We start from the raw sequence: 51,887 nt of genomic DNA, 5'->3' as shown, positions 1-51,887 counted from the left end.
GTGGGAACAACACCTCAAACTTCACCGCGAGTTGGCCACGGGCCTCACTGGATATGCGCATACCACACCAACGAGCCGAACCACGGGAAGCAACACCTTGATTCTCTGCGAGCCCTTAGAGGGGGTCGGGCTGGCACAGCGCTCCACTTGGTCGTTCGGAGACACGGCCGTCTCGGCCGGCCCCACGGCTGGGTCAGCCCGGCTTGACCGCCAGCGTCGCAAAATAGTTCGACATGTATTGAGCGGATGCGTTGGATTGGTGCGGCGCTTCCGCGAAGCCGGTGAGGACGAACCCCGCGGCGAGTTGCCCGCCGATCTGGTCGGTGAGGGTGTGGCTGTATTCAAGAGGGGCATCCGCGCCGAACTTCGTGGCGCGTTCCTCGGCGGAGTACTGCGTGACATCGCTGTAGGGCAGCTTGTGCACGACGATCAGCTCGCCGCGCTCGTCGAGCGCCTCGTGGTCGAACAAGTACACATCAGGGTTGAGGAAGCCCACGAGCAGAGTTCCGCCCGGTCGCAGGATGCGGAAGCACTCACGCCACACCGGTGCCAAGTCTGGTACGAATAGGTTAGAGACCGGATGGAATACGACGTCGAATGTTGCGTCGCCGAAGGCGCTGAGGTCGCGCATGTCGCCCAGGACGGTGCGCAGCTCGAGTCCGTCGCGCGCCGCCACCATCTGGTCCTGGCCGAGCTGACGGGGTGAGTTGTCGAACACGGTGACCCGCGCCCCTGCGGCAGCGAGGATCGGACCCTGCTGGCCACCGCCGGAGGCCAGGCACAACACGTCCTTGCCGGTCAGATCCGTCGGAAGCCAGGAGCGGTCAACTGGCTCACGCCCTATGAGAACAATCGACCAGTCGCCCATGCGGGCGCGCTCGACATCCTCAGCACTCACCGGCCTCGACCACTCGTTGCTCTCTTGGGCGTACTTGTCCCAGGCTGCCCGATTGTGGGCAACGGGGTCGACAACAATGTCCTGCACGTTTAACTCCCTGCTACAGCCAAGCGGACACCTGCGGTACTGACAGTTCGGTGCCGCTAGCCAACACGATTGCAGGGTGCGGGCTCAACGAAATTAGCGAGCATCGAGGTGTCCACGGCTCGACGGGTGGTCGCGCAGCGTGTGCGTATTTCAGGCATGATGAAGCCGCTCGGGCGACGACAGGCAAAGCCGGAAGTCGTTCCCTCGTCCGGTGGTCCATCCGAGCGTTGCGCCGCTTGTTGTCTTTCACGACAGCGACATCCGCGTCCTTGATCGGATTCGGCACCACCCAAGGCCTTCAGCGCGCCGGCTCGTCGATGGCCCACTGGGCGATGGCGAGTTAGAACGCCCGGACGGAGAGCATGATGCTGGCGACGTTGGCGCGTCCGGTGACTACTTCGCGCGCTTTGCCGTCTGGCTGGCGGCGCCGTTCGATGCGGGTCTGGCATCTCTGCTTCCAGGCCGCGCTCACCTCGGGCGCCAGGTGGAGAGAGTCGATCCCTGGACGATGTTGTTCCAGATCACCCCAGAAGTTGCTGGCCAGGTGCCGGGACAAATTGTTCAGGGTCGTGTAGTCGAGACCCGGCTGCCGCTCTTTGAAATAGTTCACCAAGAGATCTCGGACAGGGTTGCAGCGGACACCGAACCGGTCGACGAGCTGATCCGTCGACACCTGACCACTGATGTTGGCCAGGTAGCGCAAGGAACTGGGTGCTTCTGCAGGCAGGGTGCCCAACTCTCGCAGCCAGCAAGAGGGTGTTGCCGCACGTTTTGGCGTTCGCTGCTTTGAGTGCGGCGAGATACTCCACGGCGTTGCCGACGGTGATGCAGATTCGATCACCGCTTCAAGCTGGGCGAATCCTTTCGGGTCACGGGCAGGGATCAGTCCGATCCGCAGGCTCGTCATGCTGGCCGAGGTCCGTGACAGCAGCCAGGGGAGGGCTGGCCTGACAACGTCTGCGCAGATCAGACTCAGCAGCCCTCCCGACAGTGCCTGTCGTTGCGGGGGGCCAGCAGCCGTTCCGATCCAGCCGGGTACCGACCGGGCCCAGTCATTGCAAGCACGCGTGCTCGCGGGGCTGACGTTCCAGCGCTGCTGCCAGGTGGTCCCAGGGAAGGTCTCCAGCCACTGCACTGCAAGATCTGGCGAGCCCCGCGGATCCTGGCTCGGTGCTGCCTCACGTCCGTCGGCCGCAGAGGAGGTTGCTCCAGACGAGCCAGGATGTCGGCTCGTGCGCTTGCAGTGGTCGGCCAGTCGTCCTCCGCAGGTCTGGGCGGGAAGCGTAAAGCGACGGCTTTCAACGCCTCCCCGGCCAGGCTCAGGACGCGGGAGGCGCGACGTGCGTCGCGGCGGAAAGGGTCTCGGTAGGTGTCACCAGGCAGTCCCGAAAAGGTTGTTGAGGGATTCAGGGTTGTGGCCGGCTGCCGGAGGCGCGGGAGTCCGCTCGGTGGACTTGGCCCGTCGGGCATGGTGTGCCCGAACGTGTTCGATCACCTCGTCCCGGTCGGCCGGTAATGGTGGAGTCGGGTATTGGAACCTGCGGAACGGGTGGGGCTATCCGTCGAGGTACTGGTGTCTGGCGTCGGCGGGCGAGATGACGAATTGGCCATCGCGGGCCTGCCATTCAGTTGTCCCGTCGACTTCGTGGCTGGCAACGAACAGGCCTGGATGAGGTCTCCGTCGTCGTCGGAAGCCGGGATCTGGGCGATCTCTCTGAGCTGGCTCACGAACCAGTCCAGGGCCGACGCGCGGATGTTGAAGGAGCTGTTGTTCCCATCGATCGCGGACGTCGCGGTGCTGTCGGTGGACGTGAGCATCGAGATAGTGCGCGTTGATGCGCAATGCGTCGCGGACGGTGCCGTGTGCTCGGTCTGCGGAGTCTGGTCGAACCGGGTTCATCGTTCCTACCTGCGGTTTCCCGCTGATGTGCCGAGCGGTGGCCGAAGCGTTGCTCTCCAGCTGAGGGTCCGTCGGTTCACCTGCGGGAACTCGGGGTGTGGGCGCCGTACCTTCGTCGAGCAGATACCCGGCCTGACACGTCGGCACGGTCAGCGGACCGAGCCGTTGCGTTCCACCCTGGCCGCGGTCGGTCTGGCCCTCGCGGGCCGGGCCGGGGCCCGCATCGCCCGCGTTCTCGGGATATCCGTCAGCCGCAGCACAGTGCTCCGGCTGGTCGACGTACTTCCCGACCCCGAGGTGGCTGCGCCGCGGGTGGTCGGCGTCGACGAGTGCGCCACCCGCAAGGGCCGCCACTACGGCAAGCGAGGCCGCCGAGCGGGCGGTCGCCCAGCACTGCCGCTGCCAGCTGGCCCGGACGTCGCGTCGCTTCTTCGATCCGCCCGACAGCGATCAGGCCGTCGAGGACGTCGACGACGAACTGGGACGCGGGGCATGGCCTCGAACTCGTCTCGTGACTCGTCGTTCAGCACCGTGTGCGTGTCAGGTGACGGATGCTCAGCGATGGCTGGGCCCGCCGGTCAGTCGATGCCTTCGATGATGCGGAAGTCGCGCTCGACGCCGTCGGGGAGGGCCACCAGCGCCTTCTGGTATGCCTCGCTCTCGTATGCCGCGACGGCCTGTTCAAAGCTGTCGAACTCGATCAGAACGACGCGTTGCGTGATTCCGGCCTCGTACGCGACGACTCGACCGCCACGGGACAGGAGGCGCCCGCCCCCAGCCTGGACAGCCGGACGGGCCAGCTCGTCGTAGGCAGTCAGCCTCTCAGGGTCGGAAATGGCGGGGTAGACACTGACCCAGTAGCCCTTAGCCATGGAAACCTCCTGTGTCGGGCCGGACACGTCCGACTTCGAGTTGACACTCAGATCGATCGATCCCGGCGACGGGTACTGCGGTCAGTTGAATCGTCATATGCGCAGGTTAGGGCTTGATGTGCGATCGAGGGAAAGACCGGTACGGCATAGACTCAGAACGGATCGTTATCAATCGGCAGGGAGGGCACGTGGCGCCGGATACGGTGAGCCTGCGGTACTTCCTGGTGCTGGCAGAGGAGTTGAACTTCACCCGCACGGCCGCACGGATCGGTATCGCACAGCCCGCACTCAGCGCCCGGATGCGCCGATTGGAGGCGGAACTCGGTACGGCCCTGCTGGTCCGCAACACGCGTAGCGTCGTATTGACCACGGCCGGTGCGGCTTTGGCGGAGTCCGCGCCGCCCGCGCTGGCGGCGCTGGACCGGGCATGGGACACCGCCCGGAGCGCGGCGGCCGGTGAACTGGGCACGCTGCGCATCGGATACAGCCTCAGCGCCGGGGCCGAGACGGCACCGGCCCTGGTGGACAGGCTGATTCGCGGCAACAACGGACTCGAGGTCGGCGCGATCCCGATGGCGACACCGGAGATCTCCCCCGCGATCGCCGACGGCCGCATCGATGCCGGGATCACCCGCGGTGAACAGCCGGGCCGTGGCGTGCGCCGGTTCCTGCTGCGGCGTGAACGCGTCGGAGTCATGCTGGCGCAGCACCATCCGCTGGCCCAACACCCGGAGATCGAGATCGCCGACGCGGCCGCGTATCCGCTGCGACTCCCGGACCGTGCAGCCAACCCCGTGATCCACGATCAGCTGTCCACACTGTTCCAAGACACCCGACCACACCCCCGATTCCACACGCCCGCAGTCTCTTTCGACATGTCTCAGCGCGACCTGCGCGACGGGGTCACCCTCGCCCCGGCCGGAGAAGCCGCGGCCACGGCACAACCGGCCGGTCTCACCTGGCGACCGCTGCGAGGCGCGCCCAGCCTGACGATCCACCTGGTCCTCCCAGGCGAGCAGTCGCCACTACACCGCCGCATCCGTGCCGTCGCCAAAACCCTGGCGCACGAGCTGCACTGGTTGCCGGACTGACGCGCAAGAGGTCAAGCGGGACGGACGCCTGCGGTGGCGAGGCCGAAGACCGAGAGCCCCGCGGACTTCGCGGTGATGACGACGGCGGTCTTGCTGAATGTCCGACACGACCTCGCTGCGAAGCTTCGCCCAGATCTCGTCGGCGATCACCCGCGGATCGCGGCCGAGGAGGGCGGTGATGCTGCGGGGGATCGCCAGCGCGCGCAGTGGGTCGAAGCTGCGGGGCAGCCACTCCCATTCCTGGCAGTCCTTGAAGAACGTCCGTAGCGCGGTGATCTGCCCGGCCTTGGTCGCCGCTTCGAGTGGCTTGCCGAGACGGTCCCCCAGGCTGGCCGTCCGCTGAACAAGTCACCGACCTTCATCCGGCCCAGCGCGGCGATCCAGGTCGCGCAGGTCTGACGCGTCCAGCCGTTCGGGTCTGCGGCGTCGGGCTGTTCGGCGGCGGTCCACCGGCCCACCCCGAGGAAGGTCGAGCGCATGGCGTCGCGGACGCCCGGGGTGAGCGTGGAGGTGGCGTGCCATCGATCGACCCACTGTTCCCATGTCGTCGCGCCGCCGGTTGCCCGTGCCGAGCGGCGACCGGTGATGGGCGGCGGAGGATCACAGAAGCCGAGCTCGGCGACCGCCCGCTGAGTGGCGTGCAGGGTGTAGCGCTGCGAGTCGGCCAGCATCTCCTCGCGGCGAACCCGGTCGAACAGCGTGCTGTCGAGATCCTCAAGATGCGGGCTGCGGTTGAGGAGAAGCAGTTGGCGGACGACCATCGGCAGCAGAGTGTCGTCATCTCGGCCCAGTTGGTATCCCCAGGAGGCGAGAACCGCGCGGATGCGGGCGATCTCGCTGTTCACCCGGTCGCGTCCGAAGATCCGCCAGGACAGGGTGAGTCGTTGGATGCTGCCGAGTCGGTGGAACTCGTTGAAGGAACCCAACAGGTAGGCGTGCGCGGTGAGATAGGGCCGGACCTCGTCGCTGGCCCAACCCGGGACGTGCCGACGGAACTCGGCCTGGTTGCGGCCGAGGAGATGGATCCACTCCTGCGGAGTCCATCCCCAAAAGGTCCGGCAGGTCTCCACGCAACGTGTCAGCAGCACGGCGACCACGTCGAGCATGGCACGTCGCCGGTGTGCGGTGGCCGGCGAGTCCAAGGCGGCGTTGACCGCCTTCAGCGGACCCAGCAGACGGCGGATCACCCGCCACCCGGCGGCGGACCGATCGTGGTCCTTGAGCCGGCGCAGATTCTGCACCTCGAGTTCGCTCACGGCCTCGGTGGGCCGGACCTCAACAGCGGTGTCGTATTGGTCCGGGATGATCGGCCAGGACCAGCGTTGGGACCCGTCCTCCGCGGGCAGGGCCAGCCGAGATGCAGTCACTGCGCCACCTCCGGCGACGTGACGTGCGGAAAGGTAAGTGCCTGTATGCACCACGCGTGGATGTGTTCCATGCCGCGGGCGAGCTTGTCGGCCAGGTCCCGGCCGGACAGATGGATGTACTGAATCGTGGAGTCGGTGTGACGGTGGCCGGCGAAGGATGCGATCGCATGCAACTCCCAGCCCATCCGGGCCAGATCGGTCAGACACAGGTGCCGGGTGGTGTGCGTGGAGAACTGCGGCACGTCGGCCGCAACAGCGATTCGGCGTACCACCTTCGACCACGTCCACAGACTCAGCGGCTGGCCGTAGTTGCGCCGTGATTCGGACAGGAACAACGGGCCTCTCGCCCGGCTGACCGTGGCCCGGTGGGTGAGGTAGGCCGACATCAGCACGTCGGTCGACGCCGAGTACGGCACCACCCGTTCCAGCCGGTTCTTCGTCGTCTCCGCGCGTACCCGCAACGTACGGTGAGCCGGATCCAGGTCGTCGGTCGGCAGCGAGCACAGCTCTTCGCGACGCAGCGCGGAATCGTAGGCCAAGGCCAGCGTCACCCGGTTGCGGATCGGCTCCCCGCGCGCGACGTCCGAGATCGCCAACCACTGCTGTCCGCCCGGAATCCACGGCAGCTTCGTCAGCTGCGGCACCAGGCCGCGCTGGTGCCCGCCCCACCGGCGCCCCGGCGTATAGCGGCCCCGGCCCACCGGATTGGACTCCCGCAGTCCTTCTTCCATCAGGAAGTCGTAGAACAACCGCACCGGCGCCAGCCGCTGCTGGATCGTGGCGTTCGCCAGCCCCGACCCCGAATCGATCGAGAGCACGTTCGCACCCCGACGGCTGGGCCGCTCAGTCAGCTCCCTTACGTAGACGGTATTATGAGCGCGACCGGAGACCGGCGGGTCGACACCCTCCCGTTCGCACACCGCCAGGTACTTGGCCAGCCCGCGGGCGTAGGCGTCGATCGTCCGAGGCGCACGACCGAGATCGCACCACACGAGCAGCCAGCCATCTGCCTGCTCGCGGCGGCCCAGCACCGGCCACTTCTACGTCACTCCCACAGCGGCGCTCAAGTCGTCTCCCAAGTTCGTGGCTACACCAGGGAGAATGATCAACCCGGAAGATTCCACGTAACTTTTAAGATGCTCAAGCGCCAGATGTTCGGTCGCGCTGGCTTCACACTCCTTCGCAAGCGAGGCCTGCTCGGCTGATGTCGTCCACCAATGAGTCGTCGAGATTGGGGCTGTTGCCCTCCCAGGATCAGATTGCGGGGCGCCGGAGCACATCGGTGGGCTCCCAGTCGTTCTTCCAGAAGGATTCAAGTCCGTGCTCATTGATGAACTGCCGCTCGACCTCGTGGATGGGGTACATACCTTGGATGTTGATCACGTCGTGACCCTCGTGTCCCGGAACGCCGACGTCGATGCCCAGGTAGTCGTCTCTGTCGAGGACCAGCAGCGCGAACACGCAGAAGGCCGTCATCTCTGACTCGGGCACGATGCGCTCACCGAAGTTGATGGTGCTGCCGTAACTGAAGGGCAGGTGCCACGGAGCTGCTCAGCGAGGAAGCCCGCCGCGTGGGTCCAGATCACGTTGGTCGAGCTCACGCTGAGGCAGAGTTCCGGCGAGCCGTGCTGCCAATCCGGGCGTTCTGCCAGCGACAAGCCGTAGGTGAGCGCCGTGAGAAGCCCGTCCGGCAGGTTGTCGTACACGATCTCCGTCACGCCCCGCAGCCCCTGCTTGGTCGAGCGGGGCCTCCTTCCCCCGGAAAGTCGATCAAGATGGGCGAGGTACTTCTCAACACGACTGGCCATGTGCCTCGCCTGCACGATCACTCACCGGTGCATGCCACCGGGGGCCGTCACCAGTAACGCTCCGCAACAGGTCCACAGAAGTTGCGCCAGAGCCGCTTCTTGTGAATAGAGCCAGGCAGTTTTCGTGCTGTGTGACATATGTGGATGGGGGCGGGCTGACCGCTGCGGGGCGGTGGCGTCGGGAGGTCGTACGGCGGCAGTCGGCCGAGTTGTTCGAGCGGAGGATCAAGCCGCTGGAGGTCGCCCAGCGTCTCCGGGTGAGTCGGAAGTCGGCCTACCCGTGGCACCAGTTGTGCGGGACGGCGGGATCCCCCAGCCTGGTCAACCTTGCTGTGGTCGCCCTGGACCGCTTGGAGGTCCTCGCCCGCAACCGGCTCAAACGACTCCAGTACCGGCCCGAAACCCTCGACGGCTTCATGGCCGACACCGGGCTCCCCCTCGGCAACCCGACGTCACCCTGATGGGCCGAAGTTGGTAACCTGCGGCCGACTGCGATGCTCGGATCAGCCAGGCTGAGGCGCTCAGTCACATGAAGGAGGCGTTGTCGGCTTGTTACTGCGGACTACGTTGAGGTAGTTGCCGATGGCGTCTCTGTTGCGGGTCAGGCACTGGATGCGTTCGGTCATCCGGTCGCGTTCACGCTCCAGCGTACTGACCATCTCGGGCGTCGCGTCCGAGAAATAGATGACCCGGGGCTGGTCGAGGCACGGGAGGATTTGCTTGATGATCCGAGTCGGCAGGCCGGCGTCGAGCAGTCCTCTTATCTGCAGGACCCTGTCCACGAGGTAGTCGTCGTAGTCCCGGTAGCCGTTCGGGGAGCGGGCCGCGGTGATCAGGCCCTGCTCCTCGTAGTAGCGCAGGAGCCGACGGGGAGTGTCGGTGCGCTCTGACAGCTCTCCGATACGCATGTGTCCGACCTCACGCTGGCTCGCTTGACCATCACATCAATGTGAAGGTTTGAGTATAGCTGCCATGCGAATCCAAACCGCGCGGCTGACCAACGCCGTGGAGAAAACCGGAGATCAGCGACTCCCGCTACGGGCTCTGGCCGCGCTGGCCACTGCCGCCTTTATCACCATCCTGACCGAGGCACTGCCAGCGGGGGTGCTGCCCGCGATGAGCAGAAGTCTGCGAGTCGGCGAGTCTGCGATGGGACAGTCGGTGACGATCTACGCGATCGGTTCCGCTGTCACGGCGATCCCGCTGTCCGCAGCCACTTCCGGATGGCGGCGCAGACGGTTGCTCCTGGCCGCCGTGGCTGGTTTTGCGCTTGCCAATACCGTCACAGCTGCCTCGGGGCACTATGCGCTGACGATGGCTGCCCGGTTCGTCGCTGGAGTGGCCGCCGGTCTGGTCTGGGCGATGCTGACCGGCTACGCGCGGCGCATGGTGCCGGGCCCGCTCCAGGGCAAGGCGACTGCGGTCGCGATGGCGGGCGCAACACTCGCTCTTTCACTCGGGGTGCCCGCGGGAACCCTCCTTGGTCAGGTGTTCGGCTGGCGGATCACGTTCTGGTCCATGACCCTGCTCGCTGCCATCCTGCTCGCGTGGATCGGTCTGGCGGTTCCGGACTATCCCGGGCAGCCCAGACACGGCCGAGCCCCTATCGCGCAGACCCTCCGTCTGCCCGGGGTGACACCAGTTCTGATGGTCACTCTGGCCTTCGTCCTGGCCCACAACATCCTGTATACCTACATCGCCACGTTCCTTGACCGGCTCGGCATGGCCGACGCCGTCGACTCGGTGCTGTTCGTCTTCGGTCTGGCTTCGGTGGTGAGCATCTGGGTGGTGGGCGCCCACATCGACCGTCGCCTGCGCGTCCTCACCATCGCCGGCACCGTTTTGTTCGCCGTAGCGGCCACCGTCCTGGCGGTGCTCGCCGACAGCGCTGTCGTGGTCTACGCCGCAGGGATACTGTGGGGACTGGGATTCGGCGGTGCTGCCACCCTCCTGCAAACAGCCGCAGCTGACGCTGCAAGCGCCTCCGCAGACACTGCCCAAGTCATGCTCGTCACCTTGTGGAACGCCGCCATCGCCGCCGGCGGAGTCATCGGCGGCCTCCTCCTCGACAGTCTGGGTCCCGCATCCTTCCCCTGGTCCGTGCTCATGCTCCTTGGTCCGGCGCTGGTCATCGTGATCACCGCCCGCAGGCACGGCTTTCCCTCAAGACGGCCGGGCACGAGCGCTTGATCACTTACGAGTTGGTGCGTGACAGCGAGTGAAGCGTCCGCGCTGATGGATGACGTGATCCGTCTGTGAGCATGATGCGACCGCGGCACGCAACGAGGGCATCGCCGTTTGCTTCCAGCACTTCCCCGACGTGGAGGTCCTCCTGGACGACGGCTGCCTCGGCCTTGGACGTGATCACCCAGGCCAGGCGATCACACCACCCAGGAAGCCGAACAAGAGCGCACCGCCCGACGTCCACGAACGCTGGGAACGCGACCGGCACTGGCCCTCATCCGACCGCGTCACCGTCGAACACGCCCTTGCCGACCACGAACGATGGAGACAACTCGGTCCGCTGGACCCTCCGCCGGGACCGGCTGCCCGACACCTACCGTGCCATCGTCGGCCTCGTCTCCGACCGCACCGCTACCACCACCTGAACGACCACCCACAACCAAGCCACCACAACCTCACCTGCCATCACGCACCAACTCGCAAATCAACGAGTGGGAACCGACAGACCTACTCTTCAGACGATCACTCGAACGGAACCTGGCCTGGGGAAAGGCATCATGTCCCAGCCTGAGGGCCAGCCTCGTTCACAGGGGTCCCCGGCTTCAGCCTCAAGTAGTCGAGGGATGCGCCACATCCACCAGTCTCTCTCGTCATCGCCTCGGCCGGGCCACTGGATCGTTGCCGCGCGGAACCGCTCATCGAGCTCCTGGAGCCTTGGTTGCCATTCGGACTGGACGCGTGGGGGCAACAGAGGCCAGACGCGCGCCAGCGCGCTCCGACACCAGATGTCGTTGTCGAACTCTGGCGCGCACCATGAATAGCCCTCCTCCACCCCCGACACTTCGCTGTTCCAACGCGCGAGCAGCGAGTAGAACGTGCAGGGCTGTCCACCAGCCCAGCGGTCAGCGCCAACAGAGACCAGCGCAGCACGTACGGCCTTTTGCTCCTCTGTTGTCAGGGACATCCCGTCGACAGGTCCATGTGTTCGGTCCATGCCTTGACTATCGCAGCGCAGGCAGCTCTTGCGCTCGCCTATTCAAACGGGGGTTTCTGATGAGGAACGGCAGGAAGTCCCAGGGCGACGGGACCAATCCGCTGTCCCGCACCATCCACCACCAGCCACATCGACACACCAGCAGCAACAGCACCGATCCTCGACGCTCGTGGGATCCCTGCCCTACCCGGCTGTGATACCGCCGCTTCGATCCCCACTTCGTTTACCGCTCATCAGGGCAGGCGGGTGTGTTCGGCTCGGCTGGCGGCGATCCGCTCGCGCGCGAGCGTTCGAGCCCGCTTGGTGTCGCCGCCGCTGAGCCGGGAGAGGATCGTCGCGAGCGGCCTGATCTGGCCCCGGCCGCCCCAGTGGCCTTCGGGGATCTCGGTGGGAAACACCCAGATCCGGCTGGCGTCACGCGGCCAGGCGCCGTTTTCGGCATCGAGGATCGCCTCGGTGACCTCGGCGATGACGCCCGCACGCTTCCGCTCATCGAGCTGGCCCTCGGGGACGGACGGGACAACTTTGTAGCGAGGTGCGTCCACGAGTTCTCCGCCGACGTAGACGCCGGCCGGTCGGTGCAGCCAGAGCCAGGAGACGGAACGGCTCACCGGGTCGGCAGGGTCGAATCCCTCGTTGCGGATGAGGATTTCGGTGATGCGGTTCAGCAGGGCCGCCTCGGCGTCCGGCTGGAGAGCGCCGTCGGGAATGTACACATCGAGCATGGGCACGGTCGATCCCCTTCTGGGTTTAGTTCTTCAACTCAGGGTGGAGTCTAGGAAGGGTGGGTTCAGCTTGTAAACCCAGGTGGGTACACTTGTCTCATGGAGACGCGGCGAATCGACCCAGTGAACTGCTCGGTGGCACGCGCCCTCTCGGTAGTGGGGGAGCGCTGGTCGCTGCTGATCGTGCGCGAAGCGCTGGACGGCGCGAGCCGGTTCGGGGAGTTCCACTCCCGCCTCGGGATCGCCAGAAATCTCCTGGCGACTCGGCTCGACACCTTGGTGGCCGCGGGAGTGATGCGCCGTGTGCCGTATCAGGAGCCCGGAGACCGGCAGCGCTTCGCCTACGAGCTCACCGAGCAGGGTCGGGCGTTGCGACCCACGCTCGTGGCGCTCCTGGAATGGGGCGACACATACTTCGCCGACCCGCAGGGCCCGTCGGTCATCGTCCGCCACCGGCCCGTCCACGACGCGATCTCATGCGACGAGCCCGTCAGGATCGTCCTCGAGTGCGCCGCTGGGCACAGCCACCTCGCCCCGGAAGACGTTTGCCGTACGCCCGGGCCGGGCGCGCGCTTCGTGGAGAGCTCCTGAGGACCGTATCGGGCCGGGACCCGGGGCTGGTGCGAGTTCGTACTCACTGCGCGGGCGCCAGCAGGAGGGGGTTGTGGCGCTTGAGGTAGGGGGCGGGCATCAGCGGCTTGTTCCCCCCGGGAACCGGCGGCGGCCCACACGCAGTGGAGAGGCGGACCAGCTACTGTGCTCGGTCGCGCTCCGGAAGTGCCACGCGCCCGGACTGCTGTCCTTCGGCCGACAACTCCAGTGCCCTGCGCGGTGCACGGTCGATCCGGGGGCGCGGCCAGGGGCGTTGGGGGTGACCAGGGCGTGTCCACAGCGGGTGCAGAGCGCGAGCGCGGCGAGGTCGCTGACGCCGGACTCCGAGATCGCCTCGCTCATCCCGTGCTGGCGGGTGTCGTGTTCCGGAGCTTCCGGGAGATGTCGCCCGAGGCCATGGCTGCGGGCGGCGACGTACATGCGTTTGATCTCAGCGGTGGCGGGGCCGGCCGTGCGCCACCCGCCGCCGGCAAGACGGTGCCGTCCGCGTGGACGGCGAGGAGGAACACACCGCTGGGTGGTTCGAACTCGAAGACTTCGGTGGCTTCGGGGACGTCGGCTCGGCCGTAGATCGCTACCCACTCGCGGTGGAAGGCCTGGGTGAGTCCGCGGGCGTCCGGGCTGTCGCACGAGACGGCGGCGATCGCCCAAAAGGGCTTACGTTCTGCGGTGGTTCGAGGGCGAGGCCGGTCTCGGCGATTGAGGTGGTGGGAACTTCCAAGAAGGCCAACGGCTCACTCGACTTCTTCGCGGGGTGATTCCTGCTGATCTCGGCGCGCCCGATCAGTTGGTCCGGAGCTCCGTCAGCCACCTCAGAATGAGGTCGTTGAAGTCGTCGGCCCGCTCCTGGTGGAGCCAGTGTCCGACCTGCTGCCAGTGGAGGGACCGGCTGCGGGGGTCGGCGAAGGTCGTTGCCTCCCAGGCGGCCTGTGCGGGGTGTGTGTGGACGGCGAGGACGGGGCATCGCCTTCTCCGGAGGTACTCGTCGGCGCCTGAACGTGTTGCGACGGAGCCTTCCCTCAGGAATGCCTCCAATGTGGACCGCATCACCTCGGGGGCCGTGCCCAGGACTCGCCGCTGGTGCCATTTCCTCAGGGCATCGGGCATCTGCTTGCCTTCGGCCGCGGCGAACGCGCCGGCAGCGTGCTCCAGCCCGTTGTCGGTTCCCAGCGCATTCCTGAAGGGCTGCCATCGTCCGTACACCTCGTGGTCGGGCAGGCCGTAGGGCGAATCCACAACGACCGTGGCCGCGACGAGATCGGGATGCTCGACGGCGAGTGTGCTGACGATCACCCCGCCTTGCGAATGGCCGACCGCGATGACTCGGCCGACTTGCAGGAGGCTGATCAATCCCGCGAGATCTGTGGCGAAGTCCGTCGAGTCGAACCCTTCGCGTGGAACAGTTGAGCGCCCGTGGCCCCTGTTGTCGGGCGTGATCACGCGGAATCCGGCGTCCACCAGGGGGCCGACCTGCCAGCTCCAGTCGTGGGAATCGCACCCCCAGCCGTGAACCAGTAGGACGGCGGTATCGCCTTCGCCCTCGTCCGTATAGAACAGCCGGACATCCGTCAGGTCGGCATACGGCATCGTGGCGAGCTCCTTCCACCCGTGCATGACGTGAGCATCACGAAATTAAGGGGTCTCCATGGCGTGTTGGAGATCGCCCAAGGTTAGAGCCGTTGCCGGTCCCGTTCCGTCACCCGAACGGGGACTATTGCGACCTTGGTGCTGGTGGGCTCGCGTATCCAACCGTTGCCTGGAACTCGCGCGAAAAGGTGACGTCGGGGCGATTGCTGGTCCGCCGAATGTCACCCGCCGTGACCATCACAGAGGTCGGATCGGTCACAGTCGTGGCGGGAGGAACGGCGCCATCCTGCCTATGGCGTCGGGGGTATGGAGAATTGCGTATTTCCCTTCCCGGCGTCTGTCTGGGGCAGGTTGGTAGACCTGTTGCCCTCCGGCCCGATGCCCGACTCAACGGCGGAGAGCATGACGACCTCCGGGCCAAAGCAGACCACCAGCCCGCCGCCCGGTGCGGCGAGGGCCGCTTGGACGGGCACGGGGCAGCGCAGGGGTGGCACGAGTTCGCCGCCCGTGGCCAGGTCGCGCACCGATACCGTCTCGGTGCCGCTCGTGGTGATCAGGTAGGTGCTGGTGCCGAGTACGGCCGTCGCCAGCCCGCGTACGGGCCCGGCGGGGCAGGGCAGTGGCTCGGTGTGCTGCCGGCCGTCGGGCAGACTCCAGGTGCGGATCGTGCCGTCCCGGCTGGCGGTGACCGCGATGGGCTGCCCGTTCAGTGTGGTGGTGGTCACCGAGGTAACCCAGTCGGTGTGGCCGGTCAGGGGTTCACCGAGCTGCCGGCCGGTGGACAGGTCCCACAGCCGCACTGTCCTGTCCCAGCTGCCGGTCACGGCCAGCGCACGCCCGTCCACGGTGTCGGTGGCGAGCGCGGTGAGCCGACGGGTGTGGCCGATGAGGGGCCGACCGAGGTGCTGACCGGTGGCCAGGTCCCACAGCTGCGCGGTGCCGTCCGAGCTGCCGGTCAGCGCGACGGCTCGCCCGTCGACCCGGGCGGTGGCCAGGGCCAGGATCCGGCCGACGGGTCCGGCATCGGCCCGGCCGAGCTCCTCGCCGGTATCCAGGTCCCACCTGTGGAGCGTGGCGTCCGAGGCCGCGGTCACCGCGACGGTGCGTCCGTCCAGCTCCGCCGTCGCCAGCAGGCTGACTTCGGCGGCGATGTTCCCGCCGTGCGGTATGCCGGTGGCCAGGTCCCAGGTGCGCAGCGTCTTGTCCGCACTGGCGGTGACGACGGCCGGTTGGCCCTGAATGGTGGTCATGGCGGCCGCCAGTACCACGTCCTTGTGACCGCGGACCTCGGTGCCGCGCCGTACCCGGCGCTCCCCGAGATCCCAGACGCGCACGGTGTGGTCCGCACCGGCGGTGACGGCCACCGGTTGCCCGCCCACGATCGCCGGCGCGACGTCCCACACGTGCCCGGTGTGCCCTGTGAGCGGGCCGTCGGCCTGCCGCCCGCCAGCCACCTCCCAGAGCCGCACGCTTCGGTCGAGGGCGGCCGTCACCGCCCGGAGCTGCCCGTTCACCTCGGCCAAGGCGCCGGCCGGATCCGATCCTCGTGGCAGGGGATCGGCCGCCGCTCACCGACTTCCGCGCCGACGGCGGTGTCCCACACGCGCATCACGTGGTCGGCATCCGTGGTCAGCTGGAGCGCGCGTCCGGCGACGACGAAGGTGCCCAGGACACTCGCGGCAGAACGTCCGGCATCCGCTGCCAGGGCCGGGGCCGGGTCGGCAAGCTGCCAGAACCAGGGGGTCGAGTAGGAACCATGCAGAGAGTGCAGTTTGGTGTCACATGATTTGACACCCGCTGAGCCACTTCCCACCTTGCCGCAGTAAATACCGGATTTACTGCGGCGGAGCCTCTACCGTGATCATCGCGACCTGCGGTGGGGGTTTCCGGCCGCCGGGGTGAGGTGTACGCATTTACTGCGGCAGAGATGCGGGAGGGGTGGTGAGCGGGTGTCGGTCGAACTGGCGAGCGTCGAAGAGGGCGGGGGCGTGCTGCCGTCGCCGCGCGCCCGGGTGGTGCCCCTGTCCGCCCCTCCGGCCACGTACACCGCGGCGGTCGAGCAGTACCTCACCGGAGCGGGCATCGCGAAGTCCTCCGCACGGATCTACCGGATCTCGCTGACGACATGGGGATGGATGGTCGCCGGGCAGCCTGCGCCGACCGGCCGGGCCCGCCGCGGCGCGAAGCCGCCCGCCGCCCCGGTCTCGGTCATCGACGACCCCGCGCTGCCGCAGGTGCTCGCGGAGCTGGCCGCCGCGCGGGCGGACGAGATGGACGCCGACACCGTCAACCGTGAACTGTCCATCGCGCGCAAGGCGATCGGCTGGTGGCAGCGACAGGGCTGGGTCGTCGGCGATCCGACGATCGGTATCGAGCGGCGCCCGGCCCCGCCGGACCGCACCAGGGCCCTGGCCGAGAACCAGATCGCAGCCCTGTGGCGGCTGGACGCGTCGCTGCGGGAGAAGACCTTCTGGAAGATGCTCTACGAATCAGCGGCCCGAGCCGACGAGGTGTTGTGCCTGAACGTGGAGGACCTGTACCCCCAGGACAAGCGCGGCAGGATCACCGCCAAGGGCGGGGCGACGGAGTGGATCCACTGGCAGTCCGGCACCGCCCAGCTCCTGCCCCGCCTGATCTCCGGCCGCACACGCGGGCCGCTGTTCCTCACCGGCCGCAAGGCCCCGGCCGGGACCGCGACGCTGGACGTGTGCGAGGAGACCAGCCGGGCCCGTCTCTCGTACCGCCGGGCGGAGGAGATCTTCGAGCAGTCCACCCGGCTGCTGGCCAACCCGCTCGCCGCACCCGAGGACATCGATGACCTTGAGGGGTGGACACTGCACCGGCTGAGACATAGCGCGTTGACACACGACGCCGAAGGCGGTACGTCCACGCCAATGCTGTTGGCCCGCTCCCGGCACGCTTCCGTGCGCTCCCTCGAACGCTACGCTCGCCCCGGAGTCGACGCGGTCGCCCGGCACGTCGCCGAGCGTGACCCCGCAGCCCGCCGCAACGCACCCCGCTGACCGCGAACCCGGTACGGAGGATGGACCGCATGGATTTCCGACCGGTTGAGCGCGTCTCAGGAGCGTTTCAGCAGTCGCTGTCTGCCGAGGAGATCGAAGCGGGGGATGCCGGTGTGGCTCACGGTGCCGGTGCGGGCCGGGGGTGCCGGTGCGGTTCGTGGTGCCGGTTCAGCACTGCACGGTGAGCCGGGCCCGGTCGAAGCGCCGGGCCGCGAGGTCCTCCGGGCGGATCAGCCAGTAGAGGGCGCGGTCGTCGCCGTACGACGTCTCTGTGTCCGCGTCGCTGTCGAACTGGGCGAGCAGCAGCCAGCGTTGGGCCTCCTCGTCGTGGAACCGGTCGCCCCAGGAGTGGGTGTCGCCCAGCTCCGGGTACGTCACCTCGTACTCCACCGGGCCCTGGATGGGCAGGGCGTGGCCGCCGAACTGGTGCCCGATGTGTCCGCGGAGGCGATTGAAGGCGCGGAGGAAGGGCCTGAGCTCGGCGGGGGCCCTGCGAGGGTCGGGCCAGTCGCCGGCGTCGCCGGTGTCGCCAAGCAAGGCGGCCCGGACCGGGGGCAGTCCCAGGTCGGGCGCGCTCTGCTCGGGCTCCGCGACGAGTCCCACGCGCGGCTGGGCGCGCAGTTGGGGCGGCGTCGGGGCGGGGGAAACGGGTGTGTCGTGCGGGATGTGCAGCACTCGCTGCCCCGTCTGGCTTTCGGGCGCGTAGGGCGAGACGAAGGCGTCGCTGTCGGCATGGCTGTCGAAAGCGAAGAAGAGCAGCGTGCCGTCCCGGGGGAACGGTTCCACCAGCGCCTCGCGGGGCAGCGCCGCGCAGTCCACGGAGGCGACGAAGGACAGGGGTCCGTGCGGCGGCCACTCCGGCCATGCGACGTCGGCCGGAAGGTCCGGGACCCCGCCGAGGACCGCCACGGCCCCCTCGCCGTCCGCGGCCCGGCGGAGGCGGGCGGAGGGTCTGAGCAGGGCCGTCCAGCGCGAGGCGAGTGCCTCGGGCAGATGGTCGGCTGCGAGGCGGGAGTACCGGTCTTCGATCATCGGAGGAGCGTACCTCCGGCTGCTCGGGATCGGAGCAATCGCGGCGACGTCCGGGTGGGACACGCCCGGCGACCTGCGCCTCGCGACGGAAGGCCGCTTCCCGCACGGATCCCCCTGCCGTGGACACCTCGACCACGCCATCCCGCGCACTCAGCACGCCACCGCACGGTCCCTTCTCGACCTGCGCCAGGCCCGCGTGCCGGCAGTCCTCGACGAAAGCGGCCGGTGCCGCCGCGCGTTGACCGCCGCGGAGATGGCGCTGGAAGCCCCGTCGTACGACCCGCCGCCCGCCTGGTGCTCCTGGATGTCGTACGCCGACGTTGCCGCGGATGGCGGGCGCTGCCTCGCCGATCTCGGCCAGCGACGGGAGGCTCACCAGCTCATGGACGAGGGCATCGCCCTGCTGCCCGGTACCCGCTCCAAGACAAGGGCCGTGTTCCTGACCTACCAGGCCGAGACATACCTCTGCGACGGCGAACCGGAAATCGTCGCCCAGACCGTCACACGGTCTCTGGACCCGGCCAGCCGGATCAACGCGCCTCGGTGCGTGACGATGGTCCGCGACCTGGAGCCGCAGCTGTCGCCCTACGCGCACACCGCAGGCGTCGGCGAACCCCTCGAACGTCTCCGGGCCGTCGGCTGAAACCGGACCGCGCCCGACAGCCCGAACGGGCAGGCCCCGCCACCGCATCCGCTGATCATGTGACTTAAGGTGAGCGCCGTCACAGCACCAGGGGAAGCATGGGGAGGGGCGGGACGGGTGGCGTTCCTGACCGACGAACAGCGCCGCAACTACGGCACGTTCACGCAGGTGCCGGACGACGGGCAGCTGGCCGGATATTTCCTGCTGGACCGCGACGCACGGCGGCGGGCGATGGCCTGCCGGGGTGCGAGGTCGCAGCTCGGCTATGGCGTCCAGCTGGGCACCGTTCGGTTCCTGGGCACCTTCCTGGACAACCCCGAGGACGCGCCCGCCGAGGTAGTCGAATACGTTGCCGAGCAGCTCGGCCACCCCGCGCCGGTACTCACCGGGTACGGCGCCGAGCGGACTCGCTGGGACCATCAAGGTGCCATCAAGGACGCCTACGGCTACCGCGATCTGAAGGGCGACGCGTGGTGGAAGCTGGCCCGCTGGCTGTGGGACCGCTGCTGGTCGGGCAACGAGCGCCCCATCGCCCTGTTCGACCTCGCAACCCTTCACCTGGCCGAGAACAAGGTCCTGCTGCCCGGCGCGACCGTCCTCGAACGCATGGTCACCTCCGTCCGCGAGCACACCAACCACAAGACCTGGCGCACCCTGGCCGCCGAACCCGATGCCGTCCAGCGCGCCGCGCTGATCGCGCTGCTGCCGGTCGAGGACAGCCGCCGCACCTCCAGGCTGGACCGGCTGCGACGCTCCCCGCGCGACATCACCGGCCCCGGCGCGGGCAAGGCCATCGACCGGTACATCGAGCTCAACAAACTCGGCGCGAGCGGCTGGGACCTGTCCGCCATCCCCGCCGGCCGCCTGCACGCGCTATCCCGCTACGCCTCCTCGGTGCGAGCCCGCGCGGTCGCCGACCTCGCCGAGCCGCGCCGGACGGCCACCCTGGTGGCGTTCGCCGCGGCGATGCGCACCCGCTCCGCGGACGAGGCGATCGAGGTCTTCGACATGCTGATGTCCGACCTGGCCCGCACCTCCGCGAACCTAGCCGCCAAGCAGCGTATGCGCACCATGGGCGACCTGGACTCCGCCGCCCTGATGCTGCGCGAGGCATGGATCACTCTCAGCCACACCGCCGCCGACCCCGAGGGCGACGTCCGATCCGGCTTCGACCTGCTCGACATCACCGCCATGCACCAGGCCGCCCGGACCGTCGGTGAACTGGCCCGGCCCGAGGCGGAGACCATCGCCGCCGAACTGACCGCCCGCTACCGCACCATCAACCAGCCCCTGCGGCGCCTGGCCAAACACCTCGGCCTGGAGGGACTCGAAGAGGCCGGTCCCCTGATGGCGGCGCTTGCCTTCCTGCCCAAGCTGGAGCGGACCCTGGCCAAGAGCCGCCAGAGCGAACTGTTCCCTTCCGTCCCCGTGGGGCACCTCGGCCCCACCTGGCAGACGAAGGTGTTCCCCACCGAGGGCGAACTGGCCGGCGGCGTCGACAAGCACGCCTGGATCGTCGGCACCGCCGAAGCCCTGCGCGGCGCCCTGCGCCGCCACGACGTGTTCGTACCCGGCCTGGACAAGTGGGGCGACCCCCGCAAAGCCCTGCTCACCGGCGCAGCCTGGGAGAACGCCCGCACCCGGGTGTGTCGCAGCCTCGGCCTGTCCGAGAAACCCGGCACCGACCTGGCCCGCTGGTGCCGCGAACTCGACGACGACTACCGGCGCCTGGCCGCCGGACTCGACGACAACCCCCACGTGCGCATCGAGCAGCGCACCGAGAGCGGCAAACTGCGCGACCACCTCGTCCTCACCGGCCTCGACAAGCTCACCGAACCGGCCAGCCTCAAAGACCTCCGCGAAGCCGTCGACGCCCGCATCCCCACCGTCGACCTCCCCGAACTCCTCCTCGAAGTCCACACCTGGACCGGATTCCTCAACCATTTCCACCACGTCTCCGAGGCCAGCAGCCGCGCCGAACACCTCGTCGTATCGCTGGCAGCCGTGCTCGTGGCCGAGGCATGCAACATCGGGATACAAGCGATGGTCTCCGAGGAGGAACCCGGCCGCTCCCGCGACCAGCTGTTCTGGGTCGAGCAGAACTACCTGCGCGCCGAAACCCTCCGCCTCGCCAACGCCATCCTCGTCGACCACCAGGCCACCTTGCCCATCGTCGGGCACTGGGGCGGCGGCGAACTCGCCTCCGCCGACGGCCTGCGCTTCGCCACCCCGCTGCGCGTCCTCAACTCCGGCCCCAACCCGAAGTACTTCGCCGCCCGCGGCATCACGCTCTACAACTACCTCTCCGACCAGTACAGCGGCTTCAACCACATCGTCATCCCCGGCACCCGCCGCGACAGCCTCTACCTGCTCGACGGCATCCTCGACCAGCCCACCTCACTGAACCCCACCGAGATCGCCACCGACACCGCAGGCGCCTCCGAAATGATCTTCGGCCTGTTCCGGCTCCTCGGATACCAGTTCTCCCCACGCCTCGCGGACGCCGGACACACCCTGCTCTACCGCACCGACCCCGCGGCCGACTACGGCCCCCTCGACCCGCTCACCACCGGCCGTATCCGGCTGCGCAGCATCACCGACCACTGGGACGACCTGCTGCGCCTGGCGGGCTCGCTGCGCGAGGGCACCGTCCGCGCCTCCCAGATCCTGCCCGTCCTCGCCGGTCAGGGCCGCCCCAGCCCGCTCGGCCGCGCGGTCATGCAGATCGGCCGCTTGGACCGCTCCGCCTTCCTCGCCCGCTACTACCACAGCGAACTCTTCCGCCGGAAGATCAACACCCAGCTCAACCGGCAGGAGTCCCGTCACGAACTCGCCCGCCGCATCTTCTACGGACAGAAGGGCGAACTCCGGCAAAAGTACAAGGAAGGACAAGAAGATCAACTATCGGCACTGGGACTCGTCCTGAACGCCTGCGTTCTATGGAACTCGGTATATATCCAGGAGGCCGTCAACCAGCTCCGCGCCGAGGGCCACCACGTCTCCGACGCCGACCTTGCCCGCCTCTCTCCGCTCGGCCACGACCACATCCGCATGATCGGCCGCTATCACTTCCGGCTCTCGCCCGAACTCGCCGCCGGCAAGCTCCGCCCGCTCCGCACGACGCGGGAGACGGTTGTCAGCTGACCGGCGGGCCTCCGGCCTGCCGCTCGGCGAGCAGTCGCCGCACCTGCTCGTGCGAGACCCCGCAGAACACCCCGATCCGCCGCAGCCCCCACCCCTCATCAGCGGCGGACGCCATCGCCTCCACCCGGGCCTCGTCCAACGCGCCCACCAGCGCGCTCCGCAGCTCCTCCAGCAACCGCATCCGCAACGCTGGCGCCACCCCGTCCAACTCCCGGCAGAACCGCTCCACATCAGAACGCAGGAACCCCACCCGCGGGTCACTCACCTCATCCACGCGCCACAGCGAACAACCAGTTCAACCCGGGTGTCAAATCATGTGACACCAAACTGCACTCTCTGCATGGTTCCTACTCGACCCCCAACCAGTGGTCCTGGCCCGGGACTTCGGCAGGCAGCCGGAGCGGTTGTCCTCGCAGCTCGTCGGTCAGGCGTCCTGGCCGTGAGCGAGATTCCCCCGTCGGTGGTGTCGCCGACGCCGGTGCGGCGGTTGTGGCGGCGTCGGTCCGCTCACCGCGGCTCAGATCCTGGTCGGCTGGTCCCAACAGAGACGATTTCGTTTCGAGCGGTCTTCGCCTCCTTCGCCGGCGTGCCACCTGTTCCAGCATCGTCCGGACTGACGAACAGACATGGGCTCGACCGCAGCGGAGAGCGGCAGCCCAACCTGGCCCTGCACATCATCACCTTGATCCGCATGCGGCTCGACCCTGCGGCGAAGGCGTACGTTGCTCGGAGGATCACTGAGGGAAAGACCGCCCGCGACGCGCAGCGAAGCCTCAAGCGCGTTGTCTGCCGCCAACTCTTCAAGACCCTCGAACGGCTCGACCGTCCCACGCCCAGGGGCATCGTGGATTTCGTTCAAGCGGCTTGACACGACACAGAAGCCTCGGAGTGGCAGTCGTGGCCGGCCGCCCCTACCCGGACGGGCGGCCCGAGGTCCAGATCAACTGGACGAGCTCGGCCCGATTGCTCACGTCGGTCTTCGCGAAAACCCGCTTGAGGTGCTGCTTGACCGTGTTCTCGCTGATGAACGCCCGCGCCGCGATCTGTTTGGTGGTCAGGCCCTCGCTGACCAGTTGCGCGATCTCCTGCTCGCGCCGCGTCAGCACCTCCCAGATGGGCAGTCGCTGAGAGACGGTCTCCTCCGCGCATGGGAACACGACCGTGACTGCGGTGTCGTCGCGCTCGGACGGCCGGTAGGTCTTCACGATCGCCTTGCGACCGCCGTCGTGGACGCTGCGGGTGAAGACGCGCCTGCCGTCGTCCCGGAGCGCCGCGAGTCCCTCGCCGATGCAGGTCACGATGGCCCCAGGACGCGGCACGCCGTCCGGAACGACCTCGAAGTCCCAGTCCCGCCGGGCGATCCGGTTCTGGAACAGCAACTGTCCGTCGAGGTCGGTGACCACCACCGCCTGCGCCATCCGGTCCAGCGCGTGCTCCAGCGCCGCCGCCCTGCGCACCGTCGCCTCGTAGCGGAGCGCACGCTCAGTGGCGAGTCCCAGCTCCTCGCCGACGATCCGCGCGGAGGCGAGGTCCTGCTCGCCGAACACGGCGAACGAACCTGGTCGGCGCGCGAAGCTGATCGTTCCGTACATCACGCCGGACACGATCAACGGCGCCTCCATCGAGTGGGCGAGTCCTTCCGTCCGGAGCGCCTGCCGCGCGCCGCAGCGGTCCCAGGCTTCGGGGACGGCCACCCGCGAGGAGTCGATCGGACTCCGCCGCTCGGTGACGAACCTGAGCACCGGGTCGTCGGGCCGACCGTATTCCTCGTATTCGTCGAGCATCTCACCGCCGACGGTGGCGTACACGTCGACGACCGTTCCTGCGGCGGAGTCGAGTATGTAGAGGCCGAGGCCGTCCGCCTGGATGACACGGCCGACCGTATCGAGGTAGGCCGATGCCACCTCGTCCAAGGTGAGGGCTGACTGCAGCGCGTGTGAGAAGCGCCGACGTTCACGATCCACATTCCTGTCCGACATCGGGGCGTCCTCAGCTCCTTGCGTCGGTGCGGGCCATCGCCAACAGGCCCGGCCCCGTACGGCTCGGGCCAGGTCACACTGACAGCATCTAGATGCAATTACAAGTATTAACCTGACATCTCATCGAAGACATCGGAATATGAGAGCTGGCAATGCTTGCAAATGCATGTGTTCGGAGTTAGGTTCGCGTCATGTCGAGCGAGCAGAAATCATCCACACTTGGCGCGGATGCGGCGATCGTGGCGCTTCCACCGCTGGAGGATCTCGGATCCGACGCCGGATGGCGCGGTGTTCCGGCGGAAGCGGCGCACAGTCATCTCTTCTTCTGGATCACCCAGGTCGCTGGACGCCGGGATCGCCTCCTGACCCAGGAGTTCCGGCCCTACGGAGTGCGCGTCGCGGAGTGGCGGGTGCTGCTGTCGATCGCGATGCGGCCGGGGATCTCGTTGAAGGAGGTCGCCGAGCACGCCATGATCGACCAGACGACACTCACCCGGATCGTGGAGAGCATGGTCCGGGCAGGACGGATCGTTCGTGGTTCCGATCCGTCCGACATGCGCGTGACACGGCTCGATCTGACCGAGGTCGGCGGCGAACTGTTCGAGACGCTCTGGCCGATCGCCGACCGCATCAACCAGTCCCTCTGCGCCGGCCTGCCCGACGGGGCTGCGCAGCTGATGTGTCACGGCCTGCGCGAGGTCTGGCGGGGCGTGGAGCGCATGGCGCCACGGGGAAGTCGGTGACGGTGACAGCGGAGCTCGAGCACTGCGACATCGTCTTTTGGGGCGCGACGGTCGTCGACGGTACGGGCGCGCCGCGCTACACCGCGGACGTAGCGGTCGACGATGACCGGATCGCCGCGATCGGTGATCTCGGAGCGGTCACGGCGGACGAGGACCTCGCCGCGGCGGGCCGGGTCCTGGCGCCCGGCTTCATCGACACGCACGCGCACGACGACCAGGCGCTGCTCGCGGAGCCCGACATGGCGGTGGTGTCGCAGGGCGTCACCACCGCCATCATCGGCAACTGCGGCATCGGCTTAGGGCGTGCTTCGAAAGTCCCGCCTGCCAGGCGGCGTCCGGCACGCACGCTCGCCGCATTGTCGGGATCGCCCCGATACGGCCGGTATCGGGGCGACCCTCCGCCTTGCGATCACACGCACCGGACGCCGCCCGGCCCGCCCTGCGGGCGGACGACGCTACTTTCGAAACACGCCCTGGCCCCGCTCCCCATCGGCTCGTCGCCGCCCCCGCCGTTCACGCTGCTCGGGGGCCCGGAGGTCTTCTCGTATCCGACGATGGAGTCCTACCTGCGCGAGCTGACCGAACGTGCACCCGCCGTCGACGTGGGCTGCCTCGTCGGGCACTCCACTCTGCGCCTTGGCGCGATGGACGATCTGACGCGTCCGGCCGCGCCCCGGGAGGCGGCGGAGATGCGGGAACGAATGCGCGAGGCGATGACCGCCGGAGCGATCGGGCTGTCCAGCGGCGTGTGGTACCCGCCCGCCGCGGCCGCCACGCTCGACGAGATCGTCGATCTCGCGGGCGTCGCAGCGGAGTTCGGGGGCGTCGCCGTGAGCCATGTCCGGGACGAGGGCGACGATGTGATCGCCGCGCTCGACGAGGCGTTCGGAGTCGGCGCGCGGGCCGGGGTGCCGCTGGTGATCTCCCATCACAAGGTCGTGGGCCGACGCAACTTCGGCCGCACCGCCGAGACGATCGCCCTGATCGACCAGATGTGCACCACGCAGGCGATCAGTTTCGACGTGTATCCCTACACGGCCGCGTCGAGCTGGCTGAGGCCCGACTACCTGCACCTGTGCAAGAACGTGACGGTGACCTGGTCGAAGCCGTATCCACGGACGCGGGGCCGGGATGTCGCGGACCTCGCGGGGGAGTGGGGATGCGCCGAGGAAGAGGCGGCGCGCAGGCTCCAGCCCGGTGGCGCGGTCTACTTCAACATGGATGAGCGGGATGTTCGCCGTGTGCTGTCCCACCCCCGCGCCATGATCGGCTCGGATGGGATCCCCGGCGACACCCATCCGCATCCCCGCCTCTGGGGCACCTTCCCGCGAGTCCTGGGGCGCTACTGCCGGGAGCTCGGCCTGTTCTCGCTTGAGGAGGCCGTCCGCCGCATGACCGCACTCCCTGCGGTGACGTACGGATTCGCCGGACGCGGAACCATCAGGCCGGGGGCCTACGCGGACCTGGTGCTGTTCGATCCGGACGAAATCGTCGGCACGGCGACGTACCAGGAACCGACGCGAGCGGCGATCGGCATTGATCTGGTTCTGGTCAACGGGACACCCGTGTGGCGTTCGGGCGGTACCTGCAAGGCACGCCCTGGGCGTGTTCTCGAACGGTCGGCCGAAGCCGCCGTGACACATCGAGGAGAGACAGCATGAGCAGGCAGTTCACCGAGCTGGACATGAGCTTCAGTCGGATTCCGTACGACTGGGACAGCAGGAAGGAACTGCTGGAGATTCCCTTCCCGATCGAGGAATACCACGAGCGCGTCGCCAAAGTGCGCGCGGAGATGGCCGCCGAGGAAATCGACGTGCTGGTCATCCACGGTGCTCCCGGATGGCTGAACGGTGATGTGCGCTGGATATCCAACTTCATCTCGGCGATCGGGAACACCATCGTGGTGCTCCCGAGCGACGGCCCGTTGATGCTGGCGACCGACTCGATCCTGCATTCGGCACCGATGCACTCCTTCGTCCACCACACCTGGATCCGTGATGTGCGGCCCGGTGACCTGCCGGGCACGGTGCAGAATCCGCAGGACATCGGGCGGCACGTCCGGGACTTCCTCACCGAACGACAGCTGAACGGCGCACGCGTCGGCCTGGTGGGCGGGCGGTTCATGCCCGCGACGATCGTGGACGCGATCCGCGACGGGCTGCCCGGCGCCGAGACCGTCAACGCGCAGCTCGCGTTCTGGCGGGCCAAGCAGATCAAGAGCCCCCGGGAGATCGCGATCATCGAGCACGCGGGCCGCGCCACCGCGGCGGGCCTGGAGGCGGCGATGGAGCTGGCCAGGCCGGGGACGACCGAACTGGAGATGTCCGCGGCGGCGCATCAGGCGATGGCGAGGACAGCGGACTGGATCGGGCACTGCATGATCGCCGCCGGTCCCCGGTCAGGTCTCAAACACCTTTACCCCACGTCCCGCAAGGTCGCGGACGGTGACCTGGTCTTCATGGACATGGGCGTTCATTACCAGGGATATTTCACCGATACCGCGCGGACGCTGTGCGCCGGGACGGTGGGCCGCAGACAGCGCGAGGTCCTGCAGTGCGGGCTCGACATGTTCGAAGCGGTCCTCGCCGCGGCGGGGCCCGGTGTGCGCGTGGCCGACCTGCAGGACATCGCCCAGGGGATCGCGGAGGACGCGGGCTACGGCGAGCACTACTGGCCGACCGGGTTCGGGCACGGCATCGGGACCAACATCGCAGAACTCCCCAGCCTGCACTGGCGCAGCGACACGGTGCTGCGTCCCGGGCACGTGTTTGCGCTCGAACCGATGATCGTGATCCATGGCTTCGGCTGCGGTGTGATGGAGGACCAGGTCCTCATCACCGAGACCGGCGCGCGCTCCCTGACGCCCGCGAGGAAGGACTTGTGGTGATCGATGCATCGGCGACGTCCCCGGCGTTCGACGCCTCGCGGAACCCGCGCAGGTCGCCCAATGCCGGCCTCATCGGTGTGCCCGGCGGGGCACGCCGGCTGGCCACGCCCGCGCTGATCATTGACCTCCCGGTCCTGCGCGCAAACCTCATCGACATGAGCCGGCGATGCGCGGAGGCCGGGATCGCCTTGCGGCCGCACGGCAAAACACACAAGTCGGTCGGGCTGGCACGCGAGCAGATCGCGGCGGGCGCGGTCGGGATCTGCGCGACCACGGGTCGCGAAGCCATCGTGTTCGCCCGGGCGCGGATCCCGGGGCTGCTGGTGACGACGCCGATCGTTCAGCCCGCGCACATCGAAGCGCTCGCGGCGCTGCACCGCGACGGCGCGGACGTCACGCTCGTCTTCGACTCGGCGGAGAACCTGAATCAGTGGGAAGCCGCCCTGGGGGCGGCGAGCGGCCGATGCCCGCCCTTGTCGACCTCGACATCGGGATGGGACGTACCGGCGCGGCCACACCCGAGGACGCGGTGGCGATCGCTGCCCGGCTGGACCGCTCGGCGCGATTCGCCTACGCGGGCCTGCAGGCCTATTCGGGCCGAGTGCAGCACATCATCGCCTACCACGAACGCGCCGTCACCTACGGCCGTCAGCTCGACCAGCTGGAGGAAACGCTCACCTCACTCGCCGAGAACGGCCTGCCTCCTGCCACCGTCAGCGGTGGCGGCACGGGAACCTTCGCCATCGACGTCTAGCGCAAGCTCTACACGGAGAGCCAGGCCGGGTCCTACTGCCTGATGGACGTCGGCTACGACCTGGTGGAGCTGTTTCCCGGCGTCGCCAACCCGTATCGGTTCGCGCTCCACCTGCGTACCGCAGTCGTCAGCGCGAACCAGCCGGGCCATGTGACAATCAACGCGGGCTTCAAGAGCCTGGCGACCGATGGCCCGCCGGCCCGGGTCCGGCAAGGACACTGGCCGTGCACGACCTACGCGTTCTTCGGTGACGAGTTCGGGATGATCGCCACCCCGGACGGAGCGGCCAGGCCCGGTGTCGGCGACATCGTCGACGTGCAGATATCGCACTGTGACCCGACCATCAACCTCCACGACTTCTACCACGTGGTGGACGACGACACCGTCGTCGACATCTGGCCCATCGACGCCCGCGGCACGCTGTGAGCCGACGTGACCGGCCGGCCCCGGCCGAGACCGGCCGGTCACGTGCCGGCACCGGAGCGACTCAGGTCCGGGCGGCCTGCAGGAACGTGCCCTCGCCGCTTCGGTGGGACGTTGGTGCCGCGGCGACCACGAGATCGAGGGCGTCGACGGCGTCGGGGGAGACCGTGGGGGAGGACGGGACCGAGTAGTAGCGCGGGCGCATGAGGGAGAGCGCTTCGAGGAGCAGGCGCGGCGAAGGTGGGCAGGCGTGTGCCGCTCCAGCAGAGCAGGCACGGTGGGGAGGGCCCGCGCCGCGGTGATCAGCCTTCCGGAAAGAACCGCTCGACGGCCGGTCGCAGCCGGGCGGTTTCGAAGTCGTCGACGGGCAACGCGAGTTGCTCCAGAAGCAGACCATTGATGATGGTCAGCAGATCCGCGGCGTCGGCCTCGGGGTCTGTGGATCCGGCCCCGCGCAGTTCATCGGCGAAGGCCGCCCGTTGGGTGACCCCCCATTCGTCGAGGCTGGCCTGCAGCTCGCGGCGGCGGGCGACTTCCAGGAAGAACTCGTACCGGGCGATGCCGGAGTCCCGGTCACGGGCCAGGGATCCGGTCACGTACTGCACGATGCGGGTGATCCGCTCCGGGGTGTCGACGTCCGGCAACTGGTGGAACAGTGCGCGCACCTCTTCGATCTGTTGGGTGGCCAATCGTTGCAGGGCTTCGTCGAGCAACTGGTCGAGGGTGCCGAAGTAGTAGCGGGCGATGCCGTGAGTGGTGCCGGCCTCCGCCGCGATAGCCCGGTGGGTCAAGGCACGCGCGCCTTCCCGCGCCAGCAATCGGGTCGCGGCGTCCAGGAGAGCTTCGCGCCGGGCGGCCCCTCGGGCCATCTGCGGCTCGCGCATGGGCGTTGTCACGGAATCCATCGTACCGGCGTGGGCGGCGCAAAAGGTTTTCTCCATATGGAGAAATTCTGCGCTACGGTGTGCCCATCGGACACCGCCGTCAGCCGCGGAGGGAAGCTATGACCAACACGATCATCACGGGTGGGCGGGTACGCACGCTCGATCCGAGCGCACCTGAGGCCGAGGCGCTGGTGCTGTCCGGCGGGCGCGTGCTCGCCGTGGGGGACCGGGACGCCATGGCGGAAGCGGCGGGGCCCGATGCCCGCCAGGTCGATGCCGAAGGCGGCGTAGTGATGCCCGGCCTGATCGACACCCATCCGCATGTCGTGCATTTCGGGACGCTGGCGGGCGGGCTCGTCGACCTCACCGACGCTGTCGATCACGCGGACATCGTGGCACGCATCCGGGCCGCGGCCGCGAACACGCCGCCGGGGAGGTGGATCATGTGCACCCCGGTCGGTGAGCCGCACTACTTCGTGCGCCGCTCGGAACGGGATCTGGCCGAACGGCGTCTGCCCGATCGGTGGGTGCTCGACTCGGCGACCGACGCCCATCCGGTGCTGATCCAGGCGTGGGCGCCGCGCATGCCGAACGTGGTCGCGTTCAACAGCGCGGGCCTGCGTGCGGTCGGGCTCACCTCGTTCATCCCCAACCGGGTCTGCGACGTCGAGATCGACAAGAACGAAGCCGGTGACCTGACCGGAATCCTGCGCGGACCCGTCACCAACTACTACACCTACGACCCCTTCTGGGGGCAGATCCTGACCAAGCTGCCGAAGCCGAGCATGGAGAACGCCGTCGCCGGTACGACCGCGGAGTTGGCGCGCTACGCGGCGCAGGGCGTGACCACCGTGTACGAGGGGCACGCGATGGAACCGGAACACATCGCGCTCTACCGACAGTTGCGCGCGACCGACGCCCTGCCCCTTCGCGTGATGGCGACGCTGGACGCCGAGTCGGTCATCTTCTATCCGTTCGACCCGCTGCCGCACGGCGAATTCGCCGCTCGCCTCGGGCAGCTCGCCGGCCAGTTCTCGGACGACGGCGACGACATGCTGCGGGTCAGCGGACTCACGTTCAGCCCGGGAGGCCCCTGTTTCTCGGGATACTTCGCGACCTACGAGCCCTACGCGGACCCCTTCGGCCGACCCACCCGTGGCGTGCGATTCCTGTCCCTGGAGAAGGAGGAGACCTTCATCAGGTTCTGTGCCGCCAACGGTGTCCGTGCGAACCTGTGCCTCGGCGCGTACCGCGAGCACGACGACTTCCTCGACATCGCGGAACGCGTTGTGCGGGAACACGATTTCCGTGATCGGCGCTGGATTCTCCAGCATGCCATGACGATTACGCCGAAGCAGGCCCGCCGATACGCGGCGCTCGGTTTCCAGGTCACGACCAGCGCGGGATTCGCCTGGGGCAAAGGCGCGATGTACGGCGAGCGCATGGGGACTCACGTCTGGCGCGACCTTGAGCCGCTGCACCGTCTCAGCGATATCGGGCTTGATCTGGCGGGCGGTTCGGACTGGGGGCCGAAGAATCCGTGGGAGCAGATCGAACTGGCGCAGACCCACCGCTTCGCGGGCAGCGATCACCGCAACGACGGGCCGGATCAGAAGCTTTCGCGCATCGAGGCGCTGCGCATGTGGACGACGGGAGCGGCGAGCGTGCTCGGCCGGCCGGAGATCGGCTCGCTCGCGCCGGGGAACCACGCGGATCTGGTGATCGTGGATCGTGATCCGGTGACCTGCCCGGTGGAAGACCTTCGTGGTACCAGGGTGCTGCGGACGCTGCTGGGCGGAAGGACCGTCCATGACAGCGGGGAGCTCTCCTGCCCGCCCGAGGAGACGCAGGCGGCGGCGTCATGACCGCCGACCTGACGAACCGGGTGCTCGCCCGCATCGACAGCATGCGCGAGGAGATGGTGGCCACGCTTGCCGAGGCCGTCTCCATCCGAAGCGTGAACCCGACCTATCCGGATCAGGACTATGACGATCTGGTCGGTGGTGAAACGGAGGTTTCCCGACTGCTGGCGAGGCTGTATCGGCAGGCCGGCGCGGAAACCGAGCTGTTCGGCGAGGCGCCGGGCCGGGACAACGTGGTCGGCGTGATGCGCGGTAGTGACGGCGGGCGCTCGCTGATCTTCAACGGTCATGTCGACGTCGTACCGGCGGACGACTCCGCGCAATGGACCCACGATCCCTTCACGGCGTTCGTCGACGAGACCCATGTCTGGGGCCGGGGATCGGCGGACATGAAGAGCGGACTGGTCGCGCAGGCCTTCGCCGCCAGAGCACTGACCGAGACCGGGACACGGCTGCGGGGTGACCTGATCCTGCAGGGCGTAGTCGGCGAGGAGAACCTCGAACACCATCTGGGGACCTCCGCCGTCCTGGCCCGCGGCTTCACCGCCGACGGGGCGATCATCGCCGAGCCCACCGGCACCGACCGGCCGTTGACAGTCATGCCGGCCACTCCCGGCGTGCTGATCATGCGCATCGCGGTGACAGGGCGCAGCGCACACGCGTCGATGCGCTCGCGCATGCGTGCCCAGGCGGTGGCCGACGAACATGCCGCCGACCCCGTCGCCGCCAGCGCGATCGACGCCGCTCTGCGGATCCACGACGCGCTTCACCGGCTCGAGGTCGAATGGGTGGAGAGCCGGACGGACCCGCTGTTCGAGAAGGGCCAGTTCACCATCGGTCTGAACGTGGTCGACGGCGCCGCGCACGGCAGCCGCAACGTCGCGTTCGTCCCCGACCGGACGACCCTCGAATACGCGATCTTCTACCCGCCCGCGACGAGCGTGTCCGAGATCAGGTCGGAGATCGCACGCACGGTGCGGGACATCGTGCGGCAAGACCCATGGCTGAGCAACAACCCTCCGCGCATGGACTGGCCGATGCACTATCCAGGCGGGCGGACCGACCGGGATCATCCGCTCTGCCGAACAGTGCGCGCCGCTCGCGAGCAAGCAGCCCTCGGCACCTCGTTCGCCGGCCCGGGCGATGTCCTGCCGTTCCCCTCGGCCACCGATCTCACCTGGTTCACCGCCGCCGGCATCCCCGCCGTCGGGCTGGGGCCGGGTGCCCAGGTCATGGCACACGCCGTCGATGAACGGTGCGCGATCGACGAGATGGTCGGTGCCGCGAAGGCATACGCGTTGGCGGCGATCGAATGGTGCGGTGCGGCATGAACAACGACACCGCCGAGCTCTCGCCCATCGCACCGTACAGGGCGATCGGATTGTCAACGTCGTCCACGGCATCAGAGCGCGTGACCACTTCGCGCGCAACCTCGACACGATCGAGGAGACCATCCACGCCGAGGTCTCGATCGTCGGCATCGACCCGCCCGTAGGGCTTATCGCTCTGGCCGAAGGCGCGTTCACCGGCTTCACCGACGAGATCTTCGATCTGCCGCACGCACAACTGCGTACGAGATCTCTTCCGTCTCGCCGTACACGCGTGGCCAAATGACACCTGCATCGTCGTTCAATGCAAGGCCCGTTGGCCCGAGGTCGTCGACGATCGATTCCTCAACGTCATGGTGGTGATCTCGCCGCGAGGTGAGATCACCACCGAGCGGCGAGGAATCATGTGTGGTGCCGGGAGCACTCATGTACTCCACACGACGTCGACGACCGGTGGGTGGAACTGTTCGGTGACGGTGTCGAGGCCTTCTGTCCGGTGCTGCGAACCCAGGAGATCGGCAACATCGGCACCCTGTGCTGCGGCGACGTCGCATACCCCGAAGCCGTGCGCGCATTGGCGTTCAACGGCGCGGAGGTCGTGCACCGGCCCGGCGAGGCGGTTTTGATGACCGCGGCCGGCTGCGACGCCGACTGCTTGATCGTCGCTTCCGGGCGCGACGCGTGCAACGCGACCGCATCCGCCTTGAGCTCGGCGGAGTAGTGCTTCATGACCACGACACGTCCATCTCTCAGATCCTCAAGATCCACTATCTCGAGTGTCCGAGATCAGGGGTGGGGGCCCGGCCACCGTTCTTCGACAAGGTGGCCTACGGGCGGCGGAACACCGTCGAGTGATGCGTCAACAGGCTCAAGCAATGGCGCGGCCTCGTGACGCGGTACGACAAGACCGCCACGATGTACCAGGCTGGATTCCATCTCGCCGGCATTCTCGCCCGCACTGCCCGCTGACAACCGCCGACGGTCCTACTGGGGCTCGTCAGCATTTCCGAACCACCATTCGCCTTGGCCGACGCCGAGAGACCAAGCCTCCATCACACGTGCGATGGCAGGTATACCGGTCGAACGGTTCACCGTGACCACGATGAAGCGTCGGTCGGACGGAGCTTCGACCAGACCTCCGACCGCTTCGAAGTCCTTGGTCAGTGCCGCCAGAGCCTCGGACGTGAAGGGGCCGCTCTGCGGAGCGGCCTGCACACAGAGGTTCCGTCCCACCTTCCGTATCTCGAATTGCCCGTCGTCGGATACCCGTAGAACGTCTCCAGCTGCACAGCCCAGGACAAGCCCCGGGCTGCCTGCGAGCTCGAAGAGGCCGGAATCGAGACTACGAGCAGGCAACACCTCGAAGACAGGGTTCCCGCCGTCGGCATGGCCGGCCAGGAGCCTCACGTGGGTGTCAGCGGGCGGAATGGATGCAGACGTCATGAGCGCGATCGTGCCACACCACGCACACCGGCTCTCGGCAAGATCCGGAAGGAGGGGGCTCGATTGCGGCACCGAATCATCGGAAGGAATCCCTCCACGGCAATCAGTGGCTATTGTCCGTCGCATGACACAAATGAGGAAGATCCAGGCGCGACGGATGACGGTGGCGCTGGTCGGCGCCGCCGCCGCGATGGTGCTGGGCGTGGGCGGGGCGATCGCCGTGGCCGACCAGGACGGCGGAGGACCCGGCCCGACTCCTGTGTCTGCGGAGACGTCCGATACGGGAAGCGGCGGTACCGCGGGCGGCGAGGACACCAGCGTTGGGGGCAGTGGCTCCGTCAGTGGTTCAGGTGGCACCGACGGCGGCAGCTCCGGCGGTACGGATGCGGGCCCGGGATCGTCCGATTCCCCAGCTCCTACGGGCGGACCCACATCGCATCCCACGGCTCCGGCAAGCCTGGACGACCTGGCGGAACGCATCGACGGTCTGGAGAAGAAGGTGGATGAGCTTCCCACGAAGAAAGAGCTGGCGGATGCCCTTCGCGCCTTCGCCGACGAGTTGGAGCAGCAGGGCTGAGCCCACGGAACATGCTGCGGTGCACCCCGGGCGAGGCCGTACCGAAGCCTGATCCGGGCAGATCCACTTCGTCGTGTGCTCGTCGGGCCAAGGGCTGTCCCGTAATCCCCGGCGGGCACGCGACGACAGCTACGGCACCTCGTTGCGTTGTCGAACATCCGCTTTCTCGCCCTCGCCGCAGCCCTCTGCTGCTACGAACGGCTCCTCAAACCGACCATGGAGGACACGATCCGAGGGCCTGCGCCCACGCCCGGCACGGGCGTTCGCTTCCTCCTCGCTGGAGTCGGCTGTCTCCTGGAGGAAGTAGCGCTCGCGGCACCTGTAGTAGCCGGGCAGTGGTCGCACCGTTCCGCAGCCATCGCGCTCGGTCGTGTCTGACTGCGTCGTCATCCACCACTGGCCCCGGCCGGGATCACCTGACATCACATGCGCGCGTGGTGCTCGATGTCTTCTGCGAACTTGGTGAGAGCCTGGTCGGTGAGTGTGGGCCGGGTGTCGGCGATGGCAGCGAGGTAGTCCTCGGTGCCGGCCGGTGCGCCTTTGCGGTCGATGACCTCGCGTTCGAATGCGGCGTGGGAGCCTTTGCGGGCGGCGAACTCGATGTCGGCAGGTGTGAACATCTCACTGGCCAGCACCAGTCGGTGCACGTTGATGTCGTCGGCGGCTGGGCCGAGGTAGCGCTGCCAGATTGCCGCCCGGGCTTTCGGATCGGGGGGACCGACCGGTATGACGTAGTCGAACCGGCCGGGGCGCAGAAACGCCGGATCGAGGGAACGGACGGAGTTGGTGGCGCAGATCAGCAGGCGGTCGTCCTGGTCGCGGAATCCGGGGATCAGCTTGAGCAGTTCGTTGGTGACTCCGTGGCCGGGATCGACGGCCGGACCGGACCGGACGCCGGCGATCTCCTCGACCTCGTCAATGAACAGCAGAACGGATTCCAGCACCGCCAGATCGGCGAACGTGTCCCGCAGTGAGGCGGCGAGGCCGCCGACGGCACCCTCCGTGAGCCGGGAGGGAAAGAGTTCCACGAACGGCCAGGCCAGCCGGGAAGCGACAGCCTTGGCGAAACTGGTCTTTCCGGTACCCGGCGGGCCAAAAAGGATGACGGCTTTCGGTGGCGTCACCCCGTACCGGTCGGCCAGCACGGGCTCGGCCAGCGGCAGCACGATCCGCCGCTCAATGGCTTCTTTCTCTCGTTCCATGCCCGCAAGGGCACCCCAGAGCCCCTGTGGCAGCACCCTCCCGCCGAGCTCGGCGAGCAGGCCCGCATCACTCGCGCCGAGATGCTCGACCTTCTCGTAGAAGATCAACCCGTCGCGAGTGCGGTAACCGGAGTGTTCCAGCGCCGTGGTGCCGATGGTCCCTGGGACGAGCAACGCACCGATCCGGCGTACTCCCTGTGTGCGCAGACGCCTCTCGATTTCCGCAATCAGAGCGGTCCCGATTCCGCGGTTACGCCACATCCTTGCGAGCGCCACCAGTGTGATCCAGGCCCGCTCACCCTGGGCCTGTGCCACTGCCATGCCCACCAGGTCCTCGCCGACCACCGCAACCACCGCGGTCCCGCCGGTCCGGGCTGAGGCCATGGCCTCAGAGACGGGGAACACGGGAGGCGTGTCGTCGGCCTGCCGGTCCTGATCCCATATCTGGATCACACGGTCCAGATCGTCGTCATGGAATTCCCGCAATCGCCACGTCGGCATCATCGCCACCTTGTCGGGAGGTCGCCACCGCCTTGCCGACACCCTGACCGTGGGCCGTCCAGCGGCTGCTCCGCTTCTACTCATTCTCCGCGCCAACCGGATTCGCGTCGACCGGTCGGGCGTATACCTCTTGGCGGTAGTCGTCATCAAGGCTGCGGACCACAGTGCCTACAGGGGCATCGGGTGGTTTGCAGATGTCCGCGGTGGGCGGTGACCAGGGGCCACTACCGCCGGCTCCGGCTGCGGCGTGCGGCGCTCCCTGTCCCTCGGTGAAAGGCATCTCGCAGGAGGAGGTGACGCGGATCGTGTCCGGCCAGCTCTACAACTCCCTGCAGGACTTCTGGCGCCGGCCCGTCCGGCCCTGCCGATCGCCGAGCGTCTCATCCAGATCGGCGCCCTCACCGCTCTGCGGGGCGGCCTGACACGGCGCGATCTGCTGCTGCAAGCCACCGAACTTCACCGGCACACCCGGACCCGGCCCGGCACAGGAAGATTCCCCCGGGCGATGGCGTCAGATTCGGCCGGTATCGCAAACAAAGGTGGGGCCCCGCCTCGAAACGGACGGCGAGCCCAGAGGGTTCAAGCCGCTCGGGCGGGAACGTGAAACGCAGTCAAGCTGGTGAACTGGCCCGTGTGGAGCTCAGTAACTGCGTGCTGTCCCCTGGCTGGTTTCCTGTCGTGTATGGGCTAAGGTGTCGCGCCGGGCGGAGCCGTAGCGCAGAGGTCGTCGCGCGCGGTCTCCAAAATCGCGAGGACTCCGGTTCGAATCCGGTCGGCTCCGCCCTTCCTGTCCCAGAGATGGGCTCGTTGTCCCATTCAGTCAGGGGCCGTCGGCCGCTCGGCAGCTTGCGGCGTTTGGTGTGCATCAGGGCCTTCAGTTCAAATCGGTCCCGGGTATCTCCGGCTCATCACGGAGGGTGGGCGGCGCTGACGATGCGGGAGGTGCGGTATCGCGTCGTGCTCCACCACTCCGGGGAGAGGGTGCTGCTGACAGGGACGATGCGGGCTCGACGCCGATGAACCGGACGCTACTGGGGTCGTATTCGCGGGCGCCGGTATGGGTCGGTGAGGTGGATGTCGGCGCGTGAGAGTCGAGTCAGCGGGTTGGCCCGCAGTCACGTTGGTTCCTCGCTGTTCGGCAGCCGACTGCTGATCGCCGCGTCGAGCTCCGCCATCGTGCGGCGGAAGGCTGCTTCCAGATCGACGTCATAGCGATGGGCCAGGACGAGCACCGACCACAGGCAGTCCGCAAGTTCATGCTCCAGCTCCGCGCGTCCGCCAGGCACCTCACGAGCGCCTTCCTCGGCCATGACCAGCTTGGCCAGATCGCCGACATCGCCTACGAAGCCGAGCATGAATTCCTCTCGTGTCCACACCCGGCCACGTTCTTGCATGTTCAGCCGGTCGTACCGGTCATGCACGCGCATCGCCTGTTGCAGCAGTTCATCAAGGCTCACCACAGGCCCCTCCTGATCCGAGTTGGACGCACGTGATCCCGGGGCGTCGCCGGACCGGAAGTCTTGGGGAATTTGGCTGCAGAGGACAAGGGGCGGACGGTACACCAGTTGGCCACCTGGACCGGAACCTGTCCCACCTGCCGGCAACCCACCCCCTGGCAGACCGACGACACCACCTGACAAAGTCCTACTGGTCCTGCTGCAGCGCCTGTTCACGAAGGGCTTGGATGAGAGTCGTCACGTGAGGTCGGTTGCCGCGGTTGATTGCGACGACGCCGATGTGCCGGATCGGCCCCGGCAGTTTGATCGGGACGGCGCGAAGGCCAGGGAGCTCAGGGGAGAGTGCAATAGAGGGGATCAGAGAGATTCCCATGCCTGCGGCGACGAGCGAGCGGGCGAAGAAGTAGTCGGTGGTGGTGCCCCGTACTTCCGGAGCGAAGCCGGCGCGCTCGGCGTAGCGGCGCAGGTATGTCTCGGTCTTCAGACAGCCGAGCACCCAGGGCTCGGCTGCCAGCTCGGCGAGGTCGAGCACGTCGCTGTCAGCGAGCCGATGCCTCTCCGGCAGGACGACGTGCAGGGGGTCTTCCAGGAGTGGGGTCCACTCCAGGCTGGAGCTGGGGCCCGGCCCAACCGGGAGTGGACCGTCGAAGTGATAGGCGAGCGCGACATCTATGGCGCCCTGGCGGACGAGCGGCAGGGTGTCCTCGGGCTCGCCCTCCCTGACGTGGAGCACGGTGCGGGGATGGGCTGCCATCAGCCGGGTGAGGGCGCCGGGCAGCAGGAGCCGACCGCCGCTGGTGAAGGTGGCGACGGTGAGCCGTACCCGGCCCGTGCTGAGCTGGTCGACCTGCTGTTTGGCGTGTTCGAGCTCCGCGGCGACCGATTCGGCAGCGCCGACCATGATCTGACCGGCCTGTGTGAGGGTGACGCCGCGGGTGCTGCGGGCGACGACCTGGGCGCCGAGGCTGCGCTCCAGGGCGGCCACGTGCTGGGAGACGGCCGAGGGGGTGAGGTGCAGGGCAGTGGCTGCTTGATTGAAGCTGCCGTGCTCCGCCACCGCCCGCAGGACGCGGAGCCGCTGGACATCGATCAACAGTTTGCCTTAATTCCTGTTCAGTAAGTAAGTACTTCTGCTGATGACGGTACGTGTCCAAGATGGGGGCATGCAAAAGATCTGCGCCATCGACGGAAACCGGTGCTTTGGAAAGCGCTCGGCTCCCGCACCTGCGACGTGGTTGTCGAACAGGTCTGCTGCACCGTTGTACAGGCCGCTATAGTCCGCCGCGCCTTTGCCGGCCACACCCGGCGCTACGGCATGACGTCCATGACCGAGGTCCACGCCCCGGCGACTGCTGCATTGCAGGCTGTTCCACCGGGCACGCCGGTACCGGAGGAGATCGTGCACCCGGCCACCCGGCTGGTGGCCGTGGACCTTCCCTGGCACGACGACGTATACCACTGGCTGCCCGCGCCGTCGCCGGAGCCCATACCGCCGAACCGTCACCAACCGTCTGAGGAGCAGAGTCAGCATGCAGTACCGCACCATCGCAGACACCACCGTCAGTGCCATCGGCCTGGGCGCCATGCCGCTGTCCATCGAGCACCGTCCGGACGAGACGCGGGCCATTGCCACCATCCACGCCGCCCTCGATGCGGGTGTCACGCTGATCGACACCGCCGACAGCTACCACTGGCACGCCGGTGAGGCCGGCCACAATGAGTTGCTGATCGCGCGCGCCCTGGCCCGGTACGGCGGCGACACCTCCGGCGTCCTTGTCGCCACCAAGGGCGGCCGCGGCCGTCCCGGCGACGGCAGTTGGACCGTCACCGCCACCCCTGCCCATCTCAAGCAAGCCGCCGAGGCCTCCGCCAAGCGTCTGGCCGTCGAGGCGATCGGCCTGTACCAGCTGCACAAGCCGGATCCGGCAGTGCCTTGGGCAGAGTCCGTCGGCACGCTGCGTGAGCTGCTCGACGCCGGCACGATCCGTGCCGCCGGGATCTCCAACGTCACCACCGCCCAGATCCGCGAAGCACATCTGATCCTCGGCGACGGACTCGTCTCCGTGCAGAACCAGTACTCGCCGGCCGTGCGCGACAGCGAGGCAGAGCTGCAACTGAGCACACAGCTGGGTCTGGCCTTTCTGCCCTGGAGCCCGCTGGGCGGCATCTCACGCAGCTCCCTCGACGGCCTCTCCGGTCCCACCGCGGTCGGTACTGCCTTCCACCGCATCGCGGACGACCGCGGCGTCAGCCCGCAGCAGATCGCCCTGGCATGGCTGCTCGCCCGTTCCCCGGCAGTGATCCCGGTACCGGGAGCCAGCCGCCCGGCCTCCATCACCGACTCGGCCAGGGCCGCGGACCTCAAGCTGAGCACGGAGGAGCTGATGCAGCTTGAGGACGCTCTGTCGGGTTGAGGCGGGTCACGGGGCGTCGCTCGCCGACCTTGACCGACGGCCGGGCCCCGGTGTCTTTCTGCATCGGCACGGTCGCCGACCGGCCGAGGTCGAGTTGGGCGTCCATCTCCAAGCGGAACGTTCCGCGCAGGTTGATGGTCGACCAGAACGAGGTGGTCAGGCCGCGCCGGTCCTCATCCGTCAGCCTCGATGGCCATGCCGGTTCGGCGAGAACCTCCCGCACCAGCGGCGTGTTGACGTGGAGTTCGAAAAATGGATGGTGCCTCAGGTGGTGGCGACGGGTGTCTGCATACACGTGCGCCCTGATCCCCCGGCTCCCCAGAAATTTACCAAAAGCGATCAGTGATGAAAATGGCGCCCCAGCTAAATTCCACGCCAGCTATTCTTGCAAATCCAGGGTGAATGGAATTCGCGCGCCCATAAAGAGATCTCTTGGTGTGCTCGGAGCAGCGACCGTTCTGAGCTTCACCCTCACTGGGGCTTTGCGGCGTGCTGGGTTATATCCACCAGGACCATGGCGATCCCTCAAGCGCGACCAGGGGAGTTGCTGGCGGCTGGGGGTCTTGTGCCTCGGCCCGCCCCTGCATTGTTGCCCGAGACTGTCAGCGTGTGGTTGACGCCGGAGGGGTGGTAAATGTAACCGCCGCTGACGTGGCCGTTCTCCATCCTCGTCCTGTCCCACCCTCGACTTTCAGGTTCCGCCTCGCTGACACCCCACCTCGGGTGTTCGCCGGTCGGATCGGTCCTGCCGTGCTCCACCGTCCGATTGATCGAGCAGCGACAGGGGCATCGGTTTGACCTCCGTAAATTTGACGAGGTAACAAATTGTAAAATCACTCACGCAATAAGGGGTCTTCTGGCCCCGGCGGCGCCGGAGTGGCGAGATAACCTTGATGGCACAAGGAGGAAAGAGCGAAAGATCGAAAGTGGAATTTGAAATGTACAGCAAGCGTGACGAGCATCGACGAGTGAAGCGAGCAGCGAGTGTCACCGTAACTGCCATGATGGCGACCGGAACCATCCTTGGCGGGGTCGCCCCAGCACTGGCGAAGGCGGCGCCAGCCGAATCGCAGGCATCGGTAACAGTTCAAACGGTCCATGATTACCCTGAACAAGGTGGTGGGGGTGGGGGGCAGCCAAGCAAAGCGGATCTCGATACTGCCTTTTACAATGGTTATCTGCTCGGTGGAACGCTGGCCCGACAAGACCTGCACTTCATGGCCCCGCACCGTGAGGATTGGGGACCTGTTCCTGGACCGAAGGGAACAGTGGCCTATGAAGAATGGCTGGGCAAGCAAAGGGGGTACGAGTACATATGGCAGACCGTGAACGCCATGCTTTCCGCTGTGAAGCAGATCGAGAACGAGAAGTCCGGCTCCACGCGGCCAAACATATCTTCGGTGACAAGTACCCAGCCCACGACGAGCACCACGCAGACGAGCGGGTCGTCGGTGACGGCTACCCCGCCGACGAAAGCTCCGCAATCAGGGACCTCGCAGTCGGCTCAGTCCGGTAGCGCTCCCGCAGGGCCATATGCGAATCCCAGCGAGCTTACGACGGTTCCCGGAAACCCTAACGCGGCTCCGCTCCAGAACGTTCCTGGAAACCCCAACGCCGTTCAGCTTCCGCCACCCAGTTCTGGGTTCGGGTTCGGTGCGCCGAGCCAACAAAGTGTCTCGCCTGCGGCTGAGGGTGCTGCCGCGGCCGCGCTGGGGCTGCCTCCAGAGTCTGGGTGCAACTGCGAATCCGGGCCCACTTCAATGCAGCCCGGGTCTTCTCCGACGGACACCGGGGCTGCTGCTACGGACACCGGGGCTGGTACTTCTACGGACACGGGGGCGGCCGCTGCGACGGACACGGGAGCTGCCAATCCGACAGACACCGGGGCCGCTTCTACGGACTCGGGAGCTGCTGCACCAGCAGACACCGGGACTGCTGCACCAGCAGACACCGGGACTGCTGCACCAGCAGACACCGGGACTGCTGCACCAGTAGACACCGGGACTGCTCAGTAGCGGAGGGCAGGGCAGGCTTGATCGAGCAGAAGGCAAGTACCACTCGACGCCGCCGGGTTGTCCAACGAAGCAGGTTCTGGCTGCCCGCGCAGCCGTGCATGGGAGGGCAGCCCGAACGGCACGCCACCGGGTCGCTGAGATCCCGTCACCTTGGACGGCGGTGGTGACGGGTTGCCGCACGGGGGACTGTCACTCCCATGGAAGCGTTCATCCGTTTCCACTGGGTGTCGGGCCAGTGGGGAGCAGCTGCAGGTGCTTCGGCGGTCTTCAGCCGGTGTACAGCACATCCGGCGCGTGGACGGTGCCGCAGCCGAAGGACGTAGCGCGAGGATCACGAAGACCCGGGGTCGGGCGTGCGCGCGATTCGGACGGGAAGCCAGGCCGCTTCGTCGGCCCTGGCTCAGGGCGAAGGACGTACGGACTATCTGCGGGCGTCGTCCGGCCCCGAACATGACCCGAGAGAAAGTGCCTGACTCAGTTGGGAATCCCCGGTCTCCTCCCCTCCGTCGAGGGTCAGCACCTTGCGCAAGTCTCCGCGGCTCGTCACGCCCGTCTTTCGATAGACGCGGTAGAGGTGATTGTCGACGGTGCGTACGGTGATGCCCAGCCGGTCCGCGACGTCCCGGCTGCTCAGGCCCGCTGCGGCGAGCCGCGCCACGTCGCGTTCCCGATCGGTCAGCTCGGGGGACCAACAGGCCAGCACGGCGGGCGTCATGACCCCCTCGCAGCGGCGGGCGAGGTGGTGACAGCGGTCGGCGGCCCGTTGAGCGTGCGGCGAACCGCCCGTTGCCGACCACAGGCGGGCAGCCTGCGCGGCGGCCTCCGCGGCGTGCAGGTACAGCCCGCCCGCCTCGAACGCGTCGCAGGCCCGTTCCAGGGCGGCCGGGTCCCGTGCCGCGAGGGCAGCGGCATGGTCGGCGTACACGGCGATGTGCGGAGCGTCGGAGACCGCGACGAGTTCGGCGAGCCGGCCGGCCGCGGCCGAGGACCGGCCGAGGCGCACCGGGATGTGCAGCAGCTCCGCCTCCCACAGCAGGGCCCGCCGCTCACGGGCGTCCGTCGCGGCGCGCACCGCCTGCCGCACGGCGTCGTGCGCCCGGCCCTGAGCGACCAGGATCCAGGGCCGGGCCAGCTGAAACGCCGGCACGTCGAGGAGGCGATAGGACTCCACACGCGCCAGGTGCGCCCGGTCGAGCAGGCTTCGCGCCTCGGCCACGTCACCGAGCAGAGCCTCGATGGTAGCCAACTCTCCGAAAATCATGGCTTGTTGGCCCCAGGTGGTGTCGTCTTGCAACGTGGAGGCAGCCTCGCGCACGTGTCGCCGCGCCGAGTGAAGTCGCCCCCGGCGGGCGGCGATCCGGCCCAGGAAGAACTGCCACACGCCCTGACGGCCCACCCACCCGGACTCGCGCGCCTGCCGGTACTGGGCGGTGGCGGTGGCCTCGGCCTCGTCCAGCCGCCCGGCGAATGCCTGGGCGTTGGCGAGCCAGCTCAGCAGGCCCGCCCTCAGCATGGGTATGTCCTCCTCGCCGTTCCCGGCCGCCAGCGTCCCGAGGGCCGACTCGGCCCGTGCCAGCGCCGCGCCCGTCCGCCCGTGCGTGAAGTGCGCGACGCATGCGGCGTAGTGCGTCCTCGTCGCGGTGCGAGAAACCGGCGACGCGTGCCGGGCACGCGCCAGGTCCCGTTCGTAGGCCGGCCAGTCGGCCTGCAACGCATGGAACAGCGCCTGAAGTCCGGCGAGTTCGGAGCGGGCGGCGGGGTCGCGCAGGGTGCTCTCGGCGCGACGCAGCAGGTCCAGAGCGTCGGCGGGCCGGTCCAGCGACAGGTACATGTTGGCGGCCCGCAGCTGGACCGAGCGCACTTGTTCGCGTTCGCACGTGAGGGTCTGCGGCAGGCCGCTGTGCACCTCCTCGGCTCGCACGCCGTTCCCGGCATGGCCGAGCGCGGTGGCCAGCGCCCGCCGGGAGGGCTCCCCGCCGCCCGCTTCGCACGCCGCCTCGGCCAGCCGGGCCGCCAACGCGAAGTCCTGCGTACGGATGGCGTATGCGGCTGCGGCGAGCAGAAGACGCGAATCGCTGTGGTCCCCGGCGGCCAGCTGCCAGGCACCCAGTCGCACGATGTCCTCCCGTCGGCGCAGGCCCGTCCGCTCGACCGCGGCGGCCAGTTCCCGGCAGTGGCGCCGCCGCCTATGGGGCGGGCAACCCCGGCGCAGCACCTCTCCGTACAGGGGGTGCGCCGCCCGGAGCCTGGTGCGGCGGTCGTCCTCCTCGCCGAGGAGGAGACCGCGCCGGTCGAGCGCTTCGACGACTGCGGGGCCGACGAGATGTTCGAGGACCTCGGCGTCCAACGGCTCGCCTAACGCGAGCAGTTCGGCGGCGCGTTGCTCGTCGGGGCCGAGCTGTCCCATACGGTGCCCGACCAGATCGGTCAGTTCGATGGACAGCCCGACCGGACCTCTCCAGCGCCACACCCGCGCGACGAGCGTCAGGGCCCCCGCAGCGAGGCCCGCCTCCACGAGCTGCCGCAGCCACAGCACATTGCCGCCGCTGACCTGCCAGAGCCGGTGCGCGCTCGTGGTCTCCACCTGTCCGGCCAGGGTCCGTTCCAGCAGGCGGCCGACGTGGTCCTGGCCCAGCGGGGGCACGTCGACCCGCGTGGCGTAGTCGCCGCGCAGCAACGCCTGCACGGCGTCCGGCATCGGGACACCGGAGCGTGCGGTGAGGACGATCCGCGTACCGCTGCGCACGGCCAGGTGCAGCAGCAGGGCAGCCGAACCGTCGTCAAGCAGGTGCGCATCGTCCACGAACAGCGTCTGGCCGTCACCAGCGTCGGCGAGCAGTGCGTCGGCGAGGATCCGCAGCAGGTTGGGCCGCCCGCCGGTCGTCGGCAGCGACGTGGGCAGCAGGTGAGCGAACGCCCCGAATGCGATCCCCGCGGTGCTCTCGGTGGCTGCGACCACCAGCACCCGCCCTGTGGCCGACTTCGTGAGCAACTCACGTGCCAGCCGCGTTTTGCCGACGCCTACCGGACCCGTGATGAGTACGCCGGGCCGAGCCGGATCGGCCAGCAGCGACGCCAGCTCCGCCAGCGAACCGTCCCGGCCGGTGAAGGGCCACGAGCGGTCGAGGGCCGTGCCGGGTCTGTGGTGCGGAGCGTTCTCCCGATCCTTCATCAGCAGCCTTTCCGCACAAGTCGGCCCGAACCGTCGGGCGGGGTCAAGTCCGCAAATTGAGTAACACGTTACTCACGACGGGGCGCCGTCCCACAGGTACGTTCTCGCCTTGCCGACACACGACACACCCAGCGGTTCCCGGCGCACCCGAACCAAGTCGGCAGAGGAATTCAGTGGTCCGGCACGTGAATTCGACATGCCATCGCACCCGATCGACCTGGAGGAATCAATTGCGTGACACACGAAGCACCTGCGTACGGAGAGCGCGATTCGCCCGGCGCGCCACGGCTGTGCTGGCCGCGGGGGCCGCGCTGGGGACGGGCCTGTTGACGGGCACGCAGGCGGGCGCTGCCGACCTGCTCTCCGGGCCGTACACCTGCGTGAACGGTTACGTCTGGCGCGAGGCCGTCCCGTCCGACCTGGTCTGCGTAACCCCGCAGATCCGCTCCCAGACCGCCACGGAGAACTCACTCGCCGCTTCGCGGCGCATGCCCAACGGCGGCCCCTACGGGCCCGACACCTGCTTGGCGGGCTACGTATGGCGTGAGACGACCCCCGCGGACCACGTGTGCGTGCCGCCGGCCAGTCGCGACCAGGCCCGCGCCGACAACGCCAACGCCCCCTGGAGACTCGTCGACCCGGGCGCCACACCGCGCGGTGGAGTGTCGGTCATCACGGAATACGGTTACTCGACCGGCGCCTACCTGAAGGCCACCGGCAGGGGGATGTCCCCCAACGGCACGGTGTCCTTCTACGCCGTCGGTATCAACACGACCGGCCCGTTCTCGTTGGGCCAGCTGACCGCCGACGCCGCCGGCACCATCCCGGGCTACCAGTACGTCGGGTTCATCAGCTGCCGCAGCGGTGTCACCCAACCCGCCACCGTCGTGGTCCTCGACCGGAAGTCCGGCCTCGTCACCACGGCCGGGACCACGGACGCCTTCCGCAGCTGCGGCTGAACGCCCCCATCCAATCCTCCACACCCGAAAGAGAAGGCAAGCGATGGCGACCAAGTATGTCAAGGCTGCTGGGCTGATCGCGGCGACTGCGGCAGCGATCGGCGGATCGCTCGTGTCCGCACCCGCCGCGTCGGCGTCGAGCCCAGTGTCGGCGACCGGCCTCTACCTCGTGAACTCCAACAGCGGCAAGTGCCTCAGCCCCGCCGGTGGCCGTGTGGACAACAACGCCTTCACCGTCATCTTCAACTGCGACACGGACCCGTCGCGTTCCTGGTACCTGGTGAACAAGGGCAACGACATCTACCAGATCCTGAACCTCAACAGCGGGAAGTGCCTCAGCCCCGCCGGGGGAGCCGGCACCAACAACACCGAGACCGTCATCTTCAACTGCGACGACGACCCGTCGAGACGCTGGTACCTCGTCGACAAGGGCAATTCCCGGTATCACATGGTGAACTACAAGAGCGGCAAGTGCCTCAGCCCGGCGGGTGGGGGTGTCCTGAACAACACGCCCACGGTCATCTTCAACTGCGACACCGATCCGTCGCGGCTCTGGCACCTCGTGGCGCGGTAGCGAGCTTACGGGGCACGGCTCCGTGGATCGGACGAAGGCCCCGCGGGGCCGCCGCACCCCCTCCGGGCCGCAGGCCGACGGGGCGGGGAGGGGTGCGGCAGAAGCCCCTATTCGGACGCCCCGAAGCCCCGGGGTGCCGTGCGGTCATCAGGACGGGAAGTTCTGAGCCGCCCACGAGACAAAGTGGCAGCGTCACGAAGCCAACGGCCCGCTTCTCGGCCTGTGGGACGAGGCCGTCGGCGAGCACGATCCCGTAGAGCCCTTGGGCCAGCAGGTGATCAGAAACCAGTGCCGGAGACCCATCGGGTACCAGCGCAGGCGCCCCGCGAGAACGCCCCCCAAGCCGTCGAATGCAGCCGCTCGGTGCGCCGGCCGTGGTTGCGGGGCAGACCGGGCATCTGCCCCACGAAGGTCCGGCGCGTGCATGTGGTGTTCCCGCAGTGAAGTCGGTGAACCCGTAGTGGGAGTAGGACGTTTCGTCCGGTGCTTGGCACGTCAGCGGGGAACCGCAGGCAGGAGTCGTGAACTCGGGTCGACCAGGCTCCCCAACCCGGACAGGCGGCGCCGGCCATAGCACATCGCGCGTCGACGTGCACCCTCTCGATACTCACGTCCACTGACGGCACGGCGATGTCCGCGATCGAACGGGAACAACAGCTCCTTCAGTCGGAGCACAGCCTCTTCCACGGTCCGGGCACGGTCCCTTCCGTACGGCTGGGAGCAATGCTCATGACCTGTGAATCGGTGTCGGGGAGGCAACGCGAAGCCGGGTCGTGCGGCCAGGCTCCTGTGGTGCTGGATCTGAACCCGGGGGCGGGCACGGCCGCTGGGGGGGGTGCTGGACCCCTGCTCTGCGGATACCGCTAGAGTGCGATGCTTGTTCGATTCGCCGTGAGGCGGAGGGGGAGGGCTTGTGAGCGCACAACTGAGGGACACCGCTGGAGAGTTGGCGGAGATCTTGTGGCGGGAGTACACCGTGTATCGGGAGCGGTCCGGCGGTGTGGTCATCCGAGGTGAGCATGTACGGCGATGGATCAGCCTCGCTCCGGCGGGCGGACGGGACGAGGTTCTTGTACGCGCGGGGCGCATCCTGGGCGGCGGCACCACCGCTCCGGCGCGTTCCGAGGCCGTGGTGCCCCTCTCCGCCGGTACAGGCGTGCTCGCCGCGACCTGCCGGCGCCTGCTCGCCGAGGCGGCGGCAGATCCGTCGCCGGTCGAGCCGGGACGGGCAGCGCCCGGGCGGTCCAACCGCTCCGGAAAGGCCGCGCGGCACAAAGGCACTGGGAAGCACACCAGTTTCGGTTCATGGGTGATCCTCGCCTGCGTCGCCAGTGTGATCGCCCTGTACATCTACAGCACCGCGATGCACGGTTAGTACTGCAATCACCTGCGTTCAGCGGCTGTGACGTGTCCGGTCAGCCTCATGCGTGGGCACGCACCCACACAACGTCCGATTCCCGCCAGCGGACTCACGTGCGTCGAGCCAGCATGGGCGCATGACCAGGTACACCGTGCTGCCCATCGACCCAGCCGTCCTCAAGGAACTGCGGGTTGCCGACGACGCAGGCCGTCCCTGCGCCCCGTACATCGCGACCCGCGACGACACAGGCTCCCCGCTACGTTGCTGCCTGCGCCCCATCAGTCTCGGCGAGCGGATTGCCCTTGTTTCGTACGCCCCATTGCGACGCTGGGCCGCCGCGAGGGGGGCACTTCCGGGCGCATACGACGAACAGGGTCCCGTCTTCATCCACGCCGATGACTGCGGCGGGTTCACCCCCGGCGAGAACTACCCTTTCGATCGGCCGGGCGCCTTGCGCACCGTGCGCCGCTATGACGCCCGGGGCCATATCGCCGGTGGCCGCCTTCTGGAGATTCCGGTCGACACCACGGCTGGATTCGACGCAGCATTCGACGATGCGTTCAGCGACCCGGACGTGGTGCTCGTGCACGTCCGAGCACTGGAGTACGGATGCTTCCACTTCGAGGTGCGACGGCCCCGCGCCGAGGAGCAGTAGCCGCCGCATCATCTCGAAACATGGAGAACGGCCGCGTCGCGTGCTCCCGGATTCCAGCGGTCTCAGCAGGTGGTCGGGTGGCCGGCGACGTCAAAGGCCAAGCTCAGATCTTGCCGCCGGTGTTGCAGAAGTACCAGTCGCCCGACTGCTTCTCAGGCACGTAGCAGGTGGCGGCGTAGACGTAGTTGACACCGTTCTTCAGGCCATAGACGTCGACTGCGCCCTTCCACCAGTACCCGTGGAGGTCGGTCCAGGTGGGGCTGAACACATCACGCCAGCCAGAACAGACCCGCACACCGTTCTGGTTGCTACCGCAGGCGTAGACCTTGTCCACGAAGCTCGACGAGAACGACAGCTGCTGCCCGTTCGTGCCCGCGGCAGCAGACCCCGCCCCTGCGAACAGGCCCGTACCGGCAAGAGCCAGTGTTGCCGCGGCCGCGCCGAACCTTCGCGACATCGTGCCGGTGCTCTTCGACTTGAACATTTCGTTCCTCCCGTTACGGCAACGTCTCGTGATCACGAAACGCGCTGCCCGAAGATTACCTGCGACGCCGATGCAAGGGCGCTGTACGCAGGCGGAAGGTGGTGCCCCACTTCTTCAGGCGACTTGAGGCCTGTCCGGCGGATCATGCCGGACAGGCCCGCGGTCCCGAGGAGGGCTCAGCGCTTGAGCGTGAAGGTGACGTCGCCGGAGAGCTTGCCGCTCAGCCGGACTGCCGAAACGAGCTTCCCCTCCGTGATCAGTCTCTCGACCTCGGCCCGCGAAGGACCGCAGCCTTCAGCGATCAGGCGCACCGGCCGGACCGGGATCCGCGCCGCAAAGCGGACCGAGACGTCGATCACCTCGCGGTCCAGGTGATCCGACCCGCCGGTGTCGAGGCGCCATGCGTTGTCCCAGTCGAGGGCAATGCGATTGCGGCGCCGCACGACCGGATCCTGGAGCAGCTCAGCTGTCAGGCCGGAATCGTTGCCGGCCCGAGGACTCAGCAACGCCGAACTCGCCACCCGCCTCCACCTCGCCGAGGCGACCGTCAGAACCCACGTCGCCCGCATCCTTGCCGAACGCGGACCCCGTGACCGTGTCCAGGCCGTCATCGGCGCCTACGAAATTGGGCCGGTCGGCGCAGGCGAACGCGGGGCCGCCCAGCAGTCCACCGAGCAGACGTGGACCGAAGCCGAAGCATGGCCGGCCCTCGCGCTGTTGTGCGAGGGGCCAGGGATCAGCAACCGGAACCTGAGCCTGTGCCAGGACCTGTCCGGGCGATCACGGCCAAGGGCGACGCCGTGCTCAAGTGCTGCCCTGCTTTGACTTCTGACCTGCAGTAGATCTCAGTTGCGGCGCATCCGTGGTTCACGGTGGTATTCCGGCATGAGCAGAATTGCTGAGGTCATCGTGCTGGCGCAGGACGCGGACGAGGTCATGGAGCCACTGACGCGGCGCGACGACACGCGCACCTGGAACGGGGCGTTCTTCGAGATGAGGCCCGGCGGAAACTGGGGGTTCGGTTGGGGTGCGGAGTTCGTGCGTATGGGCAGTAGATCCGGGTTGTTGAAGTACCTGGAGTCCTTGCCGTGGCCCCGGCCAGAGACGGTGCAGGTCTTGATCCATGACGAGGAGGATGACTGTTTCGGGCTGTGGATGATCCACGACGGCAAGCTGGTGGAGATACCCCTTCCGCGCACGCGGCGGGCCTACTGGTCCGGACCGCACGACGAAGAGTTCCCACCCGACCCCGGGATCCTGAACAGGACCGACGGTCGCCCCATTGACTGGCCAGAGGAGATCGAGGGTGGCGACCAGTCTCGGCCTCCGGCCTGGTGAGGGCGATCAGGCTCGAAGCCAGATGACGACGGCTGCCGCGGTCATGGTGCCGAGGAAGACGTACCCGCGCTTGTCGTAGCGAGTCGCCACGGCCCGTGCGTGTTTGAACTTGTTGATGGCCCGCTCGACGGTGTTGCGTTTCTTGTACCGCTCTTCGTCGAAGCCCTGTGGCCGTCCACCGCGCGATCCTTTGCGGAGGCGGGCGGCCTGGCTGTCGCTCTTCTCCGGGATCGTGTGTCGGATGCCGCGTCCACGCAGGTATTCGCGGCAGGGTGCGTTGCTGTAGGCCTTGTCGGCGGCGAGACTGTCCGGCTTGTTGCGGGGCCTGCCCGGTCCGGGGGACGCGGATCTTCTCCAGGACCGGTCTGAACTGGGTGCAGTCGGCCCGCTGCCCGACTGTGCCGATCAGGAACAGCGGGCGGCAGCGACCGTCCGCGCTCTGGACCTGCTGGAGCAGACGCTCCCAGGTTCCGTCGGCCGACCACGGGCGGTGCCGTTCATAGACGGTCTTCCATGGCCCGAACCGTTCAGGCAGGTCGCGCCACTGCACCCCGATCCGGAGCTGATACAGAATCCCGTCGATCACTTGCCGATGGTCACGCCACCGGCCACAACGGCCGCTACTGACCAGCAGGAACGGCCGCAGGCGTTCCCTTCAGCATCCGTCAGATCGCCCCGCCCCATACCCAGACCAACGACCCGAGCACAAGGCAGTCACGTGATCGCCCGGACAGATCCTAGTGTCCTGCGCCGGAGATTCGTCGTTAGTTCATGCATGAGTGCTTCTTCGGGTGTGCCAGCACCGCGTCGTGGACCGAAGCTGGAACCGTTGTTGTTGTCCGTTGACGAGCGTGCGGTGTTGGAGCGTTGGGCCCGGCGGGCGATGTCTGCGCAGGCCGTGGCGTTACG

Annotated in this window: 49 protein-coding genes, 1 tRNA gene and 4 pseudogenes; 29 read left to right on the top strand and 25 right to left on the bottom strand. The window is 67.9% G+C overall.

The window, feature by feature from the left end:
* Positions 1-193 precede the first annotated feature (193 nt).
* The 3 genes from ACIQCZ_RS38320 to ACIQCZ_RS38310 form a co-directional block, all read right to left on the bottom strand.
* Positions 194-985, bottom strand: a complete 792-nt coding sequence (locus ACIQCZ_RS38320) for a class I SAM-dependent methyltransferase (protein ID WP_402290132.1) — start codon at positions 983-985, stop codon at positions 194-196.
* A gap of 340 nt (positions 986-1,325) precedes the next feature.
* The gene (locus tag ACIQCZ_RS38315; RefSeq protein ID WP_402290129.1) at positions 1,326-1,892 is read right to left on the bottom strand and encodes a hypothetical protein; all 567 of its coding nucleotides are present in this window, start codon (positions 1,890-1,892) and stop codon (positions 1,326-1,328) included.
* 584 nt (positions 1,893-2,476) lie between these two features.
* The gene (locus ACIQCZ_RS38310) at positions 2,477-2,803 is read right to left on the bottom strand and encodes a hypothetical protein (RefSeq protein WP_402290127.1); all 327 of its coding nucleotides are present in this window, start codon (positions 2,801-2,803) and stop codon (positions 2,477-2,479) included.
* Between ACIQCZ_RS38310 and ACIQCZ_RS38305 the strand changes: the two are divergent.
* Positions 2,739-2,957, top strand: a pseudogene (locus ACIQCZ_RS38305) (ISL3 family transposase); the annotation flags it as partial. The gene ACIQCZ_RS38310 and the pseudogene ACIQCZ_RS38305 sit on opposite strands and share 65 nt — an antisense overlap.
* 506 nt (positions 2,958-3,463) lie before the next feature.
* On the opposite strand, the gene ACIQCZ_RS38300 reads toward ACIQCZ_RS38305, so the two are convergent.
* Positions 3,464-3,757, bottom strand: coding sequence for a DUF1330 domain-containing protein (locus ACIQCZ_RS38300; RefSeq protein WP_402290125.1), 294 nt, complete (start codon positions 3,755-3,757; stop codon positions 3,464-3,466).
* Between the two features lie 188 nt (positions 3,758-3,945).
* Here ACIQCZ_RS38300 and ACIQCZ_RS38295 point away from each other — a divergent pair, with 188 nt between their 5' ends.
* Positions 3,946-4,848: a LysR substrate-binding domain-containing protein gene (locus tag ACIQCZ_RS38295; RefSeq protein ID WP_402290123.1), complete on the top strand. Its 903-nt coding sequence runs from the start codon at positions 3,946-3,948 to the stop codon at positions 4,846-4,848.
* 146 nt (positions 4,849-4,994) lie between these two features.
* Here the strand turns inward: ACIQCZ_RS38295 and ACIQCZ_RS38290 are convergent, their stop codons facing one another.
* From ACIQCZ_RS38290 to ACIQCZ_RS38275, 4 genes are all read right to left on the bottom strand, one after another.
* A complete protein-coding gene (locus ACIQCZ_RS38290; RefSeq protein ID WP_402290121.1) occupies positions 4,995-6,215 on the bottom strand; it encodes a hypothetical protein in 1,221 nt (406 codons plus the stop codon).
* Complete coding sequence (locus tag ACIQCZ_RS38285; protein ID WP_402290118.1) at positions 6,212-7,246, bottom strand: tyrosine-type recombinase/integrase; 1,035 nt, start codon at positions 7,244-7,246, stop codon at positions 6,212-6,214. Before ACIQCZ_RS38285 ends, ACIQCZ_RS38290 begins: the two co-directional genes overlap by 4 nt.
* Positions 7,247-7,469: 223 nt before the next feature.
* Positions 7,470-7,706 carry a hypothetical protein gene (locus ACIQCZ_RS38280; RefSeq protein ID WP_402290115.1) on the bottom strand — a complete coding sequence of 79 codons (237 nt, stop codon included), beginning with the start codon at positions 7,704-7,706 and terminating at the stop codon, positions 7,470-7,472.
* Entirely contained in the window at positions 7,688-8,044 is a 357-nt protein-coding gene (locus ACIQCZ_RS38275) for a hypothetical protein (RefSeq protein ID WP_402290112.1), read from the bottom strand. The genes ACIQCZ_RS38280 and ACIQCZ_RS38275 overlap by 19 nt, the downstream gene beginning before the upstream one ends.
* Before the next feature lie 110 nt (positions 8,045-8,154).
* Here ACIQCZ_RS38275 and ACIQCZ_RS38270 point away from each other — a divergent pair, with 110 nt between their 5' ends.
* Positions 8,155-8,484 carry a hypothetical protein gene (locus ACIQCZ_RS38270; protein WP_402290109.1) on the top strand — a complete coding sequence of 110 codons (330 nt, stop codon included), beginning with the start codon at positions 8,155-8,157 and terminating at the stop codon, positions 8,482-8,484.
* A gap of 60 nt (positions 8,485-8,544) precedes the next feature.
* Here the strand turns inward: ACIQCZ_RS38270 and ACIQCZ_RS38265 are convergent, their stop codons facing one another.
* On the bottom strand, positions 8,545-8,931 hold the full coding sequence (locus tag ACIQCZ_RS38265) for a MerR family transcriptional regulator (protein WP_402290106.1): 387 nt from the start codon (positions 8,929-8,931) through the stop codon (positions 8,545-8,547).
* Between the two features lie 64 nt (positions 8,932-8,995).
* Between ACIQCZ_RS38265 and ACIQCZ_RS38260 the strand changes: the two genes are divergently transcribed.
* Both ACIQCZ_RS38260 and ACIQCZ_RS38255 read left to right on the top strand, forming a co-directional pair.
* On the top strand, positions 8,996-10,213 hold the full coding sequence (locus ACIQCZ_RS38260; RefSeq protein ID WP_402290104.1) for an MFS transporter: 1,218 nt from the start codon (positions 8,996-8,998) through the stop codon (positions 10,211-10,213).
* Between the two features lie 70 nt (positions 10,214-10,283).
* Positions 10,284-10,632 (top strand): annotated as a pseudogene (locus ACIQCZ_RS38255) (IS5/IS1182 family transposase); the annotation flags it as partial.
* Between the two features lie 802 nt (positions 10,633-11,434).
* On the opposite strand, the gene ACIQCZ_RS38250 reads toward ACIQCZ_RS38255, so the two are convergent.
* Entirely contained in the window at positions 11,435-11,932 is a 498-nt protein-coding gene (locus ACIQCZ_RS38250; RefSeq protein WP_402290101.1) for a hypothetical protein, read from the bottom strand.
* A 93-nt stretch (positions 11,933-12,025) separates the two neighbouring features.
* Here ACIQCZ_RS38250 and ACIQCZ_RS38245 point away from each other — a divergent pair, with 93 nt between their 5' ends.
* A complete protein-coding gene (locus ACIQCZ_RS38245; RefSeq protein WP_402290099.1) occupies positions 12,026-12,517 on the top strand; it encodes a winged helix-turn-helix transcriptional regulator in 492 nt (163 codons plus the stop codon).
* A gap of 509 nt (positions 12,518-13,026) precedes the next feature.
* On the top strand, positions 13,027-13,296 hold the full coding sequence (locus tag ACIQCZ_RS38240) for a hypothetical protein (RefSeq protein WP_402290097.1): 270 nt from the start codon (positions 13,027-13,029) through the stop codon (positions 13,294-13,296).
* Positions 13,297-13,321: 25 nt separating this feature from the next.
* On the opposite strand, the gene ACIQCZ_RS38235 is transcribed toward ACIQCZ_RS38240, so the two are convergent.
* A complete protein-coding gene (locus ACIQCZ_RS38235) occupies positions 13,322-14,152 on the bottom strand; it encodes an alpha/beta fold hydrolase (protein WP_402290095.1) in 831 nt (276 codons plus the stop codon).
* A gap of 263 nt (positions 14,153-14,415) precedes the next feature.
* The gene (locus ACIQCZ_RS38230; protein WP_402290094.1) at positions 14,416-15,639 is read right to left on the bottom strand and encodes a WD40 repeat domain-containing protein; all 1,224 of its coding nucleotides are present in this window, start codon (positions 15,637-15,639) and stop codon (positions 14,416-14,418) included.
* A gap of 435 nt (positions 15,640-16,074) precedes the next feature.
* Here ACIQCZ_RS38230 and ACIQCZ_RS38225 point away from each other — a divergent pair, with 435 nt between their 5' ends.
* Positions 16,075-17,148 carry a tyrosine-type recombinase/integrase gene (locus ACIQCZ_RS38225; protein ID WP_402290093.1) on the top strand — a complete coding sequence of 358 codons (1,074 nt, stop codon included), beginning with the start codon at positions 16,075-16,077 and terminating at the stop codon, positions 17,146-17,148.
* A gap of 168 nt (positions 17,149-17,316) precedes the next feature.
* Here ACIQCZ_RS38225 and ACIQCZ_RS38220 read toward each other — a convergent pair whose 3' ends face one another.
* A complete protein-coding gene (locus tag ACIQCZ_RS38220; protein WP_402290091.1) occupies positions 17,317-18,180 on the bottom strand; it encodes a YwqG family protein in 864 nt (287 codons plus the stop codon).
* 238 nt (positions 18,181-18,418) lie between these two features.
* Between ACIQCZ_RS38220 and ACIQCZ_RS38215 the strand changes: the two genes are divergently transcribed.
* Together ACIQCZ_RS38215 and ACIQCZ_RS38210 are read left to right on the top strand one after the other, a co-directional pair.
* The gene (locus ACIQCZ_RS38215) at positions 18,419-18,823 is read left to right on the top strand and encodes a hypothetical protein (RefSeq protein WP_402290088.1); all 405 of its coding nucleotides are present in this window, start codon (positions 18,419-18,421) and stop codon (positions 18,821-18,823) included.
* A 117-nt stretch (positions 18,824-18,940) separates the two neighbouring features.
* Positions 18,941-21,967 (top strand): Tn3 family transposase, encoded by a 3,027-nt coding sequence (locus ACIQCZ_RS38210; protein WP_402290086.1) that lies wholly within the window; start codon positions 18,941-18,943, stop codon positions 21,965-21,967.
* On the opposite strand, the gene ACIQCZ_RS38205 is transcribed toward ACIQCZ_RS38210, so the two are convergent.
* A complete protein-coding gene (locus ACIQCZ_RS38205) occupies positions 21,960-22,241 on the bottom strand; it encodes a hypothetical protein (RefSeq protein WP_402290083.1) in 282 nt (93 codons plus the stop codon). The two genes, ACIQCZ_RS38210 and ACIQCZ_RS38205, sit on opposite strands and share 8 nt — an antisense overlap.
* A gap of 165 nt (positions 22,242-22,406) precedes the next feature.
* On the opposite strand from ACIQCZ_RS38205, the gene ACIQCZ_RS38200 reads away from it, so the two are divergent.
* Positions 22,407-22,835 (top strand): transposase, encoded by a 429-nt coding sequence (locus ACIQCZ_RS38200; RefSeq protein WP_402290080.1) that lies wholly within the window; start codon positions 22,407-22,409, stop codon positions 22,833-22,835.
* A 43-nt stretch (positions 22,836-22,878) separates the two neighbouring features.
* Here ACIQCZ_RS38200 and ACIQCZ_RS38195 read toward each other — a convergent pair whose 3' ends face one another.
* Entirely contained in the window at positions 22,879-23,946 is a 1,068-nt protein-coding gene (locus tag ACIQCZ_RS38195) for a LuxR C-terminal-related transcriptional regulator (protein ID WP_402290078.1), read from the bottom strand.
* 191 nt (positions 23,947-24,137) lie between these two features.
* Between ACIQCZ_RS38195 and ACIQCZ_RS38190 the strand changes: the two genes are divergently transcribed.
* The 5 genes from ACIQCZ_RS38190 to ACIQCZ_RS38170 all read left to right on the top strand — a co-directional run bounded on the left by ACIQCZ_RS38190 (position 24,138) and on the right by ACIQCZ_RS38170 (position 28,756).
* A complete protein-coding gene (locus tag ACIQCZ_RS38190) occupies positions 24,138-24,689 on the top strand; it encodes a MarR family winged helix-turn-helix transcriptional regulator (RefSeq protein WP_402290076.1) in 552 nt (183 codons plus the stop codon).
* A 2-nt stretch (positions 24,690-24,691) separates the two neighbouring features.
* Entirely contained in the window at positions 24,692-26,350 is a 1,659-nt protein-coding gene (locus ACIQCZ_RS38185; protein ID WP_402290073.1) for an amidohydrolase family protein, read from the top strand.
* On the top strand, positions 26,347-27,576 hold the full coding sequence (locus tag ACIQCZ_RS38180) for a M24 family metallopeptidase (protein ID WP_402290071.1): 1,230 nt from the start codon (positions 26,347-26,349) through the stop codon (positions 27,574-27,576). The genes ACIQCZ_RS38185 and ACIQCZ_RS38180 overlap by 4 nt, the downstream gene beginning before the upstream one ends.
* A gap of 463 nt (positions 27,577-28,039) precedes the next feature.
* Entirely contained in the window at positions 28,040-28,330 is a 291-nt protein-coding gene (locus tag ACIQCZ_RS38175; RefSeq protein ID WP_402290070.1) for an alanine racemase, read from the top strand.
* Positions 28,331-28,372: 42 nt separating this feature from the next.
* A complete protein-coding gene (locus ACIQCZ_RS38170; RefSeq protein WP_402290068.1) occupies positions 28,373-28,756 on the top strand; it encodes a hypothetical protein in 384 nt (127 codons plus the stop codon).
* Between the two features lie 61 nt (positions 28,757-28,817).
* Here the strand turns inward: ACIQCZ_RS38170 and ACIQCZ_RS38165 are convergent, their stop codons facing one another.
* Positions 28,818-28,958 (bottom strand): hypothetical protein, encoded by a 141-nt coding sequence (locus tag ACIQCZ_RS38165; RefSeq protein WP_402290066.1) that lies wholly within the window; start codon positions 28,956-28,958, stop codon positions 28,818-28,820.
* A gap of 97 nt (positions 28,959-29,055) precedes the next feature.
* Positions 29,056-29,649, bottom strand: a complete 594-nt coding sequence (locus ACIQCZ_RS38160; RefSeq protein ID WP_402290064.1) for a TetR/AcrR family transcriptional regulator — start codon at positions 29,647-29,649, stop codon at positions 29,056-29,058.
* A 107-nt stretch (positions 29,650-29,756) separates the two neighbouring features.
* On the opposite strand from ACIQCZ_RS38160, the gene ACIQCZ_RS38155 reads away from it, so the two are divergent.
* The 4 genes from ACIQCZ_RS38155 (at position 29,757) to ACIQCZ_RS38140 (ending at position 33,548) form a co-directional block, all read left to right on the top strand.
* Complete coding sequence (locus ACIQCZ_RS38155; RefSeq protein WP_402290061.1) at positions 29,757-31,502, top strand: amidohydrolase; 1,746 nt, start codon at positions 29,757-29,759, stop codon at positions 31,500-31,502.
* On the top strand, positions 31,499-32,830 hold the full coding sequence (locus ACIQCZ_RS38150; RefSeq protein WP_402290059.1) for an ArgE/DapE family deacylase: 1,332 nt from the start codon (positions 31,499-31,501) through the stop codon (positions 32,828-32,830). The genes ACIQCZ_RS38155 and ACIQCZ_RS38150 overlap by 4 nt, the downstream gene beginning before the upstream one ends.
* Positions 32,820-33,113 (top strand): hypothetical protein, encoded by a 294-nt coding sequence (locus tag ACIQCZ_RS38145; protein WP_402290057.1) that lies wholly within the window; start codon positions 32,820-32,822, stop codon positions 33,111-33,113. The genes ACIQCZ_RS38150 and ACIQCZ_RS38145 overlap by 11 nt, the downstream gene beginning before the upstream one ends.
* 120 nt (positions 33,114-33,233) lie before the next feature.
* Positions 33,234-33,548 carry a nitrilase-related carbon-nitrogen hydrolase gene (locus ACIQCZ_RS38140; protein ID WP_402290055.1) on the top strand — a complete coding sequence of 105 codons (315 nt, stop codon included), beginning with the start codon at positions 33,234-33,236 and terminating at the stop codon, positions 33,546-33,548.
* Between the two features lie 263 nt (positions 33,549-33,811).
* On the opposite strand, the gene ACIQCZ_RS38135 is transcribed toward ACIQCZ_RS38140, so the two are convergent.
* Positions 33,812-34,270 carry a DUF4265 domain-containing protein gene (locus ACIQCZ_RS38135; RefSeq protein ID WP_402290053.1) on the bottom strand — a complete coding sequence of 153 codons (459 nt, stop codon included), beginning with the start codon at positions 34,268-34,270 and terminating at the stop codon, positions 33,812-33,814.
* Positions 34,271-34,394: 124 nt separating this feature from the next.
* On the opposite strand from ACIQCZ_RS38135, the gene ACIQCZ_RS38130 reads away from it, so the two are divergent.
* Positions 34,395-34,847, top strand: a complete 453-nt coding sequence (locus ACIQCZ_RS38130) for a hypothetical protein (protein ID WP_402290051.1) — start codon at positions 34,395-34,397, stop codon at positions 34,845-34,847.
* Between the two features lie 422 nt (positions 34,848-35,269).
* On the opposite strand, the gene ACIQCZ_RS38125 is transcribed toward ACIQCZ_RS38130, so the two are convergent.
* Positions 35,270-36,550 carry an ATP-binding protein gene (locus ACIQCZ_RS38125; RefSeq protein ID WP_402290048.1) on the bottom strand — a complete coding sequence of 427 codons (1,281 nt, stop codon included), beginning with the start codon at positions 36,548-36,550 and terminating at the stop codon, positions 35,270-35,272.
* Positions 36,551-37,256: 706 nt separating this feature from the next.
* On the opposite strand from ACIQCZ_RS38125, the gene ACIQCZ_RS38120 reads away from it, so the two are divergent.
* A tRNA-Trp gene (locus ACIQCZ_RS38120) sits at positions 37,257-37,331 on the top strand.
* Positions 37,332-37,665: 334 nt separating this feature from the next.
* Here ACIQCZ_RS38120 and ACIQCZ_RS38115 read toward each other — a convergent pair.
* Both ACIQCZ_RS38115 and ACIQCZ_RS38110 read right to left on the bottom strand, forming a co-directional pair.
* Positions 37,666-38,007, bottom strand: a complete 342-nt coding sequence (locus ACIQCZ_RS38115) for a MazG nucleotide pyrophosphohydrolase domain-containing protein (protein WP_402290047.1) — start codon at positions 38,005-38,007, stop codon at positions 37,666-37,668.
* A gap of 187 nt (positions 38,008-38,194) precedes the next feature.
* Positions 38,195-39,100 carry a LysR family transcriptional regulator gene (locus ACIQCZ_RS38110; RefSeq protein WP_402290045.1) on the bottom strand — a complete coding sequence of 302 codons (906 nt, stop codon included), beginning with the start codon at positions 39,098-39,100 and terminating at the stop codon, positions 38,195-38,197.
* 436 nt (positions 39,101-39,536) lie between these two features.
* Between ACIQCZ_RS38110 and ACIQCZ_RS38105 the strand changes: the two genes are divergently transcribed.
* Positions 39,537-40,421, top strand: a complete 885-nt coding sequence (locus tag ACIQCZ_RS38105; RefSeq protein ID WP_402290043.1) for an aldo/keto reductase — start codon at positions 39,537-39,539, stop codon at positions 40,419-40,421.
* 2,436 nt (positions 40,422-42,857) lie between these two features.
* On the opposite strand, the gene ACIQCZ_RS38100 is transcribed toward ACIQCZ_RS38105, so the two are convergent.
* Positions 42,858-45,608: a LuxR C-terminal-related transcriptional regulator gene (locus tag ACIQCZ_RS38100; protein ID WP_402290041.1), complete on the bottom strand. Its 2,751-nt coding sequence runs from the start codon at positions 45,606-45,608 to the stop codon at positions 42,858-42,860.
* A 230-nt stretch (positions 45,609-45,838) separates the two neighbouring features.
* On the opposite strand from ACIQCZ_RS38100, the gene ACIQCZ_RS38095 reads away from it, so the two are divergent.
* From ACIQCZ_RS38095 to ACIQCZ_RS38080, 4 genes are all read left to right on the top strand, one after another.
* Positions 45,839-46,567, top strand: a complete 729-nt coding sequence (locus ACIQCZ_RS38095; RefSeq protein WP_402290039.1) for a hypothetical protein — start codon at positions 45,839-45,841, stop codon at positions 46,565-46,567.
* A gap of 43 nt (positions 46,568-46,610) precedes the next feature.
* Positions 46,611-47,141 (top strand): RICIN domain-containing protein, encoded by a 531-nt coding sequence (locus ACIQCZ_RS38090; protein WP_402290038.1) that lies wholly within the window; start codon positions 46,611-46,613, stop codon positions 47,139-47,141.
* A 913-nt stretch (positions 47,142-48,054) separates the two neighbouring features.
* Complete coding sequence (locus ACIQCZ_RS38085) at positions 48,055-48,516, top strand: hypothetical protein (RefSeq protein ID WP_402290036.1); 462 nt, start codon at positions 48,055-48,057, stop codon at positions 48,514-48,516.
* A 121-nt stretch (positions 48,517-48,637) separates the two neighbouring features.
* Positions 48,638-49,156 (top strand): DUF1203 domain-containing protein, encoded by a 519-nt coding sequence (locus ACIQCZ_RS38080; protein WP_402290035.1) that lies wholly within the window; start codon positions 48,638-48,640, stop codon positions 49,154-49,156.
* Positions 49,157-49,259: 103 nt separating this feature from the next.
* On the opposite strand, the gene ACIQCZ_RS38075 is transcribed toward ACIQCZ_RS38080, so the two are convergent.
* Positions 49,260-49,640 (bottom strand): hypothetical protein, encoded by a 381-nt coding sequence (locus ACIQCZ_RS38075; RefSeq protein WP_402290033.1) that lies wholly within the window; start codon positions 49,638-49,640, stop codon positions 49,260-49,262.
* Between the two features lie 176 nt (positions 49,641-49,816).
* Positions 49,817-50,209 carry a DUF1062 domain-containing protein gene (locus ACIQCZ_RS38070; RefSeq protein ID WP_402290031.1) on the bottom strand — a complete coding sequence of 131 codons (393 nt, stop codon included), beginning with the start codon at positions 50,207-50,209 and terminating at the stop codon, positions 49,817-49,819.
* On the opposite strand from ACIQCZ_RS38070, the pseudogene ACIQCZ_RS38065 reads away from it, so the two are divergent.
* Positions 50,124-50,315 (top strand): annotated as a pseudogene (locus ACIQCZ_RS38065) (response regulator transcription factor); the annotation flags it as partial. The gene ACIQCZ_RS38070 and the pseudogene ACIQCZ_RS38065 overlap by 86 nt on opposite strands.
* A 210-nt stretch (positions 50,316-50,525) precedes the next feature.
* Positions 50,526-50,978, top strand: coding sequence for a hypothetical protein (locus ACIQCZ_RS38060; protein WP_402290029.1), 453 nt, complete (start codon positions 50,526-50,528; stop codon positions 50,976-50,978).
* A 6-nt stretch (positions 50,979-50,984) separates the two neighbouring features.
* On the opposite strand, the pseudogene ACIQCZ_RS38055 reads toward ACIQCZ_RS38060, so the two are convergent.
* Positions 50,985-51,662: pseudogene (locus ACIQCZ_RS38055) on the bottom strand (transposase).
* Positions 51,663-51,887 lie beyond the last annotated feature (225 nt).

The organism is Streptomyces sp. NPDC093149 (assembly GCF_044754145.1).
In the GTDB taxonomy this organism is placed as follows: domain Bacteria; phylum Actinomycetota; class Actinomycetes; order Streptomycetales; family Streptomycetaceae; genus Streptomyces.
This window is presented reverse-complemented; position numbering and strand designations above follow the sequence as displayed.

Bases quoted from the DNA above. Each gene is read 5' to 3' on its own strand.
- ACIQCZ_RS38315 (WP_402290129.1), bottom strand. From the start codon at position 1,892: ATGACGAGCCTGCGGATCGGACTGATCCCTGCCCGTGACCCGAAAGGA.
- ACIQCZ_RS38310 (WP_402290127.1), bottom strand. From the start codon at position 2,803: ATGCTCACGTCCACCGACAGCACCGCGACGTCCGCGATCGATGGGAAC.
- ACIQCZ_RS38300 (WP_402290125.1), bottom strand. From the start codon at position 3,757: ATGGCTAAGGGCTACTGGGTCAGTGTCTACCCCGCCATTTCCGACCCT.
- ACIQCZ_RS38265 (WP_402290106.1), bottom strand. From the start codon at position 8,931: ATGCGTATCGGAGAGCTGTCAGAGCGCACCGACACTCCCCGTCGGCTC.
- ACIQCZ_RS38260 (WP_402290104.1), top strand. From the start codon at position 8,996: ATGCGAATCCAAACCGCGCGGCTGACCAACGCCGTGGAGAAAACCGGA.
- ACIQCZ_RS38245 (WP_402290099.1), top strand. From the start codon at position 12,026: ATGGAGACGCGGCGAATCGACCCAGTGAACTGCTCGGTGGCACGCGCC.
- ACIQCZ_RS38235 (WP_402290095.1), bottom strand. From the start codon at position 14,152: ATGCACGGGTGGAAGGAGCTCGCCACGATGCCGTATGCCGACCTGACG.
- ACIQCZ_RS38220 (WP_402290091.1), bottom strand. From the start codon at position 18,180: ATGATCGAAGACCGGTACTCCCGCCTCGCAGCCGACCATCTGCCCGAG.
- ACIQCZ_RS38195 (WP_402290078.1), bottom strand. From the start codon at position 23,946: ATGTCGGACAGGAATGTGGATCGTGAACGTCGGCGCTTCTCACACGCG.
- ACIQCZ_RS38190 (WP_402290076.1), top strand. From the start codon at position 24,138: ATGTCGAGCGAGCAGAAATCATCCACACTTGGCGCGGATGCGGCGATC.
- ACIQCZ_RS38180 (WP_402290071.1), top strand. From the start codon at position 26,347: ATGAGCAGGCAGTTCACCGAGCTGGACATGAGCTTCAGTCGGATTCCG.
- ACIQCZ_RS38175 (WP_402290070.1), top strand. From the start codon at position 28,040: ATGCCCGCCCTTGTCGACCTCGACATCGGGATGGGACGTACCGGCGCG.
- ACIQCZ_RS38170 (WP_402290068.1), top strand. From the start codon at position 28,373: ATGGACGTCGGCTACGACCTGGTGGAGCTGTTTCCCGGCGTCGCCAAC.
- ACIQCZ_RS38165 (WP_402290066.1), bottom strand. From the start codon at position 28,958: ATGCGCCCGCGCTACTACTCGGTCCCGTCCTCCCCCACGGTCTCCCCC.
- ACIQCZ_RS38155 (WP_402290061.1), top strand. From the start codon at position 29,757: ATGACCAACACGATCATCACGGGTGGGCGGGTACGCACGCTCGATCCG.
- ACIQCZ_RS38150 (WP_402290059.1), top strand. From the start codon at position 31,499: ATGACCGCCGACCTGACGAACCGGGTGCTCGCCCGCATCGACAGCATG.
- ACIQCZ_RS38135 (WP_402290053.1), bottom strand. From the start codon at position 34,270: ATGACGTCTGCATCCATTCCGCCCGCTGACACCCACGTGAGGCTCCTG.
- ACIQCZ_RS38130 (WP_402290051.1), top strand. From the start codon at position 34,395: ATGACACAAATGAGGAAGATCCAGGCGCGACGGATGACGGTGGCGCTG.
- ACIQCZ_RS38125 (WP_402290048.1), bottom strand. From the start codon at position 36,550: ATGCCGACGTGGCGATTGCGGGAATTCCATGACGACGATCTGGACCGT.
- ACIQCZ_RS38105 (WP_402290043.1), top strand. From the start codon at position 39,537: ATGCAGTACCGCACCATCGCAGACACCACCGTCAGTGCCATCGGCCTG.
- ACIQCZ_RS38100 (WP_402290041.1), bottom strand. From the start codon at position 45,608: ATGAAGGATCGGGAGAACGCTCCGCACCACAGACCCGGCACGGCCCTC.
- ACIQCZ_RS38090 (WP_402290038.1), top strand. From the start codon at position 46,611: ATGGCGACCAAGTATGTCAAGGCTGCTGGGCTGATCGCGGCGACTGCG.
- ACIQCZ_RS38080 (WP_402290035.1), top strand. From the start codon at position 48,638: ATGACCAGGTACACCGTGCTGCCCATCGACCCAGCCGTCCTCAAGGAA.
- ACIQCZ_RS38075 (WP_402290033.1), bottom strand. From the start codon at position 49,640: ATGTTCAAGTCGAAGAGCACCGGCACGATGTCGCGAAGGTTCGGCGCG.
- ACIQCZ_RS38070 (WP_402290031.1), bottom strand. From the start codon at position 50,209: ATGCGGGCGACGTGGGTTCTGACGGTCGCCTCGGCGAGGTGGAGGCGG.
- ACIQCZ_RS38060 (WP_402290029.1), top strand. From the start codon at position 50,526: ATGAGCAGAATTGCTGAGGTCATCGTGCTGGCGCAGGACGCGGACGAG.